Raw genomic sequence first — 57671 nt, forward strand, 5'->3', positions numbered from 1 at the left:
GGGTCCAGACGCCGAACCACTGTTCGGCGTCCCATTCCTCGAACCGCTTCACGGCGGTGAATCCCAGCTTCGTCGCCAGACGCAGCGAGGGCTCGTTGGCGGTCTGCGTCGTGAGCACTACCGGCTCGCCGGGCAGCGCTCGGGCGCACCACTCCAGTGCGGCCGCGCACGCCTCGGCGGCGTACCCGTGTCCCCACGCCTCCGGCAGAAACATGTAACCCAGCTCGACCTCCGAGGCCCCCGGGCGGATGTGGACCGGGTGTTCGGGATCGCGACGGTCGAGCGTGACGATCCCGATCATCGCCCCGTCGAGAGCGACCACGAACAGGCCAGGGCGCCGCTTTGGGACCTGGGGCATCGCATGCTCGAATTCCTCACGCGGTTGAGGGCCCCCGATGTAAGCGCCCACCTCCGGGGAAGTGAACAGCTCGATGATCGCCGCCCTGTCTCCCACCTCGGGCTCGCGAAGCACGAGCCGCTCGGTCTTGATCGGGTCGGGCGGCCAGGCAACAGGTGCAAGCTCAGGCATGGGAGACAACCTACCGCCGCCGTGAAAGCGAGCCGAACGGCCTAGAGATCGCGCGATGGTGGTGTGCCACCGGACTTCTCCGGTGGCACACCTCGGTTTTCGGCTAGCGGTCGCAGGCTTTGGTATTGGCCGCCCAGGTGCGAACGGCGTGTTCGGTGAGTGCTGGCTCGTTGGCGACTGCCCATTCGGTGTGGGCGGGTTCGGCGATGACGAGTCTCGGGTCGGTGGTGTCGAGGTTGATGATGTGGCCGATGACGGCCGGGTGCATCTCCTTGAAGGTCAGGCGGAAGCGGGTTTGGCCGAGGACGAGTGAGTACTGGACTGGTCGGTCGCTGATGGTTGCGGTGGCGAGGATGGGAAGTCCGGCGAGGTCAATGGGAAGGATCTGATCGGGTGGGTCGGTGCGTCGGACGGGAAGCGGGATGGCGTTGAGCGCTTTGATGTAGCGGGCGCGGATGCGGCGGGTGGTGTAGCGGTCGGGGATCATGCTGCACCTCTGAGGATGAAGGTGGCGTTCGTGTCGAAGGCGTGTTCCCAGGTGGCCATGTAGGGGCGCGGGGATGGGCGCCTGGTGGCGCTGTTGCGGACGGCTCGGGCGAGGTCGTGCTCGGTGCGGGTCTGGCGGGCGGCGATGACCTTGCGGGCGGCACGGGCACCGCCCACGGCGGCGGCGATCGCCGCACCGGGCCGGTGCGAGGCCTCCGCCTCGACCGGTTGCGGCCCCGCAGCCGGTGTTGCTCGGTCGCGGAAGCCGTTGGCGGGCTGGACCTCCTCCGCTCGTACAGCCTCGCGCTCGCTTTCGCGCGAGCCGGGACCGGATTGTGCCGGGATCGGATGCGCTGCATGCGGTTCGGGTTGGCGCTGGTGCTGGTTGAGTGGTGCGGGCATGGTGACGAGACCGCAGGTGAGGACCCATGCGAGCCAGTGGAGGACCCAGGCGGCGCGTTCGCGGAGGTAGGGCTTTTGGGGGGCGAAGTGGGCGGCTCGGAGTCCGGCGGAGTTGGCGATGAAGCGGTCGAAGGCGTCTTCGCGGAGCTTTGAGAAGCGGTGGGCTGGTGGGTCGTCGGGTTCGGTGTCGTGGTTGGTCGGGGTGTCGCAGGCGCCGCTGATCCAGCCGCGATCGCCAACAGCGCGGGAGCTGCCCGTGCCGCGCGGGTTTTCGCCTTCGGGCCAGAACCGAGGGCGGGGCGAATCGTCGTTGGGTTCCTCGGGTTCGGACGGGACCGGGCGGCCGCGCGAGCCCCACGGCGGCGGCCGGTCGGCGCCGCCGCGACGACCTTCGGAGTCGCCTCGGTGGTCGTCGCCGCCGCGGCCGCTGGGGCGGTCTCGGTGGTCGTGGTCGCTTTGCCGGTCGGAGCGGGCACGGGACGGTGCTGGTTCGGGCCAGTCGGCGGTGCCGGGGAACCAGGCGTCCTCTGGTGGCACCCAGCTCTCCGCAGGGAGGGGGTCGGGGGTTTCGTCGCGGCGGTGGCGGCCGGTGCGTTCGTCCTTGTACCAGCCCGGGGACCCGTACGGGCCGGGGTCGAACGGGTCGTAGGGGCGGTTGGCGTCGATGATCCAGGTGTCGCCCACCTTGTGGCGCAAGTGCATCGGCTCGTAGCGGGGGCTGCGCGGGTCGGAGTCGGGGGCTTCGAGGTCGCAGCAGTCGGGGTTGTGCTGGTACCGGTACGCGCCGGGGCACATCGGGTCCGGTTCGCCGTCGGCCAGGAAGAGCCGTCGTCCGGCCCAGTCGTAGTAGCCGTCGCCTTCACCTTGCCCGGTGATCTCGCGCAGCGGCGCGCCGGGGCCGAGGTGATCGTGCCGGTAGAAGGCCTGCTGAACGAGCACGCGCATGCGTGCTTGGTTCACGGTCGTCGCGAGTTGATGAGTTGCGCTGCGCCTGTTTTGGCGTAGGGTGGACTCTGCCATGGGAGGCTCGCCTTCCTTGGTTGGAAGGTGGGCCGCCAACGTGTTTTGCGGCAAGGAGGCGGCCCACCGGTCATATTCAGTTGGGTTTCTCGATCCGCGCACTGCGCGGTTTTTCGAGATTGACACAGCACCCAGACCCGGTCAAGCGCGACACGCCGTCATGTACGAAAGCGTCTAGACGCGTTCGAATTCCCGTCCCGCTCCACTTTCGAATCCCTTGTGCTGCAACGCGAACCTCCAATCTGTGCCTTCTGTGGGGACCGTCACTGCGTGAACCTGTCAGGGATTGCGCCCCCGCTCGGTTCAGCTCGTGAATCCGCGCGAACCGAAGCGCGGCCACACGGTTAGGTGCACGATCATGCAGCACAAGGTCTGGTTCATCACCGGTTCGTCCCGCGGTCTCGGCCGGGAGTTCGCCACGGCCGCACTGGAGCGCGGTGACAAGGTCGCCGCCACCGCCCGCACCATCGACAGCTTCGACGGCCTGGCCGAGAAGTACGGCGACGCGGTGCTGCCGCTCGCGATGGACGTCACCGACAAGGCCGCGGTCGCCGCGGCAGTCGAAGCGGCCGTCGCGCACTTCGGCCGGATCGACGTGGTGGTCAACAACGCCGGATACGCACAGGTCGGCGCGATCGAGGAACTGTCCGAACAGGAGCTCAGGGACCAGATGGAGGCCAACGTCTTCGGGGCGGTCTGGGTCATCCAGGCAGTCCTGCCGCACCTCCGCGAGCAGGGGTCGGGCCACATCGTCCAGCTCTCCTCGGCGGCGGGTCTCATCGCGATGCCGCTCGGCGGTGCCTACCACGCGTCCAAGTGGGCGCTCGAAGGGTTGAACGAGGCGCTCGCGGCGGAGGTCGCCGCGTTCGGGATCAAGGTGACCATCGTCGAGCCCGGCGGGTTCGCCACCAGGCAGGGCAAGAATCCCGACCCGCTCGACAACGGCCACATGGCGACCCCGCACCCGGCGTATGTCCCCTTGCGCGCCAAGCTCGCCGAGGCCGTCAAAGGCCAGCCCGCCGGCGACCCGGCCGCCTCTGCGCAAGCCATGCTCAAGCTCGTCGACCTCGAGCGGCCGCCGCTGCGCGTCCTGTGGGGCCTGGGCTTCTACCCGATGCTTCAGAAGGCTTACGCCGACAGGCTCCAGAACTGGGCGGACTGGCAGGAGCTTTCGCTTGAAGCCCAAGGGCAACTGACCGTCTCGGAGTGAACGGGGCTGCCCGCAGACGGCCGAGCCGTCTGCGGGCAGCGCTGTCTCCGAACGTGTCGTTACGCCGCAAATCGCCCAGTAGTCCATAGGGTTTCGAGTGAGCACGCCGCCGCCTCATTCACTCGATGGGACTTGCCTTGAGCGACACCGACCTTCACGGTTCCGACATCACCCGGTATGAGGAGGTCGAGGCGGAGGAGTCGGGATCGCAGTGGACCGACGTGCCGTTCGTCAGCCGCTACACCGCCACCGCTGAGGCGGTGAGGAACGCCGGAAGCGAAAGCGCCCCGACCACCGGGATGACCATCGCGGGTGAGATCCAGGGCCTCGGTTCGGATGTGATGGGCGTGCTCACCGACCCGATCGGCACCCTGGTCAGCGCCGGGATCACGATCATCCTCGACCTCGTGCAGCCGCTCGACGAACTGCTCATGATGGTTTCCGGCGACGCCGCCGAGATGCAGCGGCAGATCGACGTCCTCGGCCAGGTCGAAGCCGCGCTCGGCGCACTCGACGGCGAGATCGCGAACGCCGCCGACGCCAACGTCACCACCTGGGACGGCGAAGCCGCCGCCGCGGCCGGGAATGCCATCGGCGGACTCGCGGCGACCGCCGGTGCGATGGGCGAGCGCGCCAAGGATATCGCCGCTCTTCTCGACTGGGCGCGGATGCTCGCCGAGACCATCTACGAGGTCATCAAGGCGGTCCTGACCGAACTCGTCTCCTGGGCGGTCACGCGCGGGGTCGTCGCTCTCGCGACGAGCGTGGCCACCGTCGGCGCGTCGGTGGTCGCGTTCGTCATGGACGCCGTGGTCACCGCGTCGCGGATGCTCCTCAAAGCCACCAGGAAGTTCCAGTTCGCGCAGCAGATCTTCATGAAGCTGCTCAAGTTCCTCCGCGCGAACCCGGTCGTCGACCGCGCCGCCGGGGAGTACCGGCTCTGGAAGGAGCTGCTGAGCGTCGCGGGGACTGCGGTCGTCGATTCGGCGAAGGGCGCGGCCACTGATATCTATGGCCACGTGTCGGATGCGCTCAGCGGGGAGGCTCCTTCGCTGACCACTATGGTCGGTGACGTCGCTCGCTGGCAGGTCGATCCTGGCGAACTGGAGTCCGCCGCTGGAGCGCTCGACGACCTCGCGCCCAACGCCGAGGCGATCGCGTCGGTCGCCGCCGAAGCCGGCGCGGCCGAGATGACCTGGGGTCTGCCCGGCCTGTTCTTCGCCGAGGCCTACACCGAAGGCTGCGCGGAGCTGTCGAATCTCACCGGCCTCCTCGGCTCGGCCATCGGGCACCACGCCGAGGGCCTGCGCCAATGCGCCGCGTCCTACAGCCAGGCCGACGCCGACATCGCCGCCGAGTTCGAAAGGCTCGCGACCGACATCGACGCATGATCGGCGCGTTCCTCGAACCGGTTGCTGCGGAACGCATTCGAGCACGAGATCGCACCGATGGGTTACCTTGCTGAGCGGCCGCAACCGCGTCGGGAGACCGGCTCTTCACCTGGGCTATCGAGCCCGACGATCTCGATGCCCTCTCGGCAGCGCAGGGAGCGCGGCCCCTGAGCGGCGATGGTGACACCGGGCAGTGGCGTCTGCTCGGCGAGGTCGAACCGGAGCGGCCGTTCTTCATCGAATACGACATCGCTCGCGCGGACCGGCTCGCAGGATGGCGACGCTTCTACGACCAGGCGGCGCACGAGTGCGCGCCTGGCCAGGTGACGTATCTGGAGGTAGGCGGTGACGAGTCCGCCCTGCGCCAGTGGGTGGGCCCGATCGATGTACCCCTGCGCTTCATCGGCGGCGAACCGCGCCTCGCGGCAGTCGGGATCGCCACAGTCCGAGGTGAGGTCGTACTGCGCTTACGTCCAAACCGGTTGGAAGCGATCCGGCAACGCCTCGGGACGGCTCAGTGCCAGTTCGCCTTGCGCGCGGCCCTGCGCATCACGCGCAGCAGCAGCGGTCCGGTGAGCAGCACGAGTGCCACCGTGGTGATCGCGCGCCCGATGTCCCAGCCCAGCGAGGTCGCCAGTGAGTACGCGAGCAGCCGCGACAGGTTCTCGCTGAGGCCGCCGCCCGGCACGTACGCGAGGTTCCCGCCCGTGATCGCGAAGGGCCAGAACGACAAGTTGAGCAGCACCCCGTAGAGCAGCGACGAGAACGCGCCATAGACCGCGAGGACCGCCAGCTCGGTCACCCTGCCCGCCTTGGTGTCCGGGGTCCGCGGGAGCAGGCCCGCGCCCAGCGCCACGAATGCCGCCGCGAACATCTGGTACGGCAGCCACGGCCCCACACCGCCCGTGAGCAGCGCCGACGCGAACAATCCCGTGCAGCCCAGGATGAACCCGAACCCGGGCCCGAACACCCTGCCGCCCAAGATGAGCAGGAAGAACACCGTCTCGACCCCGGCCGCGCCCGCGCCGAACGGGCGCACCGCGGCGACCACCGCCGAGAGCACGCCGAGCATCGCGACCGCGCGGGCGTCGAGGCCGCCGTCCGTCAACTGCATCAGGACCACCGCCGTGACCAGCGGGAGGAGCAGCGCGAACATCCAAGGGCCCGAGGTCGTCTCGGTGAGCGCGCCGCCCGGCACCGCCAGCAGCGGCCACGACATCGCGACCAGGCCGAACCCGGCCGCGAGCGCGAGCGACAGCACCGCCTTCCACCGCACGGGCGGGCGCGGAGCGGCGCCGTGAACCTCAGTCGTCGGCATCGCCGGTCCCCAGCGCCGCCGCGACCTCGGCGACCGTGAGCCATCCCGGCAGGACCTTCTCGACCTGCGGGGCGAACATCGGGGAGGCCGCGACGATCTGCCTGGCCGGGCCGTCCGCGACCACCTCGCCGTCGGAGAGGACCACGACGCGGCTGGCGAACTCGGCGCAGAACTCGACGTCATGGGTGGAGACGACCACGCAGTGCCCGGCCTCGGCGAGGCGGCCGAGGCGGGTCGCGAGGGCGGCCTTGCCCGGGTAGTCGAGGCCGCGCGTCGGCTCGTCCAGGAGCAGCAGTGGCGGTGCGGCCGTGAGGGTGACGGCCAGGGCGAGGGCGAGGCGCTGTCCTTCGGAGAGGTCGCGGGGGTGGGCGGTCTCGTCGACCCCGTCGACGAGGTCGTCGAGGATCTTCGCGCAGGTGCCGGCCGGGACGCGGCCGTCGCGGTCGGCACCCGCGCACTCGGCGGCGACGGTCTCGGCGTAGAGGAGGTCGGCGGGTTCGGCGGGGACGAGCCCGGCGAGGGTGCGGCGCTCGGCGGGCTTGCGGGCGGCGGGGTCGTCGCCGCCGATCGTGACGGTGCCGCCCGAGCGGGTCCCGGTGCCCTGCAGGGCCCACAGGAGGCTCGACTTGCCGGAGCCGTTGCGGCCCATGAGGGCGATGCGTTCGCAGCGGGCGGCGACGAGGTCGACGCCGTTGACCGCGCGCACGCCGCCGGGGTAGTCGACGGTGACCGCGCGGGCTTCGAGGAGCGGCGGCCCGACCGGGGCCTCGGCGGTCGCCGTGGGCGTGTGCAGGTCGGTGAGGGTGCTCCGGAGTGCGGTCGCGTGCCTGCGGGCTTCGCGGATGGTCACGGGCGGGCCGGGCCATCCGGCGAGGCGGCCGAGCTCCACGACCGGCGGGGCGATCGGAGAGGCGGCGAGGATGGCGCCGACCGGGCCGGCGGTCACCTTGCCGCCGTTGAGGAGGAGCGCGGAGTCGGCGTACTGGGCGACGCGTTCGAGGCGGTGCTCGGCGAGGAGCACCGTCACGCCGAGGTCGTGGACGAGGCGGTGGAGCGTGGAGAGGACCTCGTCGGCGGCGGTCGGGTCGAGGGCGGAGGTCGGCTCGTCGAGGACGAGCGCCGAAGGGCCGGCGACGAGGGCCGCGCCGATCGCGACCCGTTGGCGCTGACCGGAGGAGAGGGCGGCGAGGTCGCGGTCACGCACGTCGGCGAGGCCCAGGAGGTCCACGATCTCGGTCACGCGCTTGCGCATCGCGGCGGGCGCGACGCCGAGCTGCTCGGCGGTGTAGGCGAGTTCGCGTTCGACCTCGTCGGTCACGAAGCCCGCCAACGGGTCCTGGCCGACATACCCGACCAGGTCGGCCAGGTCGGCGGGGGTCGAGCCGCGCACGTCGCGCCCGGCCACGGTGATCCGGCCGCTCATGGTGCCGCCGGTGAAGTTCGGGACGAGGCCGTTGACCGCCTTGAGGAGCGTCGACTTGCCCGCGCCGGTGGGGCCGACCAGCAGGCAGAACTCGCCTTCAGGGAGGTCGAAGGAGACGTCGTCGAGGACGGGCGTCCCCGCGTAGGCGAAGGTGACGCGGTCGAAGGCGATCCCGCCGGGGGTCATGGTGTTCCTCCTCTTGCGGACGGCACGAGCAGCGCGGGCGCGGTGGCGAGGAGGATGCCGCCCGCGGCCCACATCGGCAGGTCGGGCATCGCGAGCGGGTTCGTGGCGGGCCACAGAGCCGAAGGCTCGTAGATGCCGCTGAGGACGGTCCCTGCGACGGCGGCGGCGCCGGAGGCGACGACCGCCCAGTCGCGCGCGCCGAACCGGTCGGGCCGGTAGCGGGTGTGCGGGACCCGCTTGGAGGCGAACGCGATCCCGAAGACCGCGACCGCGGCGCTGACGGCTACGGCGGTCCAGGCGAGGGGTGCGGGTGTGGTCGTGCCCAGCAGCGCATAGGCACCCGCACACAACCCGAGAAGTCCGATGAGGAGTGATGCGGAGGTGGCGCGGCGGGCCGGCGCGGGGATGCCCGTGGCGCGGCCGTAGCCGCGCGAGGCCATGGCGGCGGCGAGCGCGAGCGACCGGTCGAGGGCGTCGTGCAGGACCGGCGAGACGATCGTGCGCATGAGGTTTGCGGGGCTCCGGCTCGTGTTGCCGCGCAACGCCCTTGCGCGGCGGACCCTGCCGACGCTGGCGACGAGCTGGGGCGCGACGGACAGGGCGACGACGACCGCGACGCTCACTTCGTACAGGGCCGCGGGGACCGAGCGGAGGAGGCGTCGGGGGCTCGCGAGGGCGTTGGCGGCGCCGACGCAGACGAGGAGGGTGGCGAGGCGCAGGCCGTCGTAGAGCGCGGCGAGGGCGCCTTCGGCGGTGACGTTCCCGCCGAGTCGGAAGCCCGCGGCCCATTCGGGGAGGGTCACGGAGGGGAGGGTGAAGAGGACGGTGGGGCCGTCGGAGCCGCCGAAGACGATGTAGAACGCCATCCGGACCGCGATGGCGCTGAGCCCGATGGCGAGGAAGACCCGGTAGGCGCCGGACCAGGGCTCGCTGCCGCGGCACCAGGTGACGACGAGGCCGGCGACGGCGACGATGAGCAGGAGCAGCCACGGGTTCGCGGTGCGCCCGGCGGCGGTGGCGAGGAGCAGCGCCCACGCCCACCATGCGACTGGGTGCGCGGTGTGCCGGGCGGCGGTCTGCATCGTGGGGCGGGCCGTGGAGGTGCGGGTGCTCATGCGCGCCGCCGGTTCGCGGCGCGGGCGGTGCATGGAGCCGCAGGGCGGGCGGTCCGGGCAGCGGTCGGGGACATGTCAGTCCTGATCACGCGTGCCTGTTGCGGCGCGCGCGCCAGATCACGAGGGCGACGATGACGGCGAGCGCGGCGACCGCGATGACCCAGGTGAACGAGGCCTTGTCGGCGGCGTCGGGGCCGAGCCCCTCGGTCGTCTCGGCGGCCTCGCCCGGGGCGATGGCGGGCGGTTCGGCGCCGTCGCCGAAGACCCAGCCCTCGACATCGCCCGCGCCCGGCTCGGCGTCCGCGCCGCCTACGGGCGAGTACGACCACTCGGCGTCGCCGGCGTCGGCGCGCCAGTACGACCAGTACTCCTTCGCGGGAGGCGCTCCCCCGCAGTCGGATTCGGGGAGTTCGTCGATCCGGCACACCATCCCGCGGATCGAGGCGACCTCGGTGACGGAGAAACCGGCCCTGACGAGTGCGTCGAGCCCGTTCGCCGGTTCCTCGGCGCACCCGGTCTCGGGTTCGGAAGCGAGCGCCCCGAAGTCGACCACGACGGTGACATCGAGGCAGCCGTCGTTAGCGGCGGCGGGCGCGGCGGGAAGCACGAAGAGGGCGGTGAGAAGGGCGGCCGCGAACGCGGCCAGGCGGCGGATCGTCGGTGAGGCGGGTCGCCGCCCCGCGAGGTCGGGTGTGTCGGACCCCGACGCCCCCGAAACCAAGGGTCCCATCGGGGTACGACACCCGAGCGGGAGCGGGAGGGAAGCGCGCAGGCAGCGCCCGCCTTCGCGGCGGGCGCTGCCTGGGTCGCGTTCGCTTCGGGTCACGTGCCGACTATTGCTTGTCGGTGTCGTCGTCCGCAGTCGGTTCCCCCGACTCGCCCTTGGGCTCGTCCGTAGCCGCAGGGGACTGGGCGTCGGCCACGGCGTCGGCCTTCTCCTCGGCCGCAGCGTCACCGCCGCGGCGGGACTTCAGGACGAACGCGATGATGAGCGCGGCCAGCACCACTACGGCGGCGCCGATCGCCCACGGCAGCCACGAGGCCGAACCCTCGTCCTCGGCGGCGTCGGTCGTCTCGCCAGTGCCCTCGCCGCCGGCGTCGGCGCTCTCGCAGCCGGTGCCCGGCAGCGCGCCCTCGATGCCCGTCGCGTCCAGGTTCGCGAGGTCCTGGCCCGCGAGCGGCACGATCGCCTGCGCGGTCGCGAGCAGGCGCGAGGCCTCCCCGAACTCGGGGTCCTCCGGGTTGGTGTACATGATCGCGCCCGGCTGCTCAGAGGCGCAGTCGAACTGCAGCGTCAGCAGGAACGCGACGGCGCTCTTTGCGGCCTCCGCGCTGCCGGCCGCCAGGAACGCCTGCGCGGCCATCGCGGTCGAGTTCGCGTTCTCGCCGAACCCGTTGTCGAACCCGCCGGACTCGCCCTGCGCGCCCTCGAGCCACGCCACCGCCGACGCCAGCGGCTCGGCAGCCGCGTCGCCGAGCGTCACCAGAGCCGAAGCGACCAGGCCGGTCGTGTCAGGGTCGGAGACGCAGTCGTCCCCGCCGTCGACGTCGGCGTAGTTGAACCCGCCGTCAGGGCACTGCACCGCGGCCAGGCCGGCGGCGGCCTCGGCGCCCGCCGGGGCGTCGGTGCGGGAGAGGCCGAGCACGGCCCACGCGGTGGACGGCGCGGTGCCGTCGCCGTAGGTGCCGTTCGCGGCCTGCGAGGCGGTGACCTCGTCGGCGAGGCGGATCTCACCGAAGTTCGTCGCGTCGCCGCCCGCGGTGGCGACGGCGTACATGACCTTCCCGGCCGCGCCCGCGTTCAGCGCGGGCTCGGTGGCGCCCTCGACGGCGGGGTACACGTACGGGCTCAGGGTCTCGTTGCTGTTCAGCCACTCCAAGGTGGCCTGCACCTGGTCGCCGCCGACACGGGCGGCCTCGAGGGCGATGACGGCGTCGAGCGAGGACGAGACGTCCCCGGCGTTCCAAGAGGTGCCGTCGGACTGGGCGGCCAGCCAGGACGCGGCGGCCTGGGCGGGCTGCGCGAACGGGGCCTCCTGGGCCTCAGCCGGTGCGGCGGAGGCGAAGACGGTGATGGGCACGACCGCGGCGGCGGCCAGCAGTCGGGCGGGCAGGTGGCGCAATTGCCTGACCTTTCCTTGAGCGAGTGGGGTCTTCGGGCAGGCGGCGGCGCCGCAAGCGCCTGTAGACCACGACAGGCGTTGACAATTCGGATGGGCGTCGGCGGGCATTCGGGCTCACGCGGGTGGACCGAGCGGATTGCAGGGGGTGCTCGGCATTGTTCGACCATGTCTGTAAAGCACAGCGAACCGCGACTACCGTTGCGGGTCAGCGCCGGCCTTTCACCGGACTTCCCCCGCCTGGCGCCTGTTCAGTTTGGGGTCATTCTCGCGGGTGGATTCGCTGGGTGTCAAGCCGACCGGTCGCACAGTGCAGCCGTTCACTCGCGCCACGCGAGTGAACTCCCGCCTTGCGGTTATTGACCCGTAGCACCGGGTGTCGATACGGTGCCAACGTGAGCAGAAATAAGAACGCCGATTTGGACAGAGTTCTGCGCGCTGCGACACGGGTCTTCCTGGAACGCGGATTCTCCGCCACCTCCATGTCGGACCTCGTCGCGGCGACCGGCATGAACCGCGCCGGGCTCTACGCCGCCTTCGGCTCCAAGCACCAGCTCTACATCACCGCGCTGGGCCGCTACCGGGAGGACACCGAGCCCGAGCTGCGCTCGATCGCCCACCGCGCCCTCGAGAAGAAGGAGGACGAGCGGACCGACGCGCCCCGCGTCGTCGCCGACCTCCTCGACGTCGTCGCCCGCCACTCCAAGGAAGGCGGCTTCGTCGTGCGCGCCGCGGTCGAACTCGCCGACGACCCCGCTACCATGCGCCGCGTCCAGGAGGCCTGGACCGAACTCGAACGCGATCTCGCCGCGATCCTGGCACGGGCGGTCGAGCGCGGCGAGATGGACCCCGCGGCCGCCCCCGACCGGCTGGCCCGCACCGTCCTCGTCTTCATCCAGGGAGCGCTCGTCCTCGGCCACGCCGACGAGGACGACCACCGCCTCGCCGACGCCGCCGCCGGGCTCGTCGGCCTCCTCGCCGCCTACAGGCCCTCGGCGACCGCGGAGGAGATCCGCAGCCAGGCCGCCGACGACGCCTTGCTCAACGAGTCGTAGCGGATCGGCTCTCCCGAGTCGAGCAGCTTCTCGTACGGCGCCAGCAGGACCGAACGGGTCCGGGCCGCGAAGTGCCGCTGCACCGCAGGCAGGTCCACGTCCTTCCGGTGGGCGGGCATCGACACCACCGACACCGCCCCGCGCACCAGGTCCCGGCGGCCGGTCTGCTCCAAGTGGTCGAGCATCCGCGCCGCGGTCTCCGCCGAGTCGTTGCGGGCCGACATCGTCACCACCAGCTGGTCGGTCGCGTCGATCGCCGCCTGCCAGTTCGCCGCCCGCACGTTGTTGCCGGTGTCGACGACGATGAGCTTGTAGAAGCGCGACACCGCCTCCCGCAGGTCCCCGAACGACTGCGCGGTGAGCATCTCCCCGGCCGTCGCCGACTCGTCCGAAGCGAGCACGTCGAACATCGCGCCCCCCTGGGCGCGCACGTACTGCGACAGGTCGCCGATGCGCCCGGTCGGGCCCCGGAAGTGGTCGAGGTCCCGCAGCAGGTCGCGCACCGTGCGGACATGGAAGTCCTGCTGGGCGCGCATGCCCAGGGTCCCCTGCGTCTCGTTGTTGTCCCACGCGAGCACGTACCCGCCGCGGTGGCGGCCGAAGGTCATGGCGAGCATGAGGACCGCGACGGTCTTGCCCGCGCCGCCCTTCGGGTTGACGACGGTGATCTGGCGCAGGCCGCCGAAATTGCGGCGCACGGTATCGACGGCGCGCTGGCGCGCGCGTTCGCGCGGGCCGGGCGGGAGAGCCACCATGCCGAGGCTGAAGCGGTGCAGGGCGCCGCGCAGGCCGGTCTCGGCGACGGGCGGGCGCGGCGGCACGACCCGGCGGGACGAGAAGTCGTCGGCGGTGACGCCAATGCGCTCGAGCGCGCCCGTGTGGTCGGGGAAGACCGGGACCGGGACGTGCCGTGGAGCGGGCGCGGGCGGCGCGCCGACCTGGTGGTCGACGGGGACGGGCGGCACCTGCCAGCCCTCCTCGGCGGCCTCCTGCGGGACGGGCCAGCCATCACCGCCGGTCTGCGGCGCCTCGTACTGCGCCGGCGGGGCGTCGTAGGAGGCGGGACCGGGCACCGGGGTCGCGGGCGGCGGCGGGGCGCTGGGCACGTGGTCGCTCTGGCGCGGGTTGCGGATCGATTCGTGCCCGGCGCTGTAGGGCTGGTTCATGAGGTCCTCAGAGTCGTGCTGGTCCTGCACTTCCGAAGACGCGTGATACTGCTCGTTCACCTCGGGCGGGGCGCTGTGCCCATGGTTCGCGCCCGGCGGCGCGAACGGCGACCACCCTGGAGCATCCGGCCGGTGCAGAGGAACGGTGTCCTCTTCGGTGTGCTCCATCGGGCCTCCCAGCGCGCGGGTGCGCTCAGCGTCAGAGTGCGGTTACCCGACTATTGTGGCCCATACGCCTGTCATCGCGTGGGAACTCGGCTCGGCTCCCGGGTGCGGCCCTCACAGCAGTCGCGGCTGCTCAGGGCCGGAACGGTCTTGGGGCACCATCCCGAATGGACTGAAGAGCCCTTGGTCCACATCGGCCAGCAGCGGCGAGCCCCCGCCGGTGTGGCTGACGTAGGCGAGGTCCCGGGTGCGTCCGAGCGCGACGTACAGCTCGCGGCGGGCCGCGGCCGTGTTCGGCCAGTCCTCGGCGGTGACCCCGGTGAGGCACACGACCCGGAACTCGCCTTCGGCGGCTCGGGCGACGGACATGCCGTCGGGGCCGATCACCGCGAAGTCCTCGGGCGCGACACCGAGTTCGGCGAGCCGGTCGGCGAGGTCCTGGACGAAGCGCTTCTCGTCGTCGGCGTCCACGGCGAAGTACCGGCCGATCCCCGAGCCTTCGAGCGCGGGCCGCTCGGGCTGCACGAGCCGGCCGGGGACGCGGCTGATCGGCTCGATCACCTGCGAGGCGGCTACGAGCACCGCGGCCGGGCTGCGGTGGTTGCGGGAGAGGCGCATGACGTGCGCCTGCGGGAACTGCTCGGCGAAGGCCGCGAACGCGGCGGGCTCGCCGGTGCACAGCGCCGAGTCGGGGTCGCCGGTGGCGGTGATGTCCGCCTCGGCGCCGCGGTGCTCGGTGACCTGGCGGAACAGCCGCATCGGCATACGCGGCAGGTCGTCGATGAACACGTGGCCGAGCTCGGGCGGGCTCGCGGCGGCGAAGTCGTCGAACTCGGCGACGGTGATCGAGGCGGCCTCGCGGCCGATGAGCGCGCCGAGCTCGCGGCGGATACGGGCGGCGCCGGGTGCGGACGCGGCGAGGACCAGGCACTGGCGTGCGGGCACGCCCAGCTCCTGCACGAGGTAGGCGACCCGGTGGATGAGCAGGTGGGTCTTGCCGGTGCCGGGGGAGGCGTTGATGAGCAGCGGGCCGCGGCCCGCCGAGGCGGCCACGCGCTGCATCGCGTCCAGGGAGTCGAGCAGGCCCGCGCCGACCTCGTCCATGCCCGTGAGCAGGGGCGCGGACTCCAGCCACGGGTCAGGGGTCCGGGTCGTCAGCGCCGGTTCGGGCATGGGCACGGCTTCGCGGACGTACCTGGAGTGGTGGGACCGGTGCGAGCGGCGGCGCCGCTCGGCGGTGGTCCGCATGTCGGCGGAGAGCTCGAACAGCGGGGACGCCACCTGCGGTTGCTTGCGTTCATCAGGACGGCGCACCTATGCATCCTCGCAGACAGACGCCGCGCCCCCCGCAGGGGCTCCCGCCCCGGCGGGTCGCACCGCCGAGTCGGAACCACCCTCGCGTTCCGGGTCGCCCGGCCGTGCCGTCGGAAGTGCCGCGCGCTCGCATCCGAGGCGTCGCCGGTGCGCCCGTCGCAGCGCCGACCCCGCTCGGTGTCGGACCCTCCGCGTACGGTCATGGATAGGAGGCCTGCGCAAGGACAAATCCGGAATATCCGCCTTCACGTTCTCCACTGCCTCCTCGCCTCGAAGCCGCGCGGCACCGGCGGATCGCGCCGCGCCCGCGCCGACCGCGATCACCCTCCCGCGAACGGCGGGAGCACCTCGACCGTGACGCCCGCAGGGAGCACGGTCGCCGGGTCCTTCGCGGCCAGGCCGTCCACCAGCAGCGTCGACGCCGAGAGGACCTTGTCGAGCACCGGGCCGTGCCGCTGCCCGAGGACCGCCTTGAGCTCAGCGACGTCGGCGGCGGCCACCTGCTCCTCGCCTACCCCAGCGGCCGCTTTCGCGCCCGCGAAGTACCGCACGGTCACCACCGTCAGCCTCCGATCGCGGACATCGGGCGGGCCGGCTGCAGGAACGACGGGTCGTCGATGCCGTGCCCGGGGAGTTTGCCCCACATGGCCTCGCGCCAGCGCGCGCCGATCTCGGCGTCGCCGGCGCCGTCGCGCAGGAGCCCGCGCAGGTCGGTCTCGCCGCGCGCGAACAGGCAGTTGCGGACCTGCCCGTCGGCGGTGAGGCGGGTGCGGTCGCAGTCGCCGCAGAACGGGCGCGTGACCGAGCCGATGACGCCGACCTTCGCGGGTCCGCCGTCGACGAGCCAGGTCTCGGCGGGCGCGGAGCCGCGGTGGGCGGGGTCGGGGACCAGGTCGAACTCGGCCTTGAGGGCCTCGAGGATCTCGGCCGCGGTGACCATCTCGTCCCGGCGCCACACTCCGGCGGCGTCGAGCGGCATCTGCTCGATGAACCGCAGCTGGTAGCCGTGCGTGATGGCGAAGCGCAGGAGCGCGGGGGCCTCGGTGTCGTTGACGCCGCGCATGAGCACGGTGTTGAGCTTGACGGGCGTGAGCCCGGCGGTGGCCGCCCCTTCGATGCCGCGCAGGGTGGCGGCGAGGCGGTCGCGTTTGGCGAGTTCCTTGAAGGTGCCGGGGTCGAGGGTGTCGAGGGAGACGTTGACGCGGTCGAGTCCGGCTTCGACCAGGGGCGCGGCGAGGCGTTCGAGGCCGATCGCGTTGGTGGTCAGGGAGATCTCGGGGCGCGGTTCGAGGGCCGCGGCGGCGGCGACGATGCCGGGGAGGCCGGGGCGCAGCAGCGGCTCGCCGCCGGTGAAGCGGACCTCGGTGACGCCGAGGTCGCGGACGGCGATGCCGACGAGGCGCGACACTTCGTCGTCGGTGAGGAGCTCGGGTTTGGGCAGCCACGGGAGCCCGGCTTCGGGCATGCAGTACGTGCAGCGCAGGTTGCACCGGTCGGTGAGTGAGACGCGCAGGTCGGTGGCGGTGCGCCCGTGCCTGTCGCGCAGTCCGAGGGCCGCGGACGGTGCGTTCGCGGTGCCCTGGGTCGGAGTCGGTGCTGGCATGCGTCGAGCCTAGTTCGTCAATATGACAGTTTCGTAAAGTGAGACACGTTTCCCAGCAATTGGTCGCGGTAGGCGCGGCCGAAGAGAGTCGTGTGGACCAGGAGGGGGAAGAGCTGGTGGAGCGGGACTCGCGCCTCCCAGCCCGCCTCCAGGGCGTGCACCTCGGTGTACCCGTCGATGACCGCCTCGAACATGGGGACGCCGCCCCACATGCGCAGGTTCGCCAGGTCGGTCTCGCGGTGGCCGCCGTGCGCGGCCGGGTCGATGAGCCAGGCCTGCTCCTCGCCCCAGTGCACGTTGCCCCACCACAGGTCGCCGTGGGTGCGCGAGGGCGGCTCCTCGGGTCCGGCGAGCTCGGGGAGGCGCGCGGCCAGGGCCTCGATCGCGGCGACGTCGGCCGCGTCGAGCGCGCCGTTGTCGCGGGAGGGCTTGAGGTACGGCTCGATCCGCTTGGCGGCGTACCACTCCGCCCAGGTCTCGCCTGCGGGTTCGTTGTCCAGGAACGTCTCGCCGATGTAGCCGTGCCAGGGGGCGCCGAACCGCTCCGCGCCCGCGTCGTGCATGGCCGCGAGCTCGCGGCCGAGCGCCTCGGCGTGCTCGCGGGTGGGCTCGGCCGGCTCGATCCACGGCTCGACGAGCAGGCGGTCGTCGGCGTACAGGAGCGGGACGGTCGCCGGTGTCGCCTCGCGCAGCCACCGCAGCCCGTTGACTTCGGCCGTAAGGTAATCCGGCGGGGCGTGCTCGGCGAGCTTGGCGAACAGGTGGGAGCCGTCGTCGAAGGTGAGGCGCTGCGCGGTCGCCCGGCACGGGCGCGGCGTCGTCATGGGCATCGCGAAGTCGCTCGCCTTCACCGGGGTGGTGCGCACGCGCTGGTGCTCGATGAGCTCGGGCAGCAGCCGCAGGCGCTCGGTGTCGGGGGCTTCGTCCACGGACCTAATGTAGCGGAAGGCGAACGGGCTGACGGGCATGAAAAACTCTTCGTGTTGAACCCCTTTGCTCTGGAGGCACCATGCGTCGCACCGCCCGCTGGCTCACCGCCGTCAACACCCTCAGCGCCCCAAGGGTCACGGCCCAGCGCTCCCGCGTGGACGGCGTGTTCGACCGGATGGTCCACAAGGCCGAGCACCAGGCCGAGGCCGACTCCGCCGTGGCCAGGGAGTTCGTCGACTCCTACCGCTTCCTGATGCGCGAGGTCGCCAAGCAGGACACGCTCTCCATGGTCGGCTGGCAGGGCTTCATCGACGACCTCACCCGCCGCATGACCAACCACCTGCGAGTCGAGCGGCTCATCGCCGAGCACCCCGAGATCGCCGCCGAACCCATCGAGCGCCCCATCGTCGTGGTCGGCCTGCCCCGCACGGCCACCACCGTCACGCACAAGATCCTGATCCAGCCCGAGGGCACCCGGGCGCCGCTCATGTGGGAGCTCATGAACACCCACCGCGGCGACATCGACCCGAAGCTGCGCGACAAGCTCATCAGGGACGCCCAGACCATGGCGTCCCTCGCGAGCAAGGCCTCCCCCGTGTGGGACCTCATCCACCCGATGAACGCGCTGCAGCCCGAGGAGTGCGTGTTCGCGCTGCCGCACGGGTACCAGTTCATCACCCGCGCGACGATGCCCGCGTACCGCCGCTGGGTCGACGAGCGCGACTACACCGAGGACTACACGCACCTCAAGCGCGTCCTCCAGGTGCTGCAGTGGAAGCAGCCGCGCAAGCGCTGGGTGCTCAAGTCCCCGTTCCACCTGTTCAACCTCGACGTGCTGCTCAAGGTCTTCGACGACGCGACCATCGTGTGGATGCACCGCGACCCCTCCACCGTCATGGGCTCCTGGTGCTCCCTTGTGGAGACCGGGCGGGCGCTGCACCACCGCACCTACGACCCCTCGAAGATCGGCCCCGAATGGCTCGACATCTTCGGCAAGGGCGTCGCGCAGGCCCGCGCGGTGCGCTCGGCGGCCTCACGCGAACGCTTCGTGGACGTGCCGTACCACTCCTTCACCGCCGACCCGCACGGTCTGATGCCGAAGCTGTTCGCGCGCTTGGGGATTCCGTGGACCGAGAAGGAGGAGGCCAACCTCGAGCAGGTCCTGGCCCGCCCCGGGATGCGCCGCGCCCACGAGTACCACTTGTCGCGCTACGGCATCGAACTCGACGACGTCGAGGCCGCCTTCGGCGACTACGGCCGCCTCGGCTTCTAGCAAACTGAGACGCACGACACAGGGCCGATCCCTCGGGGACCGGCCCTGTTCTGTCATACCCGGCCGATACCTTCGAATCGGTCGGGCGGAGCGTCATGCGGGTGCCGCTCCCCCGACCGGCCGAACACGTTTCAGCCGAACTGCATAGGAGGTGGTTTCAGCGAGGAGGTACTAGCCCAACCGCTCGACCACGAAGTCGATCGCCTCGGTCAGCTTGGCCGCGTCCGAGGGGTCCACCGCCGGGTAGGTGGCGATGCGCAGCTGGTTGCGGCCCAGCTTCCGGTACGGCTCGGTGTCCACGACACCGTTGGTGCGCAGCACCTTCGCGATCTCGGCCGCGTCCACGCCCTCGAAGTCGATCGTGGCGACCACATTCGAGCGCAGCGCGGGGTCGACCACGAACGGGTTCGCGAACTCGCGGGAGTCCGCCCACGAGTAGATCGCCCCGGCCGACTCGGCGCAGCGCTTCGCGGCCGCGTCGAGACCGCCCGCGGCGTTGAGCGCGTCAACCTGCTCGGCGGCGAGCACCACGGTCGCCACCGCGGGAGTGTTGTACGTCTGCTCCTTGCGCGAGTTGTCGATCGCGGTCTTCAGGTCCAGGAACGCCGGGATGTACCGGCCGGACGCGGCGATGCGCTCGGCGCGCTCGATCGCGGCCGGGCTCATGATCGCGATCCACAGGCCGCCGTCTGAGGCCAGGCCCTTCTGCGGCGCGAAGTAGTAGCAGTCGGTCTCGGTGAGGTCCACCGGCAGGCCGGCCGCCGCGGAGGTCGCGTCGTGCAGCATGAGCGCGCCCTCGTGCGCGACGCGCTTGACGTCGACGGCCACACCGGTCGAGGTCTCGTTGTGCGGGGTGGCGTACGCGTCGACGCCGTCCTCGAAGGACAGGTACGCGGCCGTGCCCGGCTCGGCGGTCACGATCGTCGGCTCGCCCAGGTGCGGGGCGATCTTGATGGCCTTGGCGAACTTCGAGCCGAACTCGCCGAAGCTGGCGGCCTGCGCCCGGTCCTCGATGAGGCCGAACACGGCGACCTCCCAGAACGCGGTCGCGCCGCCCACGCCGAGGACGACCTCGTAGCCCTCGGGCAGCGAGAAGAACTCGGCCAGCCCGGCCCGCAGGCGCCCGACCTCGGCCTTGACCGCCTTCTGGCGGTGGGAGGTGCCCATGACGGACCTGCCCAGTCCGGACAGCGCGCTCATCGCCTCGGACGGCACCTTGGAGGGGCCGGAGCCGAAGCGCCCGTCGGCGGGCAGCAGCTCTGCGGGGATGGTGATCGGGTCGGTCACTGTCGGCTCCGTTCTGGTCGGTCCTGGGCTCACTGTAAACCCGCGAGCCAGCGCCGCAGCTCCCTGGTCCAGCCCCGGCCGCCAACTGGGATCCCTCGCACACCCGCGTCCGACGCCTCGGCCGACCGCGACCCGCCCGTCCCCGATGGGATCCCGCGCGCGAGCGCCAGCGTTCGGCCCGCGGGTGGGACGTGACGAGGCCGGGGCCTCGCCGAGCTCGTGTGCCCCGAATCTCGTCGAATGGCGCCGAGCCTCGCGCGTGCCCAACGGATTGTCGTACCCACCAGGCACTATCGATTCGGGGGCGCTTCACGATGCCCGATTTGCGCAGACCCGCCGAGAACCGCCCAAGGCCGCCGCGCGATCTATCCGAGCCGTCGCCGACTCCGCCGCCGCTACGTCGCCAGGGACCAGCCTGCCGGGGCGTCGCCGCCCGGCTCGGCCTCGGCCGTCCACAGCTCGCCGTCCGCCGCGACCGCCCAGAACCGCAGCGCGCCGTCCGAACCGAACGCCGCCGCCGGGCGCTTCACCAGCGTGATGTCGCCCCGCGTCCACGGCCGCGACAGCAGCCCGAACGCGCCCTCACCGGCCTCCAAGTCCGCCAGTCCGAGCACCAGCACCGCCGGTGCTCCCGTCCCGTCGTCGCACGCCACCGCGAGCGCGCCCTCCGGGCCGATCGCGAGCGCCGGCGCCAGCACCCCGCCCTCGAGCGGCACGCGCACACCCGTCCAGATCTCGCCGCGTCCGATGTGGAGCGCCACATCGCTGCACCCGCCCACACGCGAAGCGAGCACGATCCGCCCGTCGGGCGCCTGCACGGCGACGACCGCGCTGGCGGGCGGGAAGAACGGCAGGTCCTCGGGCCCGGGCAGGTCGAGCATCCGGGTCGTCCAGTCGACCCCGTCGCCTTCCCAGACCGCCACGTTGTCGGGGGTCGCGGCGATGATCGTGAAGGCGCCGTCCAAGGCCAGCGCGGCCGGTGCGTCGTGCACGGCCGGGCCTTCGAGCCGCGCCCAGTCGGCCCACTCCCCGCCTTCGGGCCGCACGCGCACCGCGAGGCCGCCGTCCGGGTCGCGCACGCACGCGAGCGACGTGCGGCCGTCGTCGGCCCCGGCGACCTGCCCGACGATGCGGGCGCCCGGGCCGGTCCCATTCGGGTTGCCGAGCAGCTGCCACTGGCCGGAGACCAGGTCGTAGCAGTGGACGTCGCGCACATGGGTGGCCGGATCGTGGGTGTGCTCGGCGCTGATCGCGTAGACCTTCGTGCCGGCGAGGTCGAGCGAGGGGAGCGTGTCGGGCCCGCCGAGGTCTTCCCAACCGTCGTCGCCGAGCACTTGGAGAGTGTTGTCGCGCACGGTGACCGGGCGGATGAGTCCGTCGACCTCGGCGGTGGCGAGGGCCGCGGTGTAGCGCGGGTGGGTGGCGTGGCCGTAGGTGGTGCCCGCGCCGGGACCGGCGATGAGGCGGTCGCCGCAGCCGCTGGGCAGGTCGCAGTCGGCGCCGTCGTTCCAGGAGTAGACGTCGAGCGCGCGGCCCTTGGGGGCGAGGTCGGCTTCGCCGAGGTTGCCGGGCCAGCGGCGGTTGTAGTAGCCGCGCCAGGACTCGACGGTGCGGGCCGCGCCCCAGGCGCGCACGGCCTCCCAGGCGAAGAGGGCGGCGGCGGTGTGGTCGATGTGGTCGGAGTAGCCGGGCTGCTCGGCACCCAGCCGCTCGCCGGTGATCGGGTCGGGGTCGGGGTCGAGGGTGTTGACGACGACGGGCCGGTACCGGTCAAGGAGTTCGAGGAGGGTGGCCTGCACCGTCGTGCGGTCCACGGTGGACTCGGCGGTGAGCGGCGAGTCGGCCGGGGGCAGGATCAGGGAGTCGTCGAGGCGGCCTTCCCACAGGGCAAGGAGCCGGGTGAACTCGCCGGTGATGCGCCCGAGGTTCGTCCACAGTGAGCAGAAGACGACATGCACTTCGGGCTTGTCGCGCAGGACGCAGAGTTCGACGTCCTGGCCGGATTCGAGCGGGGCGAGGTAGCGGTCCCAGGGCGCGTCGGGGTCGCCGAGGGCGAGGGCGGCGTAGGCGCGGCGCAGGCCGTTGTTGCGCGCGGCGGCGTACCCGGCGAAGTCGGCGGGGGCTTCGGCGTCCCAGCTGTTGCGCCCGTCGGCTTCGCCCGCGGTGAGCACGACGGTGCAGAGCCCGGCGCCGTCGTCGAGGACGCGGGCGACGCGCGGGTTGACGAAGTAGAGGCAGTCGTCGGGGTGGGCGACGATCTGCATGTGGATCGGGCCGCCGCGCACCGGCTCGGGGAAGGCGCCGCCGCCGGAGGCCTCGCGGAGCGACCAGGCGCTCTCGGCGGCCGCGGCGGTCACGGCCAGCCCGGCGACGCCGCCGACCAAGAGGTCGCGGCGGCGCAGCGGCAGGTGCCGGGGGGAGGACATGGGGCGTCCCGTTCGGGTGGTGTGGGTGTTCGATCGGCCGCCGGCGGGAGGGAGAGCGTCGCCGCGACCGGTCGATCGTAACCCGAACGCGCGCAAACGAGACGCGCGGACCATTCCGAGTATGCAAAAGCGGCCCGGGTCACCCCTGGCGGGGTGAAGCGGGCCGCTTCGAGCTTCGGCTTACTGCTGCCAGCCCTCGACCTCTTCGGGCTTGCGGGGGCCGGGGCCGACGTAGGTCGCGGACGGGCGCACGATCCGGCCGAGCTTCTTCTGCTCGAGGATGTGGGCACTCCAGCCGGCCACGCGGGCGCAGGTGAAGATCGGGGTGAATAGCTCGGCGGGGACCTCGGCGAAGTCGAGGAGCACCGCGGACCAGAACTCGACGTTGGTGGCGAGCACGCGGTCGGGCTTGCGGGCCTTGAGCTCGGCCAGGGCGGCCGACTCGAGCGCCTCGGCGACCTCGTAGCGGGGGGCGCCGAGTTCCTTGGCGGCGGCGCGGAGCACGCGCGAGCGGGGGTCCTCGGCGCGGTAGACGCGGTGGCCGAAGCCCATGAGGCGCTCGCCGGAGTCGAGGAGGTTCTTGACGTACCCCTCGGCGTCGCCGGACTTCTCGACCCCTTCGATCATGTGGAGGACGCGCGAGGGGGCGCCGCCGTGGAGCGGGCCGGAGAGCGCGCCGATGCCGGAGGAGATCGCGGCAGCGGCATCGGCGCCGGTGGAGGCGACGACGCGGGAGGTGAAGGTGGAGGCGTTCATGCCGTGCTCGGCGGCCGACATCAGGTAGGTGTCGACGGCCTTGACGTGGGCCGGGTCGGGCTCGCCGCGCCAGCGGCGCATGAACCGCTCGGTGATGGTGCCGGCCTTGTCGATCTCCGACTGGGGCACGGCGGGGCGGCCGGAGCCGCGGGCAGACTGGGCGATGAACGACAGCGTGGTGACCGACACGCGGGCGAGATCGTCCCGGGCGGTCTCGTCGTCGATGTCGAGCAGCGGCTGGAGGCCCCAGTAGGGGGCGAGCATGGCGACCGCGGCTTGGGCGTCGACGCGGGTGTCGCCGGAGGAGACGGGCACGGGCACGGGCTCGGCGGCGGGCAGGCCGTTGCCGAACTTGCCGTCGACGAGGAGGCCCCATACGTCGCCGTAGGTGCTCTGGCCGACCAGGTCCTGGATATCGACGCCGCGGTAGCGGAGCGATCCACCCTCTTTGTCAGGCTCGGCGATCTCGGTTTCGAAGGCGATGACGCCCTCGAGGCCGGGCTTGAACTCAGACATCGTTGTACTCCTGAGTGTGTTGTCCCTGTGGTTGCCGACCGGGGGCTTCCGGGAGGCGACGGTTCGTAGTTATCTGGAAATGGTGCCTCAATGCGATGGCGGACGGAAGTGGCCACGGGCCGGGGGTGATCCTGAACAGCGGTACAGAAGGTGCGCAAAATGTGAGACAACAATCGTGAGCTTAGTAGTTTGTCCTATTTTGACGTTTTCGTTGGGAGGGTTTCAATAATGGAACTTGTGGGTTTCAACGGTTTCCTGCGATCTCGCCCACATCTATACGGGTGCCGCAGGTCATTGGACATGAGCTAACGTCAAAGCACATCCCGCCCACCGATAACGACACGGAGGTACCCCCTATGGCGCTGTCCGGCGAGCAATGGGTGATCGCCTACAACGACCACGAGGCCACCATCGTCGCTGTCGGCGGTGGCGTGCGCTCGTACTCCTACCGCGGCCGCCCGGTCGTCATGTCCTACGGGGACGAGGAACTCGCCCCCGGCTGGTCCGGCCACGTCCTCGCGCCCTGGCCCAACCGCACCCGCGACGGCAAGTACGCCTACGACGGCACCGAGTACCAGCTCCCGATCAACGAGATCGAGACCAACACCTCGCTCCACGGCTTCGTCGCCTGGGCCGAGTGGACCGCCGTCGACGTCACCGAGACCTCCGTCACCCTCGAATGCCGACTGCCCGCTCGCCTCGGCTACCCGTGGACGCTGCAGCTGCGTACCCGCTGGTCCGTCGGCCCCCAGGGCCTGCGCGCCGCCCACACCGTGTCCAACCCCGGCACCAAGACCGCCCCCTTCGGCCTGGGCACCCACTCCTACCTCATCCCCGGCTCCCTCGAGCGGATCGACGAGGCCACCCTCCACGTCCCGGCCGCCAAGAAGCTCAAGCTCGACAAGCAGAGCATCCCCGTCGGCTCCGGCCCCGCGGACTTCGATGACCCGACCGTCCTCAAGGACCTCGTGATCGACGACTGCTACGGCGACCTCAAGCGCGGCTCCGACGGCAAGGCCGAAGTGCGCCTCGCCGACCCGGTCTCCGGCCAGTCCGTCACCGTGTGGATGGACGAGTCCTTCGGCTGGGTCCACATCTACACCGCGGACGGCCTCGAGGGCGACCGCAAGCGCGGCTCCGTCGCGATCGAGCCCACGACCTGCCCGCCGAACGCCCTCGCCACCGGCGAGGACCTGATCGAGCTCTCCCCGAGCGAGGCCTGGTTCGGCGTCTGGGGCATCCGCCCCGAGTAGTACCGCCGCGAAACGCGAGACGAGGGACCGCCCCGACCGGGGCGGTCCCTCGTCGCATATGAGCGTCCATCGCGGACGACACGCCGTGTTTTCCACAGGCCGAACCCGAGTCCCGATCATCTTGTGCCCCAATGCTGCCTGAATTATCCGATAAGCCGGAAGTTATCCACAGCCGGAAAATTGCTCCTTGCCGACCTGTCGCGACATCGGTCACCGTTACTGAAAGACACGCGAACACCACGGACAGTAGGAGCAACAATGGCCGCGACACTCCACAACACCACGATCACCGCCGCCCCCGCCGCCGAATCCCTCCTCGTCACCACCGACGACCGCCTCGCCGACGCCATCACCCCACTCGCCGCCACCGCCGGCCACCCGCTCCGCCGCATCCGCCACCCCCACGACGCCGCCACCGACTGGCAGCGCGCCCCACTCGTCCTCGTCGGCCCCGACCTCGGACCCGAATGCATCGCCTGCGACTTCCCCGCCCGCGGCCCGATCCTCCTCTGCACCACCATGTCCTGGCTCGGCGGCGACACCGACGACACCTCACTCCTATGGCCCATGGCCATCCAGATGAACGCCACCAGCGTCGTCGCCCTCCCCGACGCCAACGACTTCCTCACCGACCTCCTCATCCGCACCGTCCGCGACACCGAACCCGCACCCGTCATCGCCACCGTCGCCGGCCACGGCGGCGCCGGCGCCTCCACCCTCGCACTCGCCGCCGCCACCGACGCCGCCCGCGACGGCCGCACCACCGTCCTCATCGACCTCGACCACACCGGCGGCGGCATCGACACCGCCGCCGGCCTCGCCGCCCAACCCGGCTGGCGCTGGCCCTCCCTCGCCGCGGGCACCGGCCCGCTCGACCCCGAACGCCTCCTCGGCGGCCTCCCCAAACGCGGCGGCCTGCACCTCGTCGCCCCCGACCCGCGCAACCCCTCCGAAGTGCCCGCCGCAGCCTTCGACCGGGTCCTGCGGGCCGCCCGCCTCGCCGCCGACCTCGTCATCGTCGACCTGCCGCGCACCCGCACCGACGCGTCCGCATCGGCCGCCGTCGCCGCCCGCACCATCGCGGTCGCCATCGGACCCGGCTCGCGCTCTTGGGAAGCCGCCCGCAGCGTCACCGCCGCCTACGGCCTCCACAGCGCCCACATCGGCGCGGTCCTGCGCGGCGACGCCGAACGGTGCCCACCGGGCGTCACCTGGGACGGCCCGCGCGAAGCCGACTGGCACGAACCGCCAGTGTGGGGCCGCGTCCCCACCGACCGGCGCCTCCCGGCCCTGCTCCGCCAAGGCCGCCTGCCACGCGGCCGGGCCGGACGCGGCATCCGCGACCTCGCCAAGACACTCGCCGAACCTCGACCGCGAGGCGAACTGGCCCTTCCTGACCGGACCGGAGCGGCCCGATGAACCTCGCCCTCCTCACCCGCGTCCGCCGCCAACTCGCCGCCCAGGCCGAACCGGGCGCGAACCGCGGCCGCACCCGCGGCTGGACCCACCGCTCCGCCAAGGCCGACATCGTGAAAGCCCTCTGCGCCGCCGGCGCCGCACCACCCGACCAGGCCTCACTCCTCCAACTTTCGGCGGCCCTGAGCGACGACCTCGTCGGCGCGGGCCCGCTCCAGCCGCTGCTCGACGACCCCGACGTCACCGACGTCGTCGTCAACGGCACCAGCGGCGTCTGGGCCGACCGCGGCGAAGGCCTCCAGCCCGCACCGGTCCGCCTCGACCGCCCCGAGACGATCCGCGCCCTCGCCTGCCGCCTCGCCGCCGCGGCCGGCAGGCGCCTCGACGCCGGAAGCCCGTACGCCGACGTGCGACTGCCCGACGGCACCAGATTCCACGCGGTACTCGCCCCGATCGCGGCCTCCGGCCCGTACCTGTCCTTCCGCACCCACCGGTCCAAGGCGTTCACGCTCACGCAGCTGGTGGAGGCGGACACGCTGACCGCGAGCATGGCCGACCTGCTGCTGCGCATCGTGAAAGCCCGGCTCGCCTTCGTCGTAACGGGCGGCACCGGGACCGGCAAGACGACACTCCTGGCGAGCCTGCTCTCCCACGCGCCCAAAGAAGAACGCATCGTCATCGTCGAAGACGCCGCCGAACTCGCTCCGGACCACCCGCACACGCTCACGCTCGAAACCCGCCCGGCGAACATCGAAGGCGCTGGCGCGGTCGACCTGGCCGCCCTCGTCCGCCAGTCGCTGCGCATGCGACCGGACCGGATCGTCGTGGGCGAGTGCCGTGGAGCCGAGGTGATCGAACTCCTCGGCGCATTGAACACCGGCCACGAAGGCGGCGCGGGCACGTTGCACTGCAACGCCGCCGCCGATGCACCGGCGCGCCTCGAAGCGCTCGCGCTCCCGCACGGGCTGCCGCGCGAAGGCCTCCACGCCCAGCTCGTGGCCGCACTCCGCGTCATCATCCACCTGCGACGCAACGGCACCGGCCGCCAAGTCGCCGAGATAGCCCTGATCGAAACCGGCGACGCCCGAACTCGCCAACTGACCGTCTCCACGGCCTGGACCCGCCACGGCCCGGGACCGAGCGCAGGCATCCTCGAACGCCTCCTGAAGGAGCGCAACGCATGAGCAGCTGGAACATACGACCGTCTCAGCCCCGGTCGCAGGCAGCCTGCGACCCATGCACCAGCGCCGGTGGCGACGGCGGCCGTGCCGCTGACGGGATTGACTCGAGCCAGCCCGCGTGGTCGCCTGCGCCGGGGTCCACCCCGAACCGGCTCGCCCCGGCCAGCGCCGTGGCTGCATTCCGACTTGCGGCACTCGCTTCGCCAGCAGCCCGAGGCATGCAGCGCCCGGCCACAACCAATCGACCGCGCGCCTCGCATCAGGCACGACCGCAGCGAAGTCGCAACGCCCGCATGTCAGCCTCGCTGCCTGCGGGAGTGCACCGAATGACCGCCGCAGAGCCGCCACCGAACACAAGGGAGCACTGCCCATGATCGCCACCGCATTCGCTCCGCTACCCGAACGCCGCCGCTGCAGGACCGTCGCCGATCACCGTCTCGGCACCGTGCAACGACACAGCGCAAACCGCAGCCCGGCGCGACGCCTGCCGCACTGCGGAAGGCGGCACCGCATCACCGCCTTCCCCAACGCGCTTGCGCTGCCGCCGGAGCGCCGACGCTGCAGCACCGTCCCCGCCAGCGCGACCACTCGCCTGGAATCAGCCTGCTCGAAACGCCGCCCACATGGCCGGTCACCACGGCATGCGGCAACGCGAATCGTCGCCCGCGGCCACACCGACAACCCGATGAAGGGAGGCACCGCATGACCGCCGTCGCCATCGCACTCGTCACCCACCGGCCGAAGACCGCCGCTTCGATCACCGCACTGCTCACCGCAGCTCTCGCCGCCTGGCTCGCCGGATACCGCCATGACGGCGGCCTCGGGCCGCTCGCAGCAGCGACCGCCGCGGCGGTCACCGCGATCTACACCGCCGCCGCGGTCATCGCCTGGCATCTCACCCTGCACCGCAAACGACTCCGCGAAGCCCGCAGGGCAGCCGCCGACACCGTCGCCTACCTGGCGGCCGACCTCGCCGCCGGGACCGATCCGGCCCGGGCAGTCGCCGCCGCCGAACCCGAATGGCCCGCCGAAGCCACCGCCACCGCGCGCCGCCTCCGGGCCGCACTCCGCATCGCCGCCGAACTCGGCGCACCCGCCGCGGAACTCTGTCGCAGGCTCGCCGACCACCTCCGCGACGACGACCAAGCGGCCGCCCGCGCCGGGGCCCAAACCGCCTCGATCCGCGCCACCGCCGCGCTCCTCGTCGCCCTGCCCGTCGCCGGAGTCGCACTCGGCGAGGTCGCGCTCGGCGTCGAAGCCGTCGCGTTCCTCTTCGCCAGCCCCGCCGGCATCGGCGCGGCCGCGACCGCGATGGGTCTCCAAGCCGCCGGCCTCGCCTGGACCGGCGCACTCATCAACGCCGTCACACCGAGGAGCTCCTGATGCCGCGCAAACTCATCGGCCCGCTGGCAGGCGTCGCCGCCGCCATCGCGATCGGGGGCGTCACCGGCATCATCGCGGGATTCGCCGCCTGGTGGATCACCGCCCGCCTCCTCCGCGCCGACCCGGACCGCGCTGAGCGCAACGCCGCCGAACGGCTCGCCCCGTCCTGGCCCTGGACGCTCGACCTCCTCGCCGCATGCATGCGCGCCGGGACGCCCTTCCCGCAGGCCGCGTTCGCCGTCGCCGAAACCGACGACCCCGCGATAGGCGAACGCCTCAACCGCTTCGCCGGAGCGATCCACCTCGGCGCCACCGCCGCCGAAGCCCTCCCGGAACTCGGCAGGCTCCCCGGAGCCGCACGCCTCGCCCGCCAACTCGACCGGTCCGGCGACTCCGGCGCCGCCATCGCCGCGGGCCTCGAGCAACTCGCGACCTCGCTCCGATCAGAACTCCGCACCCGCACCGAAGAACGCGCCGGACGCGCCGCCGTGGCCCTCGTCGGTCCACTGTGCCTGTGCTTCCTGCCCGCGTTCGGCGTCGCCGGCATCGGCCCGGTGGTGCTCGGCATCGTCACCGAGACCCTGGCCTCCGGCCTCTGACCAACCGACCCCGGGCAACACCGCCCGGAAACCGAAGAGAGGAAACCGCAATGCGCGCGAACACACACACCACGATGCCCCTCCCGACCCGCCGCGACCGCCGGGCACCGTCACGACCCGGCACCTGGAACGCCTCCTGCCGCCCCGAAAGCCGCAGGCAACCCGCCTGCCGACCCGGCGGCACCCACCCGCGACCCGCGTGCGGCCGGCACTGCGCCGGCAACCCGCCCGCCGCCACCGCAACCGACCACACCGAACCGCAACGCGACGAGACCATCCGAACCACCCCGGTATCTCAGAGCACCACGACCACCGCTCCACCCGCGCCGGAACCATCGCCCACACAGAAGGCCGCAACCCGACCTTGGTCACCCGGCTCGAACCGCAGCCGGACACCGATCACCGCAGGCCCTTCGAACCTCACCGGCGACCGGCCGCAACCCGCGAAACACCGCCCGAGCCCGAGACCGCGAGACGAATGGAGCCCCGGCCGCATGCGGGGCACCGTGAAACCCAGCTGGGGCGAACGCTTCGCCTCCCGCATGCGCGGCGAAAGCGGCATGAGCACCGCCGAATACGCGGTCGGCACCCTCGCCGCCGTGGCCTTCGCCGGCGTCCTCCTCAAAGTCCTCACTTCCGGCGCGGTCCAAGGCGCCCTGTCCGAGCTCATCGAACGGGCCCTGTCATGAGGAGCCGCCGAGCCGCACCCAGGAACCGGACCAGGCCCGACCCGCCGGCGCCGCCGGCCGTCGTCGAACACCGCAGAGCCCCGGCGAAAGCGCTCAAGCGCCGCGGCCGAGGCAAAGCGACACGCCACAGGCCGACCGGCAACGCCGAGCGCGTCAGACGCCGGGGATCCGAAAGCGGCTTCGTGACCGCCGAACTGGCAGCCGCACTGCCCGCCGTGGTCGCGGTGCTGGCGCTCGGCCTCTGGGCCGTCTCCACGGTCGGGATGAAGGTCCGCGCGATCGACGCCGCCAACAGCGCGGCGATCGCGGCCGCGCGAGGCGAAGATCCACAGGCGGTCGCGGCCGCCTACCTGCCCGACGGGGCGTCAGTCTCGGTCTCGACCGACGACACCGTGGCGCGGGCCGCGGTCGCTGCCCCGGTCCGGCCGCTTGGCCCGCTCACACCGCCCATGACGATCACCGCCGACGCGGCCGCCCCGATGGAACCGGGCCTGCCCCAATGAGAAAGGACAAGCGCAAGGCGCGAGCCCGAACGGCGGCGCAGGAGAGGAGCGGCGAGGAACCGAACGAGCCCGCCGCTGCAGGTAAGGAGCGGGGTTCGGCGACAGTCCTGGCGACCGGCGTGACGGCCGCCCTCCTGGCCGCGGCGGTGGCCTTCACGGCCCTCGGCCAAGCGAGCGCCGCCCGCCACCGGGCCCAGGGCGCGGCCGACGCCGGGGCGCTGGCGGGTGCCGCGCGGGTCTTGTTCGGCGAGGGCGACGCGTGCGCGGCGGCCCAGGCGATGGTCGAGCGCTCCGAGGCCGAGTTCCGAGCATGCGAGGTGAGCGGACTTGAGGTGACGGTCCATGTCAATGAGACCCCGAACGGTCTCCCCGGGGCCTTCGGCCCGGCCCGAGCGGTCTCGCGGGCAGGCCCGGTAGCCGTCGAATAGCGGGAACCGCGTGCGGTGCCGAGGCGCCTCGGCACCATACGCGACAACGAAAGACCGGCCCCGGCGGCCAAGGCCAGGCCGCCGGGACCGTAGAACGACACAGGTCTTCAGCTTCTCTATTGGTGTGCTGGTAGGCGGAGGGTGGGCACGGGGAGGGGAGGGGCCCCGGAAGACCTCCGCTCGCAGCAGGAAACGACCGGCCGCCGGCCAGCCCCATCCCGCGCCGGAGGGGGCGCCTCGGCGGTGCGGGGCAGTGCTTTCGGCCCACCCGCCCCCGTCCGTTCGGCCGGGGCAACGTGCCTGGTGAGGCGTGTTGGTCACACTCCGGTGTGTCCTTAGCCCAGGGGCGGTGCCGACGGGGCTTCGGCTGTCTAAACTCGCGCCATGGAGAAACACCGTTCTTCACCTGCCGCGGCGCCCGCGACCCGGTCGCCCGGCCGCCGCACGTACCTCATGTGCCGCCCCGCCTACTACGCCGTCGAGTACGCCATCAACCCTTGGATGGACACGACCGCCCCCGTCGACGCCGCGCTCGCCTGCGCCCAGTGGGAAGCACTCGTCGACGCTTACACCGCCCTCGGCCACGAGGTCGTCACCATCGAGCCCGAGCCCGGCCTGCCCGACATGGTCTACGCCGCCAACGGCGCCTTCGTCGTCGACGGCATCGCCTACGGCGCGAGTTTCCGCTACCCCGAGCGCCGCCCCGAGGCCGACGCCCACGAGAAGTGGTACCGCACCTCCGGCTGGAAGTACGCCGAGCCCGAGTTCATCAACGAAGGCGAAGGCGACTTCACCTACCTGCCCGGCCGCGAGCTCATCCTCGCCGGCTGGGGCTTCCGCACCGACGCCCGCGCGCACGCCGAGGCCGCCGACGTCTTCGGCCGCCCCGTCGTCTCGCTGCGCCTGATCGACCCGAGCTACTACCACCTCGACACGGCGCTCGCGCCCCTCGACGACGACAACATCGCCTACTTCCCGGAGGCCTTCGCTCCCGGCAGCCGCCTCCTGCTCGAGCGGCTCTTCCCCGACGCGGTGATCGCCGACGCCGAGGACGCCGCCGGGTTCGGCCTGAACTTCGTGTCCGACGGCCGCAACGTCGTCGTCAACGCCGAGGCCGCCGGTTTCGCCCGCAAGCTCAACGACGCCGGCTACGAGACCGTCCCCGTCGACCTCTCCGAGCTCAAGAAGGGCGGCGGCTCGGTCAAGTGCTGCACCGCCGAGCTGCGCCCGTAACCCCGTAAGAACCGACCGAGGGCCGGTGCACCAGCATTCGCTGGCGCGCCGGCCCTCGGACTTCGGGGGATCGGGTCTCGAGGATGCGGGCCGCGACCTGCCAGGGCACGCGGGAGCCGCCCCGCCGCCCGCATCCTGGTCTCAGCAGGGGTTGAGGGCCATCGTGGTCTCGAGGTCGCTCGGCTGGAAGCCGGTCGGCCGGGGCGCGCGGGGCCGGGGGGCGTTGATCGCAGCGTCGTCGGCGACGGCGCGTACGGGAAGCGCCGGGCGCTCGTCGTCCGTCACGACCGGCGGCAGGAACGAACGCGGCGACGGCTGGCGCCGCTGCGCGGGCACCGCGGCCGAGGTGGTGAGGCGCGGGTCCGGGGCGGGGAACGGGCTCGTCGGGTGGCCGGCGCCGACAGGGAGCACGTCGGCGAGGGCGGTGCGCACCAGCGACATCCGCTTGAGCGAGACGGTGATCTCGGTCCGCATCAGCGCGACAGTGTCTTCATTGCGGTCCAGCGACGCCGCGTCCTCGACCAGGTCGAGGTCGCCGAAAGCCGAAGCGCTGCCGAGGCGGTCGGCGGCGGGCCGGGCGTCGGCCTTGGGGCGGCGGAACGCGCGCGCCAGAAGCGCGTCGATGCGCCAGACCCGCTTGGCGTGCGTGGCGGGGAGCCAGAAGTGCCAGCGGTGCGGCTCGGTCGCGCCGGGTCCTTCGAGGACGGTGAAGTTGAGTTCCACGCCGGGTCCGGCCGGATCGGCCGACCAGCGCAGGTTCTCGATCGCGGCGACGGGGGCGTCGAGGCAGAGGCGGACGCGGCCGAGGAGTCGCGACTGGCGGGTCACGACCATGCGCTCGCCGGTGAGCATCAGGACGTGGTCGCCGCTGCCGAGCCCGTCGGAGCCGACGCAGCGGCTCAGCAGGGACACCTGGTCTGCGGACCCGATGTTGCGGCGCAGGAGGGGGACGTGCCGGGCGAGGGCCGTCGAGGTCAGGCCCGCCTCGGCCGAACAGGCGAGCATCGTGCGGGAGAAAAGGTCCATCTGCTTGCACCCCACAGAAATCCGTGTGCGCTCGCAATTGCGACGCGCTCTCGGAAGGAGTAACGGCAATCCGCATATGCAAGTTACGGCTACGAGGTGGCCTTCCCCACAACTCACTCCTTCGGGCGAGCCCGATCGTGGAGTGCCGGTTCAGTCCTCGGGCGCGAGGTCGGCGTCGAGGCCGAGATCCTGCTGGTCAAGGGGATCGAGTTCCAGTTCGAGCTGAAGGACCTCGCGGTTACGGGTGTCGGCTTCCACATCGGTCTCGCCTTGGGCCTCGGCGTCGAATGCCGCTTCGAGATCGACGTCGGCCTGGTCGAGGTTGAGGTCGAGATCGATGTCGATGTCGAGTTCGTCGAGCTCGATCGCTTCCCAATCGTGGACGTCCTTCCAGTCGCCGCTCCAGCCGTCAGGCCATGCAGGCGACTCGTCGTCTCCAATGTCGCCACCGTCATGGCCGTCGTCCTCGCCGGACTCCTCGGGCGGGCACGGGCCGTCCTCTTCTTCGACCGGGACGAGCTGCGGAGGCGCGCTCTCAGGGACGCGGCTGTCGTCCGGTTCGCGCGGGGCACCGCCACCCGCGTCGTCGGCCTCGGCGATGCGCTCGGCCTGCGGCTCCGCGGCCGGGCTGATGGCGATCCGTGGTTCGGGGCCGAGGCCGGGCGGCCCGTCGTCCCCGCCCGCCACGCCTGCGGGGTCGGGGGTCTCGGCTTCGATGACCACCGTCTGGGGGTCGTAGTCCAAGGGCTCGGCGCCGTCGCCGCCGCCATAGAGGCCCTTCGCGAAGGTCCAACCGATCAGCGAGAAGGCCGCCACGGTCCCGGCGCTCACGCCGACCATGGCGAACCAAATGCCCACCGGCCAGTGTCCCCCCTGGTCGCTGCCTTTGCCGCGCACCGCGCGCTCCTTCCCGCCACCCCCGTGCGACGAAACGGCCGTTCAGGACCGATGATGTCGATGGCCCGACCGATCACTACTCTGCGTCAGTCTTTCGCCCCGAATAGTAGTGTGGCGGCGGCTATGGCGCACACCACCCAAGACTTTGGGATGCTTGGATACACCGGAATACGAATATGAGGAGGCATCAATGGGCGACACACAGCGTCCTGCCAAGAAGACGGCCAAGAGCCGTCCGAAACCCGCCTCAGCGAACGAACCAGAGTTCGTGCAACTGCTGACTCCGGAGGGTCAGCGCGTCCAGCATCCCGACTACGACATCACCCTCACCGACGACGAGTACCGCGGCCTCTACCGCGACCTCGTCATCACCCGCGAACTGGACGCCCAGGGCACCGCCCTTCAGCGCCAGGGACAGCTCGGCCTGTGGCCGAGCCTCCTCGGCCAGGAGGCCGCCCAGGTCGGCTCCGGCCGGGCCCTCAAGCCGCAGGACACGGTCTTCCCGGCCTACCGGGAGCTCGGCGTCCAGTGGTGCCGGGGGATCGACCTCATCTCGTCGTTCGCGCTCTTCCGCGGGACCGACCTCGGCGGCCGCGACGTGGCCGCCGACCGCTTCAACATGTACGCGATCGTCATCGCCTCGCAGACCCTCCACGCCGCCGGCTACGCCATGGGCGTGGCCATGGACGGCGCGGTCGGCAACGACGACGGCGAGGCCGTCGTGGTCTACCACGGCGACGGCGCCACCAGCGAAGGCGACTTCAACGAGGCGCTGATCTGGGCCGGGGTGTTCAACTCCCCGCTGGTGCTGTTCTGCCAGAACAACCAGTACGCGATCTCGGAGACGAACGCCCGCCAGTTCCGGCTGCCGCCGTACCGCCGTGCCGAGGGCTTCGGCGTCCCGGGCATCCTCGTGGACGGCAACGACGTCCTGGCCACCTACGCGGTCACCCAGGCCGCGCTCGACCGCGCCCGCCGCGGCGAGGGCCCCAGCCTCGTCGAGGCCTACACCTACCGGATGCAGCCCCACACCACGTCCGACGACGCCACGCGCTACCGCGACGAGGCCGAGCTGGACTTCTGGCGCGCGAAGGACCCGATCGTCCGCTACCGCAAGTGGCTCAGCGCCGAAGGCCTCGCCGACGAGTCCTACTTCGCCGCGGTCGACACCGAGGCCGGCGAGCAGGTCCGGGCGCTGCGCGCCCGCGTCATGGCGCTCACCGACCCGGAAGTGACCGAGATGTTCGACAACGTGTACGCCGAGATGCCCCCCGGCATCGCGGCCCAGCGGGCGGAGGCGGTCGAGTTCCAGGCCTCCCTCGAGGAAGGGAGCGACGTCCGATGACCACCATGTCCATGATCAAGGCCTTGAACGAAGGCCTGCGCCGCGTCCTGGAGGACCAGCCGAAGTCGCTCGTCATGGGCGAGGACGTGGGCCGCCTCGGCGGCGTCTTCCGCGTCACCGACGGCCTGCAGAAGGACTTCGGGTCCGACCGCATCATCGACACCCCGCTGGCCGAATCCGGCATCATCGGCACCGCGATCGGCCTTGCCCTGCGCGGCTACCGGCCGATCTGCGAGATCCAGTTCGACGGCTTCGTCTACCCCGCCTTCGACCAGCTGGTCTCCCAGCTCGCGAAGATCCCCAACCGCTCCGGCGGGCGCGTGCGCCTGCCCGTGGTCGTGCGCATCCCCTACGGCGGCGGCATCGGCGCGATCGAGCACCACTCGGAATCCCCCGAGGCGTACTTCGCGCACACCGCCGGGCTCAAGGTCGTCACCTGCTCGAACCCGAACGACGCCTACTGGATGATCCAGCAGGCCGCCGCCGGGGACGACCCGGTGATCTTCTTCGAGCCCAAGCGCCGCTACCACTCCAAGGACGACGTCGACACCGAGAGCGCCGGCCTGGACCTGTACCGCGCCCGCACTCTCCGCGAGGGCCGCACCGCGACCCTCATCGCCTACGGCCCCACCGTGGACGTGGCGGTGAACGCCGCCGCCGCGGCGGCCGAGGAGGGCACGGACCTCGAGGTCATCGACCTGCGCTCGCTGTCACCGATCGACTGGGAGCCGCTCTTCGCCTCCGTGCGCAAGACCGGCCGCGCCGTCGTCGTCCACGAAGCGCCCGGCAACATCGGCGTCGGCGCCGAGGTCGCCGCGCGCCTCTCCGAGGAGTGCTTCTACTCCCTGGAGTCCCCCGTCCTGCGGGTGACCGGCTATGACGTCCCTTATCCGGCGAGCCGCCTCGAAGACGACTACCTTCCGAACCTGGACCGGGTGCTCGACGCCGTCGACCGGTCGCTCGAGTACTGAGGAGCGGACATGGGTCAGAGGATCACGTTCAACCTGCCCGACCTCGGTGAGGGACTCACCGAGGGCGAAGTCGCCGCGTGGCTCGTGGAGCCGGGTGGCGAGGTCAAGCTCAACCAGCCGTTCGTGGAGGTCGAGACCGCCAAGGCCCTCGTCGAGGTGCCCAGCCCCTACGACGGGGTGCTCGCCGAGCACCACGCCGAAGCGGGCGAGACGATCGACGTCGGCAAGCCGCTCGCCAGCTTCGAGGTCGAAGGCGTCGAAGCGCCCCCGGCCGAGAAGAAGAAAGACGAGCGCACGCCGAACCTCGTCGGCTACGGCGCCCGCGAGGCCGGGTCGAAGCGGCGCAAGCGCCGCACCGGCGACGCCCCCGCGGTCGCCGCTGTGGCGCCCGAACCGGCGGCGCCCGCGCCCGTCGCACCGCCGGCCCCCGCGCCAGCCCCGGCCGAGGCTCCGGCCGCGTCCGGACCGGTGCTCGCCAAACCCCCGGTGCGCAAGCTCGCCAAGGACCTCGGCGTCGACCTCGCCGCGGTCGTCCCGACCGGACCGAACGGCACGGTCTCGCGCGCCGACGTCGAAGCAGCAGTGGCCGCCCCGGCGGCCGCTCCCGTGAAGATCACGGCGTCCGCGGAGGACCAGCGCATCCCCATCAAGGGCGTCCGCAAGCTCACCGCGCAGAACATGGTCGCGTCCGCGTTCACCGCCCCGCACGCCACGGTGTTCCTCACCTGCGATGTCACCGGCATGATGGAGACCGTCAAGGAGTTCAAGGCGCGCAAGGAGTTCGCCGACGTCAAGGTCACGCCGCTGCTGTTCGTGGCCAAGGCGGTCCTCCTGGCCGCCCGCCGCCACCCGATGATCAACGCCCAGTGGGACGAAGCGGCCCAGGAGATCGTCGTCAAGCACGACGTTAACCTCGGCATCGCCGCCGCCACCCCGCGCGGCCTGGTCGTCCCGAACGTCAAGGCCGCCCAGGACCTGACCCTGGTCGAACTCGCCGAGGCCCTCACCTCGCTGGCGCGCACCGCCCGCGAAGGGAAGACCACCCCGGCCGACATGGCCGGCGGCACCATCTCGATCACCAACGTCGGCGTCTTCGGCATCGACACGGGCACCCCGATCCTCCCTCCGGGGGAGTCGGCGATCCTCGTGTTCGGCGCCGTCCGGCCGCAGCCGTGGGTGCATGAGGGCGAGATCGCCGTCCGCCAAGTGACCACGCTCGGACTGTCCTTCGACCACCGGCTCATCGACGGGGAACTGGGTTCGCAGTTCCTCGCCGACGTCGGCGCGTTCCTGCAGCATCCAGGGGAAACACTGCTCGCCTGGACGTGATCAAGGGCACCGACGAATCGTTGGCGGATCCCAGCATTCGGTGTTGTAATTGGGGCACGGAAACGACGGGGAAACATAACTTCGAAGCTTCCGACCGTCTCAGACAGTTGAGACCGCGAACTTCATCTCCTCCCATTGGTGCGGCGGACAGCGCCGAGTTCCCGCACCATTGAGACCCTCTCCAGGGGGTTCTCACACCGGCCGGGTGCCGCGATTGCCATGAGGGGTGGGCAACCGCTGGCACCCGGCCTTTTCGCACCCTCCACTCCCGAGCGCCGCTTCCCCCGCCCGCAAGGCGTTCCGGCTCCCGCTCAGTAACCCTGTCGAGTGATCGCGAGCGTCGCTGCGGTACCGTGTGACGCGTCTGGCGTGCCCCCAAGACGCCAGGCCGGAAGCAGCATTGAGGAGCAGCCGTGACCTCCGAGCAAGGCAACCCGCCTGAAAAGGGCGAGGGCAGCGAAGACCAGAACGCCGCCGAACCGGTCCCCGCGACCGACGCCGCGGCCCCGAGCCCCGAGCCGGCGAGCCCCGACGCGGGCGCCGCCCCCGAGGCCCCCTCTGCCGACGAGCGCCCGGCCGAACCCGCGCCGCAGGCCGAGGCCGCACCCGCCGAACCCGCTCCTGTCGAAGCCGCTCCGGAACCCGAAGCGCCCCAGGCCGAAGCTCCCGCTCCCGAGGCACCCGCCGCGCCTTCGGTCGACGAAGGCGTCACCGCCGCGATCCCGACCTCCGCGCTCGCGGAAGCCGAGATCCCGGCCGCCCCCGCCGCCGACGTCCCGGCCCCCGCGCCGGAACCCGAAGCGCCGCAAGCCGCTCCGCAGGCGCCCTCCGTGGACGAAGGTGCCACGCAGGCGATCCCGACCGCCGCCTCGATCGACATCGACATCCCGGCCGCTCCCGCCGCCGACACCGCGCCCGAGCAGGTCGCCCCCGCCGCCCCGGAACCGCCTGCCCCGCAGGCGCCACCGTCGGGCGGCGCGCAGTTCGATGAGGACGGCACGCAGATCCTGCGCCTCGGCCCCTCGCAGCCGTCCACCCCGGCCCCGGCAGCTCCGCCCGCCCCCGCCGCGGACCCGTACGAAGAGCACACGCAGGTGCTGCCGCCCCAAGGCGTCTCGGGCTTCAACGCCCCCGCGCCCTACGGCGAGCAGGCCCAGACGCCCTCTTCGGCATGGCCCTCGCCGCCGCCGAACCCGCTCGCGAACCAGGCCGCCCAGCAGCCGCCGGCGCCGAGCCCGGTCCACTCGCCCGGCGCGGTCCCGCCGCCGCCGCCTCCCGCGGCCAACCCGTACGCGCAGCCACAGTCGGCCTACCAGGCGCCCCCGCCTCCGGCCGCCCCGCTGCCGCCGACGCAGTCCGACGACACCCAGAAGCTCATCATCGGCGCGCACAACCCGCACAGCGAGCCGCCCGCGATGGCCCCGGGCTACGACCCGAACCAGGCCGCGCAGTCGCAGCCCGCGATGGGCGCGCAGTACTCGCAGCCGGGCATGCCGCCCGGGTCCGTGCCCCCCGGTTACGCGACCGGGCCGGTGCCCGCGCAGGGCGGCGGCGGCAAGAAGAAGCTGCTGCCGATCCTGGCGATCGTGGCCGCGCTCGTCGTGGTCGCTGCCGGTGTGGGCGTGTACTTCCTGCTGTTCGCCGCGCCGAAGTTCGAAGAGGGCGGCTGCGTCCGCCACACGAGCGGCGACCAGGCCGAGGCGATCGAGTGCGCCGACGCCAAGGAGGGCGAGGACTACGAGATCGTCCAGAAGGTCGGCGACGGCCAGGAGTGCGCCGACGCGGGCCGCGAGACCCTCACCGTCGGCGAGGACATCTACTGCCTGACCCTCCTCGGCGCCCCTGCCGAAGGCGAAGGCGGCGCCGAACCGACCGACGGCGAGTCCTAGCCACACAACCTCTGATAGGCCGATAAACGATGATAAATCCGGCCTAAAGGGACCCCTGGTACAAAAATACCGGGTGGGTACGACATCGTTCCGGGCCGGCGGGGTAACCCCCGTCGGCTCGAACCGTAATGTGAGGCTGCTTCAATATCGGCCGCCGTGCAGGAAGGACAGGCCGCCTCCGAGCTACGCTCGCCCGATGGCACAGCCCCGCAAGCAGTCCCGCGTCCGAGGCGCCGAGCTCGTCGGCCGCGGCTGGCTCAACACCGGCGGTCGCCGCCTCGATCTCGAGAGCCTGCGCGGCAAAGTCGCGATTCTCGACTTCTGGACCTTCTGCTGCATCAACTGCCTGCATGTCCTCGACGAGCTCCGCCCGCTCGAGGAGAAGTACGGCGACGCGCTCGTCATCATCGGCGTCCACTCCCCGAAGTTCGAGCACGAGCGCGACCCGAAGGCCCTCGCCGCGGCCGTCGAGCGCTACGGTGTCGAGCACCCGGTGCTCGACGACCCCGACCTCGAGACCTGGGACGCCTACGCCGCCCGCGCCTGGCCCACGCTCGTCGTCCTCGACCCCGAGGGCTACGCGGTGTCCACCATGGCCGGTGAAGGCCACGCAGAGGCCCTCGACGCGATCATCGGCGAGCTCGTCGCCACCCACACCGCCCGCGGCACCCTCGACCCCGAGGGCAGCCCGTACGTGGCCGCACCGCCCGCCGAGACCACGCTCCGCTTCCCCGGCAAGGCGATCGAGCTGCCCGGCGGGGACGTCCTGGTCTCCGACTCGGCCCGTCACCGGCTGGTCCGCTTGGCCTCTGATCTCGAGACCGTCGTGTCGGTGATCGGCACCGGCGAGCGCGGCCGCGCCGACGGGGCCGAGGCCCAGTTCAACGAGCCGCAGGGCCTCGCGCTCCTTCCCGCCGAGGTCGCGGCCGAGGTCGGGTACGACCTCGTCGTCGCGGACACCGTGAACCACCTCCTGCGCGGGGTCCGCCTCGCCGACGGGGCCGTCACCACCGTCGCCGGGACCGGCAAGCAGTGGCGAATGGACAACGGCACCTCCGCCGCCCTCGAGGCCGACCTCTCCTCGCCCTGGGACCTCGCCTGGTTCGAGGGCCGGCTGGTCGTCGCCATGGCCGGCATCCACCAGCTCTGGTACTTCGACCCGCGAGCCCGCACTGCGGGCGTATACGCGGGCACCACCGTCGAGAGCCTCAAGGACGGCACCTTGGATCAGGTCTGGATGGCGCAGCCGTCAGGGCTGGCCGCCGCCGGGGACCGGCTCTGGCTCGTCGACTCCGAGACCTCCGCGCTCCGCTACGTCGAGGACGGCGCGATGCGCACCGCGGTCGGCCAGGGACTCTTCGACTTCGGGCATGTGGACGGCCCCGCCGCCGACGCCCTCATGCAGCACCCGCTCGGCCTCGCCGTGCTCCCCGACGGACGCATCGCCGTCGCCGACACCTACAACGGCGCCCTCCGCGCCTACGACCCCGAGACCGCGACCGTCGCCACCCTCGCCGCGGGCCTCGCGGAGCCCAGCGACGTGATCGTCCTGGGCGGCAAGGTGTTCGTCGTCGAATCGGCCGCGCACCGCCTCACCGCGCCCGACCTCGGCGAAGCCGCGGTCTCCGGGCAGCACCACCGGGTCACCCGCAAGCGCACGAAGGTCGCGCCCGGCGCGCTGCGCCTCGAGGTCCTCTTCGAGCCGGCCGCGGGCCAGAAGCTCGACTACACCTTCGGCTCCCCGATCCAGGTCACCGTCTCCGCCGACCCGCCCCAGCTCCTCGCCGAGGGCGCGGGCAAGGGCGAGGAGCTCGGCCGCGACCTGGTGCTCGCGGACGGCATCGGGAAGGGCGTCCTGCAGGTCGTCGCCCAGGCGGCCACCTGCGACGCCGAGGCCGAGCACCCCGCGTGCCACCTCACCCGTCAGGACTGGGGCGTTCCGATCGAGATCGCCGAAGACGGCGTCTCGACGCTGCGGCTGGTGCTGCGCGATTAGCCCGCACGTGTGTGATCTCCTGCGGCACAGGTATTTCACCTGCGCGTCGCGTGTCATGAATCCGCGCCGTCGTCACGGCGCATAACGTTGTCCGGATCGCACTCAAGCACGTCCTATCAGGGAGGAAACCGCTGTGACCTTGGCGCCGGTGGAAGAACGCTACTCCGACTCCGAGCACTGGCTCGTGCTCAACGCCGCCGATCAGATCGTCACCGTGGGCAAGCTGCTCGAGCAGCAGGTCCGCACCCTCGAGTACCTCACCCCTGAGTACGCCGGCAGCCTCGCCGACTTCGAGCCCGACCTCACTCGCCTGAACAGCTAGCCCAAGCGGGCCGTTCGGCCGAATCCCGCGGGGTCGCCGCGGAGTAACGTCGGCCCGGACGCGAGAGGCGCGTCCCTCCACCGGCGGCCCGCAGCGGCCGCGGACGGGGCCGGCAAGCCCGACGCGCGAAGGGCCGTCCCGGCGCCGGCGCACCCCGCAGGGGCGCGCCGCGAACGGGCACTCAACGGGCACTGAGCGGCACCTGGCATCACCGCGCCGGGACGGCTCCCTCCGCGCCGCTACGCTGAAAGCGAAGTCGCGCCCCAGCGGCGCGGCCGCGTCGCACCGCGCTGATACCGTCGATGAGTGGAATCTTTCGAGCGGCCCTTCGGCGACGAGAACGGCCCCGTCCAAGCCCCGATGCACCCAGCCTGGATCCGCATCATGCCGTGCAGTATCGAGCTGTTCCGCACCGTCCCCTCCGTGAACCCGTTCCCCGCGAGCTGGTGGGCCGACGCCTTCCCCGAGGACGACATCTGGAACGAGCCCGTCTGGTGCGACCCGGGCGACGTCGACGACTGGATCGCCGAGGCCTCCGAGCACCACCTGGGCGCGTCGCAGGAGGTCATCGAGAAGGAGGCCCGCGAGGAGTACGACCGGGCCACCGCCGAGCGCAGCGAGCGCATCGACACCTTCACCACCCACTGCCGCCGCGCCGGCCTGCCCGTGCCGCACACCGTGCGCGACCTCCTGGAGTTCCTGCTCGCCCTGGGCCTGTACCGCTCCGAGATGCGCGACGGGAAGCTCTACGTCGCGCCCATGCTCTACATCAACCCGTTCGACGTGCTCGCCTTCGACAAGGTCGAGGCCATCGAGGAGGCCGCCGACCAGCGCGGCGACCTCGAGGAGCTGACGGCGATCGCGATCCGCCGGGTCGGCGGGATCGAGTACGAGTTCGACGAGGAGGGCCGCTTCACGCTGCCCGGCGGCGCGAAGTCGGCCACTGTGCAGGTGAGCCTGGCCGCGCTCGCCGAGGACGCGGGCGTCCCTGCCCCGGTGATCCGGGGGATGCTCATGGAGCTCGCCGAGGACGGTGACGTGGCCGGGTCGGTCGACCTCGGCCAGGTCGGGATCGCGGAGGAGTTCACGCTCACCGCCTCCGACGACCTGCTCGGCGGCTACCCGAACGACGAGCTGCTGCCGCCCGAACACGCCTGAGTCGTCCCCGTTGTCCGGTCCGCCCTGAACGGCGCCTGGACGGATGCGACGCGGACCGCACTCCATTCACGCTCAGTTCACCTTCACGTTCACCTGCGTGCACCTCGATGGCGTTCCATGAGGGCAGGACACGTTAACGGCGGTTGACATTCGGTGATTGGAGTTCGCGTGACCGTGAACCAGACTGGTACCCGCGCCCAGGCCCCCATCGCGGGCCTCGCCCCGCAGGGCCGCACGGGTGCCCCGACGCAGACCGAGACGGTCATCGACCTCAAGGGCGTCGACATCCACTACGGGCGCGTCCACGCCGTCCGCGACGTGTCGCTGCCGGTGGCGCGCAACCAGATCACCGCGATGATCGGCCCGTCGGGCTGCGGCAAGTCGACGGTGCTGCGGTCGATCAACCGCATGAACGATCTCATCCCGGGAGCGAAGGTCTCCGGGACCATCTCCTTCCACGGCCAGGACATCTACGGCTCGGGCGTCGACCCGATCGCGGTGCGCCGCCACATCGGCATGGTCTTCCAGAAGGCGAACCCGTTCCCGAAGTCGATCTTCGACAACGTCGCCTACGGCCTGCGCATCAACGGCATGAAGGACAACCTGGCCGACCGCGTCGAGCAGGCGCTCCGCGGCGCGGCGCTGTGGGACGAGGTCAAGGACAACCTCAAGAAGAGCGCCCTGGCGCTCTCGGGCGGGCAGCAGCAGCGCCTGTGCATCGCCCGCGCGATCGCCGTGCAGCCGGAGGTCCTGCTCATGGACGAGCCGTGCTCGGCGCTCGACCCGATCGCGACCGCGCGCATCGAGGAGCTCATGAGCGAGCTGGTGCGCGACTACACGATCGTGATCGTCACGCACAACATGCAGCAGGCGGCGCGCGTCTCCGACGCGACGGCGTTCTTCTCCGCGGCGATCGACGACGCGGGCGAGCGGTACGGCTTCCTCGTCGAGTTCGACGAGACGCAGCGCCTGTTCTCGAACCCGTCCGACTCGCGCACCGAGGACTACATCACCGGCCGCTTCGGCTAGGGCGGCAACGGGCTTACGGCGGCGCGGTCGAGGGGTCCGCGCCGCCGTTCCCGTGCCCGGCGCAAGGCATGCGAGAAGGGAGGCGGCCGTCAGGCCGCCCCCTGCTTCGTGCTGTTCTAGAGGTCGTCGCCGCAGACGAAGCCGTGTGTGCGGCCCTCCATGTCGGTGATCGCCCAGTACCAGTCGCTGACGCATTCGCCGCCCTGGGCGGCCTTCTCGTCGTCGCTCATGTCCGCGACGGGCTCGTCGAGCATGATCGTGTCGACCACGGTGTAGAGCGCGACGTCGGAGCCGCAGTCGACGCTCCACCAGCTGTCGCTGTCGTCGAAGCAGTCGCCCACGTCGGGCATGACCGGCAGGTGCGCGGGTTCCGCCGGGTCGGGGTTGCCGACGGCTTGGAGGCAGTACAGCGAGTCGAGCTTGCCGGAGGAGTAGACGTAGTCCCACTTCGTCCAGGCCTCGCCGAGGACGTTGGTGCCCCAGGTGTCGCCGCACATCTCGTAGACGGGGGCGGCGTCGGCGAGGTTGCCCTCCTCGTCGACGGCGATGTCGGCGGCGTCGTAGGTCTGGGCGGTGATCTCCCAGAACGCGTCGGCGCTGCCGCAGTCGACGAGCGGGCCGAGGCCGCTGCCGTCGACCTCCGACTCGTAGGGGAGGCACTGGCCGACTTCGGAGTCGGTCTCCTCGGCGGGGGTGGTCGCCTCGGTGTCGGGCGTGTTCTCGTTCTCGGAGGCGGATGCGGAGGTGTCCTCGCCGCCTTCGGCGGCGTCGTTCTCGTTGCCTTTGATGTTCATGGTGACGAGCAGGACGGCGCCGAGCACGAGGACGGTGGCGCCGACGACGATGCCGCCGATGAGCCCGAGGTTCCGCTTCGGCGGTTCGGGCGGGAGGGCCGGGCCGCCGTAGGGGCTCCCGGGTTCCTGGCCGTAAGGGGGCTGCCCTCCGCCGCCGCCGTAGGGCGGCTGCTGTCCGCCGCCCGCGCCGTAGGCCGGCTGCTGGGGCTGGCCGCCGTAAGGGTTCTGGCCGCCGCTGTACGGCGACTGGTATCCGTAGCCGGGGGTTTGCGGCTGCTCCGGTGGGGGACCGTAATTCGGAGGGACAGTCATGTCAGCCACGCTATAGGGGCTTGTCAACGTTCCGGCGATCCGGGGTCGGCTCCGAGTAAGGAATGTCGCAGCTCAGCGGGGACGCGTGTGCGCGAACGCCCCCGCCCGTGCCCGGGTGCGAGGCAACGCACCGCACATCGGGTTCGAGCCCGGGCGTGGCGGCCGGTGCCCGGCCGCCCGAATCAGCGGCCTAAAGAGTGTCCGGAAGGACGACCACGCGTTCGACCGTGTAGTCCTCCATGGCCCACCGCACGCCTTCGCGGCCCACGCCGGAGCCCTTGACGCCGCCGTACGGCATCTGGTCGGCCCGGAACGAGGGCACGTCGCCGATGATGACGCCGCCGACGTCGAGGGTGCGGTGGGCGAGCATCGCCTGCGGCAGGCTCTCGGTGAAGACCCCGGCCTGGAGCCCGTACCGGGAGTCGTTGATCGCGGCGAGCCCGGTCTCGAAGCTGTCGACGCTCGCGAGGACGAGCACGGGCCCGAACACCTCTTCGCGCAGGACCTTCGCGTCGGGTCGGACGTTGGCGAGCACGGTGGGCTCGATGAGGGAGCCTTCGCGCGGGGCGCCGCCGCACAGGACCTTCGCGCCCTCGTCGACGGCTTCTTCGATCCAGGCCTCGACCCGCACGGCGGCGTCGGTGCTGATGAGCGGCCCGACCTTGCAAGAGGGGTCGTTCGGGTCGCCCGAGGGCAGGGCCTTGACCTGCTCGGTGATGCGGGCGGCCATGTCGGCGTAGGCGGGCGCCTCGATGAAGACGCGTTGCACGGCGATGCAGGACTGCCCGGCCTGGTAGTTGCCGTACATCGCGATCCGCTCGGCCGCCCAGTCCCGCTTGGGGTAGTCGGCGCTGACGAGGACGGCGGCGTTCCCGCCGAGTTCGAGCGTCACGTGCTTGTCGGGGATGCGGCGCAGGATCTGCTTCCCCACGGGCGCGGAGCCGGTGAAGGAGACGACGGGCAGGCGCGGGTCGTCCACGAGCTGGTCGGCCCGGTGGTCGGGCACTGGCAGGACCGAGAGCATCGCGGGCGGCAGGTCCGTCTCGGAGAACAGGGCGCCGAGGTGGAGTGCGGAGAGCGGGGTCGCCGGGGCGGGCTTGACGACGATCGGGCAGCCGGCCGCGATCGCGGGCCCGACCTTGTGCGCGACGAGGTTCAGCGGGAAGTTGAACGGGGAGATGCCGAGCACGGGCCCGCGCGGGAAGCGCCGCACGAGCGCCAGGCGGCCCTCGGCGGTCGGGTCGGTGTCGAGGCGCTGGACCTCGCCGACGAACCGCCGGGCCTCCTCGGCCGCCCACCGGAAGGTCGAGACGGCGCGCCGCACCTCGACGCGCGACCACGCGATCGGCTTGCCCGATTCGGCGGTGATGAGCTCGGCGCAGGTCTCGGCCTCCTCGTCGAGGCGGCGGCGCACGTGTTCGAGGGCCTCGGCCCGGACGTGTGCGGGCAGGGACGCGCATTCGCGGGCGGCTCCCGAGGCGGCGGCGACGGCGGCCTCCACCTGCCCGGCGGTCGCCCACGAGGTGGCGCCCACAGGGGACTCGTCGTAGGGGTGGGTGACGAAGAACTCCTCCTCGCCGTGCTGCGGACGGCCTGCCACCCAAATCGGCGAAACGGGACGGAGACGTTGCGACATGCTTCCAGCCTACGGGTTCAAGCGCGTGCGGCGCTGCGGTTGGGGCGTGCCGATCCGATCGCCGCCAGGCCGCGGCGCGAAACCGGAAGGGCCCGAAGCGGGTCCGGCCGCGCCCGCGCGCCCGCGAGCGTTTTCCCGGGTGGAGGCTTCGCAACCCGGGTGCGCTCATTTGCCCGCTCAAGGCATGATGAGGGCATGAGTGAACAGCAATCAGGTGCGGGGTATCCGCAGCAGCCGACCTCCGGTCAGCCCCAACAGCAGGCGTACCCTCAGGCGCCCTACGCCTCGCCGCAGGCGCAGTACCAGGCCCAGCAGCAGTACGCGGCGTACGCTCCCCCGGCCCCGTCGCTGTTCGACAAGCTCGGCGTGCCCTCCATGCCCGCGATCCTGGGCCTGTGCGGCCTCGGCGCGCTGGTCCTCGCCGGTCTCATCGCCGGCACGAGCGACGGCACCGAGCTGCAGGTCGACGTGGCCGGGCACCTGTTCGGCCTCCCGTCGATCCTGACGGGCGTGATCGTCATGTTCGCGCTGACGCTGTTCGCCGGTGAGAAGCTGCGGACCCTTTGGAAGGCCCTGACGGTCGCGGGCGCGGGCCTGTTCCTCGCCGGCTTCCTGTACGACCTGCTGTCGCTGCCGGACGGCGACGCCGGCTCGGACGCCTCGGCCTGGATCGGCGCGCTGCTCCTGGTGGCCGCGTACGGCCTGTTCGCCGCCGGCGCGGTGATGGTCCCCGGCTCGGCCGCCGCCGCGCAGCCCGCCGCCCCGGCCCCGCAGGGCTACCCGACCGGGCAGCAGCCCGCGGTCCCGCCGCCGGCCCCGCAGGCGCCCCCGGCGACCCAGCAGAACCCGTGGCCCCAGGCGCCCCAGTAGGGACCGCGCTGAAGGCAGCCGAAGAGGCGGCGCGACTCAGGTCGCGCCGCCTCTTCGTATTCTGCTGGTTGGCTTTTGCATCCCGAGGTGGTGCATTCCGAATGATCGGTACCGGTACCCGAGGTCTATGCTCCAGCGCCTCGTGCCCGCTCGTGGGGGAGCGGACCTGCGGCCGCGGCGCAGGGTCCGCTAGGGACGTCGGCGCTCGCTGGCTGAGCTCACACTGGATGTGGAGATTGCGGTATCGGTCGGGAGGGCCCGCCCGGTCGGCTCATGGAGCCGTCCGGCTAACTGCTTCTTTGGCGGGAGCCAGTCATCTTCACGGAGCTCTTCGTCGTCTCCGTCGTACCGATCGGCGTAAGCGGCGTAAGGGTCCGATTCCTCTTCAGGAGTCTCAATGTCGACCTCGTCCTGACGACCGCCGCCGAGTTCGCGCTCGAGCGCTCGGATGTCGGTGTTCGGAGTGTGGTACTTGAGCTTCCGGGCCACTTTGGTCTGCTTCGCCTTAGCTCGGCCTCGCCCCATGTTGGCTCGACCCCCTCGCACAGAAATCATCGGGGCAGCCGATAAGGTGCCCCGGAATGCTTGCAATCTCTTCGTGGCTCCTACGGTACAGCCTTGGGGCGCAGGACTGCATCCCGGCCCATGAGTTGGATGCCACAGATTACCGGCGATGACCACCAGACCGGGACGAACGACCGCCCGTAACGTGAGCAGTGTTCTCACTTTAGGGAGCGGCATCGCGACCGGCGGTGACCGGTGGCGCCCCCCGGCGCGCACGTCCGCGCACCGGGGGACGCGCGACATCAGCGGAACAGGCGCACCCGCTGGAGCCGGCCGACGGCGGCCATCCGCTCCTCGGCGATGGCGTTCGCGGCGGCGACCGGGGTCGTGCCCTCGCCCTTTGCCCGCTCGAGGATGCGCGAGGTGGTCGCGAAGATCCCGGCGGTGCGCCGCTCGGCCCGCTTGAAGTCGAACGCGCCGTCGTACTCGTCGGCGACCTGGATGACCCCGCCCGAGTTCACCACGTAGTCGGGGCAGTAGAGGATCCCGGCCCGGTCGAGCTCGGCCGCGACGCCCGGCTCGGCCAGCTGGTTGTTCGCGGCGCCGCACACGATCTCGGCGTCCAGGGTCTTCAGGGTCTGCTCGTTGAGGACGCCGCCGAGAGCGCACGGCGCGTACACGTGGATGCCCGAGGCGATGAGCTCGTCGGCGTCGGCGACGATCCGCACCTGCGGGTGGTTCGCCCTCGCCCAGTCGATCGCGGCCTGGTTCACGTCGCAGGCGACGACCTCGGCCCCGGCCTCGAGCAGGTGCGGGATGAGGTGGCGCCCGACCTTGCCGAGCCCGGCCACGCCGACCGTGCGGCCCGCGAGGTCCACTGCGCCCCAGCGGTGCAGGGCCGCGGCGCGCATCCCCTGGAACACGCCGAACGCGGTGAGGATCGAGGAGTCCCCGGCCCCGCCCGCCTCCGGGCTGCGTCCGCTCACGTGGCGCGTCTCGCGGGCGACGTGGTCCATGTCCTCGACGTACGTTCCGACGTCGCAGGCGGTCACGTACCGCCCGCCCAGCGACTCCACGAAGCGGCCGTAGGCGCGCAGCAGCGCCTCGTTCTTGTCGACGGCCGGGTCGCCCCAGATGACGGCCTTGCCGCCGCCGTGGTCGAGCCCGGCGATCGCGTTCTTGTAGGCCATGCCCTCGGAGAGGTGCAGGACGTCGTTGAGGGCGTCCTCCTCGGAGGCGTAGGGGTAGAAGCGGGTACCGCCGAGGGCCGGGCCGAGGGCGGTCGAGTAGATCGCGATGATCGCGCGCAGCCCCGAATCGGGGTCGTGGCAGAACACGACCTGCTCGTGGCCGCTGCCGTCGAAGATGCTCATGGCTTGCTCTCCAGTTCGTTTCGCGGGGGTGCCCTGCGCCGCCGTCGCTGCGGGAACCTCCCAGGGGGCGGCCGGGTCTCGGCCGACACTCTCGATGTAGCGCGGGTATGCCTACGCCCCCAGCATATGACTATGGAAGTATCTGCCTCGTGTACGCACCGAACGCGTCCTATCTGCGCGTCTACGAGCCGGCGGGCGCCTTCGCCGACGCCGACTACTGGCGTGCGTACGCGGCCTCGGGGCGCGCGATCGACCCCCTCGAGGGGCCGCGGCTGCGCCGCGAAGCGCTGTACGAGCGGATCGGCTGGCCCTGGCGCGGCGTGCCGTCGTTCCCGCGCGACGCGTACGTCATCGACCGCGGCCGCCAGGCCGACCCCCTCGTGTGCCCCTGGAACCTCCGCTACCGCGTCGCCGCCTCCGCCCTCGAGGTGCGGCGGCTGACGCCCGAGGCCGTCGCCGAGGCGCTGTTCCCTCCTGAGTTCCTGTCCTCGGCGGCCGAAGTGGTCGCCCTGGACGACGGGACCGACCGCCACGACGCCCCCGCCGACGCCCACGAGCACGTCGCGTCCTGGTCCGTGCCGCTGCGCTGGTTCGCCTGCGTCCGCGCCGAAGACCGCGAACTGGTGATCCAGCGCGGCGTCGCCCAGCTGCGCTACCGCACCCCGATCACCAAAGCCCGCACCGGTCTCGTCGTCGCCCGCAACCTCGTGCGCTCCGAGTTCGGCGAAGGCGCCGAGCTCGCCGAGGCACTGGCCGAGACCGGCGAGTGGCTCGACGGCTTCCACCGCGACTCGATCGTCGAACTCGACTACGGCGGCCTCGCCGCGCGGCTCGACCCCGAGGAGCTGCGCGCCGAGGACTCGGTCGACCTCACCTGGCAGGCCCTCGACCACCTCGGCGCCTCCGAGCCCGAAGAGGCGCAGGACTGCTATGCGCGCCTTGTCGACCGGTGGCGTGATCGTCGTCTCGCCGAACGCCTCAACTGACCTCGGACGCCGCGACACCGCACAGCCGCTGCCAGCACGTTCGCATGTGGAGTGATCACTCGGATGAGCGACACGACCGGAAAGTCCAAGCAAAATCGGCCGTTCGGACTATGTCGGACATCTACGACAGGCCGGACGATTGCAGAAGGAACGAATCAAGGCTCGGCGCCGGTGATTCGCAGCCCGTCTGTGGAGGAGAAGAACGATGACGACAGAGCTGAACCTTCCGGTGGAATCCGAGGCCCTGCTCACCCCGTCCGAGGTTGCCGCGATGTTCCGCGTCGACCCCAAGACCGTCACCCGCTGGGCCAAGGCCGGCAAGATCTCGGCCATCCGGACCCTCGGCGGCCACCGCCGCTACCGCGAGTCCGAGATCCGCGCCCTGATCAACGGTGACATCCCCGCTCAGCGCGTCGCCGCTGAGTAAGTAGCAGCGGCGGCGCCACCGACCGGGCACCGCCACTGGAACCAGCATGAACGCCGTGGCCACACGGCGAGGGAACCAATAGGCCGGACCACCCTTCCGGCCACACCGCCCGGTTTCCACCGGGCGTCCGCACCGCCCTATCGAAGCCGCGGCAGTCGGCGCCGCGGACTCCGACGATCGAGGACGCGGGCCCTCCCTCAGGGCCCGCTTCCCCGCAAGGCCCGGCGAATCCGGCGCTCCACCCCGTACGCGCGCGTTCCCGATGCGCCGCCGGGAATCCCATGCCACGCTTGAAGCGTGACTCGCACGAAGAGCCTCGCCGTCGCCACCGCCGTCGCAGCGGTGGTCCTCATGTTCGCGCTCGCCGTGCCCCTCTTGAACAAAGCCGTCTCCCCCACGGTCGACGTGGGCGGGTGGACGTTCACGCTCGCGGGCGCCACCCTCACCGCCCCGGACGAGGTCCGGATGCGCCCCGGCTACTACCAGCCCGGTTCCGGCCGCATCGAATTCCTGGTGGGCGAGGCCGAAGTGGACATCGCCGTCGCGGGCCCCTACGACTTCGACGCCGAGTACCTGGCCGACGAGATGTCGCGCCTCCTCGAAGTCCAGCCGGGCGTCCAGCTCACCGAACCGCGCGACTGCGCCGCCGACGGCGTCGAGGGCGCGGGGCGCAGCTTCGTCACCGAGACCGGCGCGGGCTTCGCGTGCGCCTTCGTCCACGACACGATCCGCGCCGAGGTCACCGCGACCGGCGCGTCGCTAGACTCAGCCACTGTGGACAGAATCGACGCGCTCATCGGCCAGTTGTCCTTCGGATCCGCCTGACATGCGGCTCGACCCCGCCTCGCCCGTGCAGTGGACCGCCGTGCTGCTCATCGGCGCGGCGGGCATCCTGCTGCTGTACAACACGCTCCCGGTGGCGCTCGCCTACCCGCGCGCGGGGACGACCGCGCTGGTCCTGTTCTCGCTCTTCGCGATCCCGTTCTGGTGGCTGCGCGGCCGCGTGGCCGACCGGCTGGCGCTCCCGGCGGGGGCGCTCGCGATCGGCCTCGTCTGGGGGGCGACCGTGGCGGTGATGACGTCCCTGTTCGGTTCGCGGGCGCTGCACGGGCTGCTGGCGACCGCGTACGGCCCGGCGTGGGCGGAGCGGTGGTCGCCGGTGCTGGCGGCGCCGGTGGTGGAGGAGGTCGTGAAGGCCGCGGGCGTGGTGCTGGTGGTGGCGATGGCGTGGGGGCGGGTGCGCGGGGTGCTCGACGGGATCGTGCTCGGGGCGTTCTGCGGGGTGGGGTTCCAGATCGTGGAGGGGTACGCGTTCGCAATGTCGAGCACGGTCCTGAACCGGGCGGGGGACGTGGTGGAGCCGGTGATCGCGGTGTTCATCGTGCGCGGGGTGCTCGCGGGGCTGTGGAGCCACGCGGTGTTCACGGCGATCGTGGGCGCGGGGGTGGCGTTCGCGGCGACGCGCCGGACGGCGCGGTCGGTGTGGGTCGCGGTCGGGGCGCTCGCGGGGGTGATCGTGTTGCACGCGCTCTGGAATTCGCCGCTGTTGCGCGACGGTCTCGGGCTGGGCGCGCTCGGCGTGCTGGCCGGGGTGATGCTCAAGGGCCTGCCGGCGGTACTCATCGTGTGGTGGCTGGTGCGGTGGGCGAAGCGCGCGGAGGCGCCGGTGGAGCGGGAGCCGGAGGCGATCTGAGTGCGTTTGCGCAGGCCAGGGCGGCCATACGGGTGGCCCGGGGTACCCGCCCAGTCCCACCTTCACCACTACCAGTGAAAAGGGCAGTGTCCCACAGGGGTGCGACATCGCCTGGTCGGCGCTGAGATGCGAGAAGCATTCGCGTGCTGGCACGTAACAATGCCGCCCCGGTCTGAGCGCGCGGTACCGAGACGGCATTGCCGTGCTCGGTCGCGTCCGTCGCTCAAGGCGTCCGCTCCCACTGGCCCGCATTTCGTGCGGCCGGTCCGCGGTCGACGCGACGGTTCATGGCGCGAGCCGCGTCGTCGTGTTCCTGGCCGGCCGCTCGGGGGCGGCCCTGCGGTAGGCGATTCGGCCCTGGCACCGGCGGTGAGTGGACCCGTTGGTCCGTCCGGCGCCTCACTTGGTGACGAGTGAGGTTCGACCCAGGGCCGCCGATTTGAGAATCGGCGCCGACCGAGCATCGTGAAGTTCTCTCGATTTCGACGCTACCAGCGGCCGTGCGATTTGTCACCGACTCGGGAGTTCGAATCGTCCCGATTCGTCGGTGCCGATGAGTCCCTCGGTGATGAGCTGTGCGACGGCCTCGTCGAGCATCCGCCGGTCCGGCCAGACCGCGTCGATCCGGTCGCGCCCGACCGGCCCGTCGGCGTCCCGCAGCAGCGCCATGACCTCGCCGCGCACATGCCGGTTGGTGCCCTTGTAGGTCTGGCGCTTGCGGCTCGGCCCGGCCGGGACCTCCTGGCCGGAGAAGCCGCACACGGCGCTCACCGGGCAGGCCCCGCATTCGGGCGCGCGCGCCTTGCACATCAGCGCCCCGAGCTCCATGAGCGCGATCGAGACGCGCGCGGCGGTCGGCGCGTCGTCGGGCAGCAGCGACTCGGCGGCGGCGAGGTCGGCCTTGGTGGTGGCGGTGCCCGCGTCGCTCTCGCCGCCGAGGCGGGCGACGACGCGGCGCACGTTGGTGTCCACGACCGCGTGGCGTCCGCCGTAGTGGAAGACCGCGACCGCGGCGGCGGTGTAGACGCCGATGCCGGGCAGCTTTTCGAGCTCGGCCGGGTCCGACGGGACCACGCCGCCGTGCTCGGTGGCGACGATCCGCGCGCACTCCTGGAGGCGCAGGGCCCGGCGCGGGTAGCCCATGCGGCCCCATTCGCGCAGGACGTCGGCGGTCGGGGCGGCGGCGAGGTCGGCCGGGGTGGGCCAACGCGCCATCCAGGCCTCCCATACGGGGGCGGCGCGGGCGACCTGGGTCTGCTGGCTCATGACCTCGGAGACGAGCACGCCCCACGCGGTGGTGCCCGGTCGGCGCCAGGGCAGTTCCGTGCGGTGGTGCGCGTCGAACCAGGGGAGCAGGCGGGCGCTGAGGGTCGCGGGGGACGGCAGTGCCGGTGCGGTGTCGGCGGCGAGCATGCCTCCCATTGTCGGTGCGGGGTCCGACAATCGGACGGGAGGGTCGGCGCGGGGCGGTCCTGCCGGTGTGTGCTGTGCGTCGTCGCGGTTCCGGGCCTTCGGACGGGAACCGCCGTCGCTGGGCGGGGATCCGGCGGGCACTCCACAGGCACTTCGCGCGGATGGGTAAGGGCCCCCGGTTTCCACGGTCGCAGCGGGGTGCGACATTTCCGGGCGTGCTCAGGGCTCGGGTGCGTGTAATTCCGCTCTCATGCGACTCCGTTGCGTTAGCGTCCCGGCGTGCAGGGTTTCAGGGGCAGGTTCGTGAAGGGCTCGGAGCCGGAGTCGGTGTACTGGAAGCGGCGGGCGATCGTGGCGGGGGCGGTGCTCGCGCTCGTCCTGCTCGTGGTGGTCGGCCTCAGCGCGCTCGGCGGCGGCGAGGAGAAGCCCGAGGCCGAAGCGGATGCGGCCCAGAACGAGTGGGTGCCGCCGTCGTCGGACTCGACCGTGAACCGCCCGTATTTGCGCGAGACGCCGGACGCCGAGCCGAGCGAGGAGCCGTCGCCCACGGAGCCGGCGGTGGAGCCCTGCGCGGCCGAGGACCTGATGCTCCAGGTGGTGGCCGCGTTCGACGAGGCGCGGTCGGGTTCGGAGGTGCCGGTGAGCGTCCTGGTCGCGAGCGGCGCGGACACCGCGTGCACCGCGGACCTGCGCGAGGTCGCCGTCGAGCTGACCGCCGGCGCGGACGTCGTCTACTCGACCGCGCACTGCGAGACGCCGCAGGGCGAGGAGGTCGAGCTCGCGGACGGCACCGGCCAGACGATCGAGTTCACGGTGGACGGCCTGGCGTCCGAAGCGGAGTGCGCGGGCGCCCGCCGGGAGCTGCCCGCGGGCGAGTACGAGCTGCGGGCGCGCTTGGGCGACGCGGTCTCGTCGCCGACGACGCTGCGCTTGACCTAGAGGTACCGGTCGAGGATCGAGACCTCGGCGAGGCGGGTGAGCGATTCGCGGATGCTTTGCGCGCGCCCGGGGCCGATCCCGTCGACGTCCTGCAGCTCCTCGACGGTGACGCCGAGCAGTTCCGGCAGGGCCCCGAAGTGCCCCACGACCCGTTCGATCACCGCTTCGGGCAGCCGCGGCACCTTGGCGAGCATCCGGTAGCCGCGCGGGCTCACCCGCCGGTCGAGCACGTCCGGCGAGTTGGGGTACCCGAGCGAGCGCGCGACCGCGATGAGGTCGAGCAGGTCGGGTGAGCGCATGGAGTCCACGGCGCGCAGGGCTTTGCGGTAGTCCTCGCCGTCGGGCAGGTAGTCGCGGACGATGAGCTCGCGGTCGGTGTCGACGCCGGCCATGAGCTCGTCGAGCTGGAGGGCGAGGAGCCGCCCGTCGGTGCCGAGCTCGATCACGTGGCCTTCGACCTCGTCGGCGATGTGGCGGGCCATCTCGAGGCGCTGGAGGACGGTGACGGCGTCCCGCACGGTCACGAGGTCTTCGATCTCGAGGCTGGAGAGGCTCCCGGCGACCTCGTCGAGCCGCAGCTTGTACCGCTCGAGCGTGGCGAGGGCCTGGTTGGCGCGCGAGAGGATCTGCGTGGAGGGTTCGAGCAGGTGGTGGATCGAGCCCATGTAGAGGCCGATGGTGTGCATCGACTGGCTCACCGAGATCACCGGGAACCCGGTCTGGATGGCGACGCGCTCGGCGGTGCGGTGCCGGGTGCCCGACTCGTTCGAGTGAATGGAGGGGTCGGGCATGAGGTGGACGCCGGCGCGCACGATGCGCGAGCCGTCCGTGGTGATCACGATCGCGCCGTCCATTTTGCACAGTTCGCGGAGGCGGGTCGCGGAGAACTCGATGTCGAGCTCGAAGCCGCCGGTGCAGATCTCCTCGACGAGGCTGTCGCAGCCCACGACGATGAGCGCGCCGGTGCGGCCCCGCAGGATGCGCTCGAGGCCGTCGCGCAGCGCGGTGCCGGGCGCCATGGTGGCCAGGGTCGCGCGCAGGCCCTCGTCCGGGATCGACGCCACGGGTACCCCCAAATGCTGGACGGTCCGCCGGGCGCGGGAGGCCGGGCGGTTGAGGTGACCGGTTCGTTCAGGGGCGGAACGTCAGGTCGCCTCCAGTGTACGGATCACCAGCACGGGTCAGGGAGCGGCATTTAGGGCAACCCGCCCATCCCGACATCCGCGCGGAGACCACCAGGGCCGCGACGTGCGGCCCGGCCCGATTTCGCTCAGGGCGAACAAACCGGCGTGCCGCGCCCTACAGCCGGTCCACGACCTGCACATGACCCGGAGCGAACGACGCCAGCCGCGCCAGCAGCTGCTGCGGCTCGAGCGCGAAGTCCTTGCAGCGCACCGCGAGATCGAAACCCGCCACCAATCCCTCCGTGGCCCGGTTCGCCTCCCGCAGCACCGACCGCCCCAGGAACCCCGGCCGGTCCGACCCGCCGCGCCCCAGATAGCTGTCCGCCGCGAACAGCAGATACGACGCGCCCCGCCGCTTCGACCCCACATGGATCGCCGCGAGCTCCTCGACGTTGCTCCACGGGATGAGCAGGCTCTTGCCGAAACCCGCACGCACCCGCAGCCCGAAATGGTTCACCATCAGCTTCGGCGGCCGCACCAGCGGCACGAGGAAGCTCGCCGCCCCCAGGAGCGCCATCACGGTGAAGAACCCCGGCAGCGCCGCGACCGGGTTCGGCTCCCCCGAGTCCAGCGTCTCCGGCTCGGTGCGCACCAGCAGGAACAGGCCCACGATCAACGCCGTGCACGCCACCGAATAGAGCACCAGCGAGGAGATCCGACGAGTCGGCGAACTGCGCTCGATCGCCACCCACTCCGAGCTCCTGCGCACGCCGCACCTCCTCGGCGGCAATGCTAACGATCCCCGGCGACCCGCGCCACGGACGACGGCACTGGCGGGCGCAATCTAGGCTGGTCCGCCATGTACCCCGCACCGACCGCAGGCCCGTCCCCGGACGCGACACCCGTGCCCATCGGCCGCCGCATCGCCTTCACCTGGATGCTGCTCGGCGCAGTCTCCGTCGCGCTCGCCGCCCTCGGAACGTTCCTCGCAGCGCACGAAGCGCTGGGCGCGAACCAGGTCAACGTGCCGTTCGCGTCGTTCGCGAGAGGGGCGCTCCTCCTACTCCTCTGCGGCACGCTCGCGTTCATCTGCCTGCGCACCGCCCGGAATCGCCGCGGGACAGCGATCATCACCGACTTCGCCGGCCTGTGGCTCACCGACGGCGCCGCCCGCGCCGTCATCCCCTGGAACGACGTGGCCGCGATCGGCCTCCACGAGTACGTCCAGACCGCCCAAGGACTCTCCACCAGCAGCTGGAGCC

At 71.8% G+C, this 57671-nt stretch carries 52 protein-coding genes and 1 pseudogene (2 of these 53 cut by a window edge); 28 read left to right on the plus strand and 25 right to left on the minus strand.

Translation table 11 applies throughout. The features are described from left to right. From J5V16_RS15100 to J5V16_RS15110, 3 genes are all read right to left on the minus strand, one after another. Positions 1-529: the 5' portion of a GNAT family N-acetyltransferase gene (locus tag J5V16_RS15100; RefSeq protein WP_208497254.1), read on the minus strand. 20 nt of this gene lie to the left of the window's left edge; only the first 529 of its 549 coding nucleotides appear in the window; it begins with the start codon at positions 527-529; its stop codon lies off the left edge, out of view. Positions 530-632: 103 nt separating this feature from the next. Further along, positions 633-1016 (minus strand): hypothetical protein, encoded by a 384-nt coding sequence (locus tag J5V16_RS15105; protein WP_208497255.1) that lies wholly within the window; start codon positions 1014-1016, stop codon positions 633-635. Then, positions 1013-2362 (minus strand): hypothetical protein, encoded by a 1350-nt coding sequence (locus tag J5V16_RS15110; RefSeq protein WP_208497256.1) that lies wholly within the window; start codon positions 2360-2362, stop codon positions 1013-1015. Before J5V16_RS15110 ends, J5V16_RS15105 begins: the two co-directional genes overlap by 4 nt. 433 nt (positions 2363-2795) lie before the next feature. On the opposite strand from J5V16_RS15110, the gene J5V16_RS15115 reads away from it, so the two are divergent. Continuing rightward, positions 2796-3647, plus strand: a complete 852-nt coding sequence (locus J5V16_RS15115; protein ID WP_208497257.1) for an SDR family NAD(P)-dependent oxidoreductase — start codon at positions 2796-2798, stop codon at positions 3645-3647. A gap of 137 nt (positions 3648-3784) precedes the next feature. After that, positions 3785-5038 (plus strand): hypothetical protein, encoded by a 1254-nt coding sequence (locus J5V16_RS15120; protein ID WP_208497258.1) that lies wholly within the window; start codon positions 3785-3787, stop codon positions 5036-5038. A gap of 514 nt (positions 5039-5552) precedes the next feature. Here J5V16_RS15120 and J5V16_RS15125 read toward each other — a convergent pair. The 5 genes from J5V16_RS15125 to J5V16_RS15145 form a co-directional block, all read right to left on the minus strand. Next, the gene (locus J5V16_RS15125; RefSeq protein WP_208497259.1) at positions 5553-6356 is read right to left on the minus strand and encodes an ECF transporter S component family protein; all 804 of its coding nucleotides are present in this window, start codon (positions 6354-6356) and stop codon (positions 5553-5555) included. Further along, a complete protein-coding gene (locus J5V16_RS15130; protein WP_208497260.1) occupies positions 6343-7965 on the minus strand; it encodes an ABC transporter ATP-binding protein in 1623 nt (540 codons plus the stop codon). Before J5V16_RS15130 ends, J5V16_RS15125 begins: the two co-directional genes overlap by 14 nt. Beyond that, positions 7962-9080: a CbiQ family ECF transporter T component gene (locus tag J5V16_RS15135; protein ID WP_243901280.1), complete on the minus strand. Its 1119-nt coding sequence runs from the start codon at positions 9078-9080 to the stop codon at positions 7962-7964. The genes J5V16_RS15130 and J5V16_RS15135 overlap by 4 nt, the downstream gene beginning before the upstream one ends. An 85-nt stretch (positions 9081-9165) precedes the next feature. After that, positions 9166-9810 carry a hypothetical protein gene (locus tag J5V16_RS15140; RefSeq protein WP_208497261.1) on the minus strand — a complete coding sequence of 215 codons (645 nt, stop codon included), beginning with the start codon at positions 9808-9810 and terminating at the stop codon, positions 9166-9168. A 103-nt stretch (positions 9811-9913) separates the two neighbouring features. Further along, complete coding sequence (locus tag J5V16_RS15145; protein ID WP_208497262.1) at positions 9914-11203, minus strand: prenyltransferase/squalene oxidase repeat-containing protein; 1290 nt, start codon at positions 11201-11203, stop codon at positions 9914-9916. A gap of 392 nt (positions 11204-11595) precedes the next feature. Between J5V16_RS15145 and J5V16_RS15150 the strand changes: the two genes are divergently transcribed. Then, positions 11596-12255, plus strand: coding sequence for a TetR/AcrR family transcriptional regulator (locus tag J5V16_RS15150; protein WP_208497263.1), 660 nt, complete (start codon positions 11596-11598; stop codon positions 12253-12255). Here J5V16_RS15150 and J5V16_RS15155 read toward each other — a convergent pair. From J5V16_RS15155 to J5V16_RS15175, 5 genes are all read right to left on the minus strand, one after another. Next, the gene (locus tag J5V16_RS15155; RefSeq protein WP_208497264.1) at positions 12183-13589 is read right to left on the minus strand and encodes a MinD/ParA family ATP-binding protein; all 1407 of its coding nucleotides are present in this window, start codon (positions 13587-13589) and stop codon (positions 12183-12185) included. The two genes, J5V16_RS15150 and J5V16_RS15155, sit on opposite strands and share 73 nt — an antisense overlap. Positions 13590-13700: 111 nt before the next feature. Further along, positions 13701-14900, minus strand: a complete 1200-nt coding sequence (locus J5V16_RS15160; protein ID WP_208497265.1) for a UvrD-helicase domain-containing protein — start codon at positions 14898-14900, stop codon at positions 13701-13703. Positions 14901-15220: 320 nt separating this feature from the next. Further along, the gene (locus J5V16_RS15165) at positions 15221-15457 is read right to left on the minus strand and encodes a MoaD/ThiS family protein (RefSeq protein ID WP_307792979.1); all 237 of its coding nucleotides are present in this window, start codon (positions 15455-15457) and stop codon (positions 15221-15223) included. Positions 15458-15462: 5 nt separating this feature from the next. Beyond that, a complete protein-coding gene (moaA, locus tag J5V16_RS15170; protein WP_208497266.1) occupies positions 15463-16503 on the minus strand; it encodes a GTP 3',8-cyclase MoaA in 1041 nt (346 codons plus the stop codon). Between the two features lie 17 nt (positions 16504-16520). After that, the gene (locus J5V16_RS15175; protein ID WP_208497267.1) at positions 16521-17432 is read right to left on the minus strand and encodes a fructosamine kinase family protein; all 912 of its coding nucleotides are present in this window, start codon (positions 17430-17432) and stop codon (positions 16521-16523) included. Between the two features lie 80 nt (positions 17433-17512). Between J5V16_RS15175 and J5V16_RS15180 the strand changes: the two genes are divergently transcribed. Then, entirely contained in the window at positions 17513-18706 is a 1194-nt protein-coding gene (locus J5V16_RS15180; protein WP_208497268.1) for a sulfotransferase family protein, read from the plus strand. Between the two features lie 171 nt (positions 18707-18877). On the opposite strand, the gene serC is transcribed toward J5V16_RS15180, so the two are convergent. The 3 genes from serC to J5V16_RS15195 form a co-directional block, all read right to left on the minus strand. Continuing rightward, positions 18878-19993 carry a phosphoserine transaminase gene (serC, locus tag J5V16_RS15185; RefSeq protein WP_208497269.1) on the minus strand — a complete coding sequence of 372 codons (1116 nt, stop codon included), beginning with the start codon at positions 19991-19993 and terminating at the stop codon, positions 18878-18880. 395 nt (positions 19994-20388) lie between these two features. Further along, complete coding sequence (locus tag J5V16_RS15190; protein ID WP_208497270.1) at positions 20389-22419, minus strand: PIG-L family deacetylase; 2031 nt, start codon at positions 22417-22419, stop codon at positions 20389-20391. 180 nt (positions 22420-22599) lie between these two features. After that, a complete protein-coding gene (locus J5V16_RS15195; RefSeq protein WP_208497271.1) occupies positions 22600-23691 on the minus strand; it encodes a citrate synthase 2 in 1092 nt (363 codons plus the stop codon). Between the two features lie 356 nt (positions 23692-24047). Here J5V16_RS15195 and J5V16_RS15200 point away from each other — a divergent pair, with 356 nt between their 5' ends. From J5V16_RS15200 to ddaH, 9 genes are all read left to right on the plus strand, one after another. Then, positions 24048-24944 carry an aldose 1-epimerase family protein gene (locus tag J5V16_RS15200; RefSeq protein WP_208497272.1) on the plus strand — a complete coding sequence of 299 codons (897 nt, stop codon included), beginning with the start codon at positions 24048-24050 and terminating at the stop codon, positions 24942-24944. Between the two features lie 258 nt (positions 24945-25202). Further along, a complete protein-coding gene (ssd, locus tag J5V16_RS15205; RefSeq protein ID WP_208497273.1) occupies positions 25203-26363 on the plus strand; it encodes a septum site-determining protein Ssd in 1161 nt (386 codons plus the stop codon). After that, on the plus strand, positions 26360-27544 hold the full coding sequence (locus J5V16_RS15210) for a TadA family conjugal transfer-associated ATPase (protein ID WP_208497274.1): 1185 nt from the start codon (positions 26360-26362) through the stop codon (positions 27542-27544). The genes ssd and J5V16_RS15210 overlap by 4 nt, the downstream gene beginning before the upstream one ends. A gap of 699 nt (positions 27545-28243) precedes the next feature. Continuing rightward, entirely contained in the window at positions 28244-28924 is a 681-nt protein-coding gene (locus J5V16_RS15215) for a type II secretion system F family protein (RefSeq protein WP_208497275.1), read from the plus strand. Further along, positions 28924-29523, plus strand: a complete 600-nt coding sequence (locus J5V16_RS15220) for a type II secretion system F family protein (protein ID WP_208497276.1) — start codon at positions 28924-28926, stop codon at positions 29521-29523. Before J5V16_RS15215 ends, J5V16_RS15220 begins: the two co-directional genes overlap by 1 nt. Positions 29524-30017: 494 nt before the next feature. Beyond that, complete coding sequence (locus J5V16_RS15225) at positions 30018-30212, plus strand: DUF4244 domain-containing protein (RefSeq protein WP_243901282.1); 195 nt, start codon at positions 30018-30020, stop codon at positions 30210-30212. Between the two features lie 182 nt (positions 30213-30394). After that, positions 30395-30715, plus strand: a complete 321-nt coding sequence (locus tag J5V16_RS25520) for a TadE family type IV pilus minor pilin (RefSeq protein ID WP_208497277.1) — start codon at positions 30395-30397, stop codon at positions 30713-30715. Next, complete coding sequence (locus J5V16_RS15235) at positions 30712-31143, plus strand: Rv3654c family TadE-like protein (RefSeq protein ID WP_208497278.1); 432 nt, start codon at positions 30712-30714, stop codon at positions 31141-31143. Before J5V16_RS25520 ends, J5V16_RS15235 begins: the two co-directional genes overlap by 4 nt. A 384-nt stretch (positions 31144-31527) precedes the next feature. Beyond that, complete coding sequence (ddaH, locus tag J5V16_RS15240) at positions 31528-32376, plus strand: dimethylargininase (RefSeq protein ID WP_208497279.1); 849 nt, start codon at positions 31528-31530, stop codon at positions 32374-32376. A 141-nt stretch (positions 32377-32517) separates the two neighbouring features. Here the strand turns inward: ddaH and J5V16_RS15245 are convergent, their stop codons facing one another. Both J5V16_RS15245 and J5V16_RS15250 read right to left on the minus strand, forming a co-directional pair. Further along, on the minus strand, positions 32518-33402 hold the full coding sequence (locus J5V16_RS15245) for a hypothetical protein (RefSeq protein WP_208497280.1): 885 nt from the start codon (positions 33400-33402) through the stop codon (positions 32518-32520). 150 nt (positions 33403-33552) lie between these two features. After that, positions 33553-34260, minus strand: coding sequence for a hypothetical protein (locus J5V16_RS15250; protein WP_208497281.1), 708 nt, complete (start codon positions 34258-34260; stop codon positions 33553-33555). Positions 34261-34489: 229 nt separating this feature from the next. Here J5V16_RS15250 and pdhA point away from each other — a divergent pair, with 229 nt between their 5' ends. The 8 genes from pdhA (at position 34490) to pstB (ending at position 44338) form a co-directional block, all read left to right on the plus strand. Further along, the gene (pdhA, locus tag J5V16_RS15255; RefSeq protein ID WP_208497282.1) at positions 34490-35644 is read left to right on the plus strand and encodes a pyruvate dehydrogenase (acetyl-transferring) E1 component subunit alpha; all 1155 of its coding nucleotides are present in this window, start codon (positions 34490-34492) and stop codon (positions 35642-35644) included. Continuing rightward, positions 35641-36615, plus strand: coding sequence for an alpha-ketoacid dehydrogenase subunit beta (locus J5V16_RS15260; protein WP_208497283.1), 975 nt, complete (start codon positions 35641-35643; stop codon positions 36613-36615). Before pdhA ends, J5V16_RS15260 begins: the two co-directional genes overlap by 4 nt. Positions 36616-36624: 9 nt before the next feature. Continuing rightward, a complete protein-coding gene (locus tag J5V16_RS15265; RefSeq protein ID WP_208497284.1) occupies positions 36625-37944 on the plus strand; it encodes a dihydrolipoamide acetyltransferase family protein in 1320 nt (439 codons plus the stop codon). Positions 37945-38357: 413 nt separating this feature from the next. Then, positions 38358-39833: a hypothetical protein gene (locus J5V16_RS15270; RefSeq protein ID WP_208497285.1), complete on the plus strand. Its 1476-nt coding sequence runs from the start codon at positions 38358-38360 to the stop codon at positions 39831-39833. Positions 39834-40029: 196 nt separating this feature from the next. Further along, a complete protein-coding gene (locus J5V16_RS15275; protein ID WP_208497286.1) occupies positions 40030-41829 on the plus strand; it encodes an NHL domain-containing thioredoxin family protein in 1800 nt (599 codons plus the stop codon). Positions 41830-41962: 133 nt separating this feature from the next. Further along, positions 41963-42151: a hypothetical protein gene (locus tag J5V16_RS15280; protein WP_208497287.1), complete on the plus strand. Its 189-nt coding sequence runs from the start codon at positions 41963-41965 to the stop codon at positions 42149-42151. 306 nt (positions 42152-42457) lie between these two features. Further along, entirely contained in the window at positions 42458-43309 is an 852-nt protein-coding gene (locus J5V16_RS15285; RefSeq protein WP_208497288.1) for a DUF6042 family protein, read from the plus strand. 168 nt (positions 43310-43477) lie between these two features. Continuing rightward, the gene (gene pstB / locus J5V16_RS15290) at positions 43478-44338 is read left to right on the plus strand and encodes a phosphate ABC transporter ATP-binding protein PstB (protein ID WP_408612461.1); all 861 of its coding nucleotides are present in this window, start codon (positions 43478-43480) and stop codon (positions 44336-44338) included. Between the two features lie 116 nt (positions 44339-44454). Here the strand turns inward: pstB and J5V16_RS15295 are convergent, their stop codons facing one another. Both J5V16_RS15295 and J5V16_RS15300 read right to left on the minus strand, forming a co-directional pair. After that, positions 44455-45444, minus strand: a complete 990-nt coding sequence (locus tag J5V16_RS15295; protein ID WP_208497289.1) for a hypothetical protein — start codon at positions 45442-45444, stop codon at positions 44455-44457. A gap of 190 nt (positions 45445-45634) precedes the next feature. Then, on the minus strand, positions 45635-47080 hold the full coding sequence (locus J5V16_RS15300) for an aldehyde dehydrogenase family protein (protein ID WP_208497290.1): 1446 nt from the start codon (positions 47078-47080) through the stop codon (positions 45635-45637). Between the two features lie 195 nt (positions 47081-47275). On the opposite strand from J5V16_RS15300, the gene J5V16_RS15305 reads away from it, so the two are divergent. Then, a complete protein-coding gene (locus J5V16_RS15305; protein ID WP_208497291.1) occupies positions 47276-47950 on the plus strand; it encodes a hypothetical protein in 675 nt (224 codons plus the stop codon). A gap of 312 nt (positions 47951-48262) precedes the next feature. Here J5V16_RS15305 and J5V16_RS25755 read toward each other — a convergent pair. Both J5V16_RS25755 and J5V16_RS15315 read right to left on the minus strand, forming a co-directional pair. Next, positions 48263-48475, minus strand: a pseudogene (locus J5V16_RS25755) (DUF3073 domain-containing protein); the annotation flags it as partial. 281 nt (positions 48476-48756) lie between these two features. Beyond that, on the minus strand, positions 48757-49827 hold the full coding sequence (locus tag J5V16_RS15315; protein WP_208497293.1) for a Glu/Leu/Phe/Val dehydrogenase dimerization domain-containing protein: 1071 nt from the start codon (positions 49825-49827) through the stop codon (positions 48757-48759). A 149-nt stretch (positions 49828-49976) separates the two neighbouring features. Here J5V16_RS15315 and J5V16_RS15320 point away from each other — a divergent pair, with 149 nt between their 5' ends. The 4 genes from J5V16_RS15320 (at position 49977) to J5V16_RS15335 (ending at position 52933) form a co-directional block, all read left to right on the plus strand. Beyond that, the gene (locus J5V16_RS15320) at positions 49977-50813 is read left to right on the plus strand and encodes a hypothetical protein (RefSeq protein WP_208497294.1); all 837 of its coding nucleotides are present in this window, start codon (positions 49977-49979) and stop codon (positions 50811-50813) included. A gap of 205 nt (positions 50814-51018) precedes the next feature. After that, complete coding sequence (locus tag J5V16_RS15325; protein ID WP_205328228.1) at positions 51019-51240, plus strand: BldC family transcriptional regulator; 222 nt, start codon at positions 51019-51021, stop codon at positions 51238-51240. Between the two features lie 297 nt (positions 51241-51537). Then, positions 51538-52065, plus strand: a complete 528-nt coding sequence (locus J5V16_RS15330; protein WP_208497295.1) for a hypothetical protein — start codon at positions 51538-51540, stop codon at positions 52063-52065. A gap of 1 nt (position 52066) precedes the next feature. Beyond that, a complete protein-coding gene (locus tag J5V16_RS15335) occupies positions 52067-52933 on the plus strand; it encodes a PrsW family intramembrane metalloprotease (RefSeq protein WP_208497296.1) in 867 nt (288 codons plus the stop codon). A 510-nt stretch (positions 52934-53443) separates the two neighbouring features. Here the strand turns inward: J5V16_RS15335 and J5V16_RS15340 are convergent. Then, entirely contained in the window at positions 53444-54346 is a 903-nt protein-coding gene (locus J5V16_RS15340; RefSeq protein WP_208497297.1) for an A/G-specific adenine glycosylase, read from the minus strand. A gap of 279 nt (positions 54347-54625) precedes the next feature. Between J5V16_RS15340 and J5V16_RS15345 the strand changes: the two genes are divergently transcribed. Further along, entirely contained in the window at positions 54626-55285 is a 660-nt protein-coding gene (locus tag J5V16_RS15345; protein ID WP_208497298.1) for a hypothetical protein, read from the plus strand. Here the strand turns inward: J5V16_RS15345 and disA are convergent. Both disA and J5V16_RS15355 read right to left on the minus strand, forming a co-directional pair. Then, on the minus strand, positions 55282-56361 hold the full coding sequence (gene disA / locus J5V16_RS15350; protein WP_408612462.1) for a DNA integrity scanning diadenylate cyclase DisA: 1080 nt from the start codon (positions 56359-56361) through the stop codon (positions 55282-55284). The genes J5V16_RS15345 and disA overlap by 4 nt on opposite strands. Positions 56362-56584: 223 nt before the next feature. After that, on the minus strand, positions 56585-57157 hold the full coding sequence (locus J5V16_RS15355; protein ID WP_208497299.1) for a hypothetical protein: 573 nt from the start codon (positions 57155-57157) through the stop codon (positions 56585-56587). 111 nt (positions 57158-57268) lie between these two features. Here J5V16_RS15355 and J5V16_RS15360 point away from each other — a divergent pair, with 111 nt between their 5' ends. After that, positions 57269-57671: the 5' portion of a hypothetical protein gene (locus J5V16_RS15360; protein WP_208497300.1), read on the plus strand. Its footprint extends 185 nt past the window's final position; the window shows 403 of its 588 coding nt (coding positions 1-403); its start codon is at positions 57269-57271; its stop codon lies off the right edge, out of view.

Source organism: Glycomyces niveus (genome assembly GCF_017592475.1).
GTDB lineage: Bacteria > Actinomycetota > Actinomycetes > Mycobacteriales > Micromonosporaceae > Glycomyces > Glycomyces niveus.

Coding starts and splice junctions, on each gene's coding strand:
- J5V16_RS15105 (WP_208497255.1), bottom strand. CDS start 1,016: ATGATCCCCGACCGCTACACCACCCGCCGCATCCGCGCCCGCTACATC.
- J5V16_RS15110 (WP_208497256.1), bottom strand. CDS start 2,362: ATGCGCGTGCTCGTTCAGCAGGCCTTCTACCGGCACGATCACCTCGGC.
- J5V16_RS15115 (WP_208497257.1), top strand. CDS start 2,796: ATGCAGCACAAGGTCTGGTTCATCACCGGTTCGTCCCGCGGTCTCGGC.
- J5V16_RS15125 (WP_208497259.1), bottom strand. CDS start 6,356: ATGCCGACGACTGAGGTTCACGGCGCCGCTCCGCGCCCGCCCGTGCGG.
- J5V16_RS15130 (WP_208497260.1), bottom strand. CDS start 7,965: ATGACCCCCGGCGGGATCGCCTTCGACCGCGTCACCTTCGCCTACGCG.
- J5V16_RS15135 (WP_243901280.1), bottom strand. CDS start 9,080: ATGAGCACCCGCACCTCCACGGCCCGCCCCACGATGCAGACCGCCGCC.
- J5V16_RS15140 (WP_208497261.1), bottom strand. CDS start 9,810: ATGGGACCCTTGGTTTCGGGGGCGTCGGGGTCCGACACACCCGACCTC.
- J5V16_RS15155 (WP_208497264.1), bottom strand. CDS start 13,589: ATGGAGCACACCGAAGAGGACACCGTTCCTCTGCACCGGCCGGATGCT.
- moaA (WP_208497266.1), bottom strand. CDS start 16,503: ATGCCAGCACCGACTCCGACCCAGGGCACCGCGAACGCACCGTCCGCG.
- J5V16_RS15180 (WP_208497268.1), top strand. CDS start 17,513: ATGCGTCGCACCGCCCGCTGGCTCACCGCCGTCAACACCCTCAGCGCC.
- J5V16_RS15190 (WP_208497270.1), bottom strand. CDS start 22,419: ATGTCCTCCCCCCGGCACCTGCCGCTGCGCCGCCGCGACCTCTTGGTC.
- J5V16_RS15195 (WP_208497271.1), bottom strand. CDS start 23,691: ATGTCTGAGTTCAAGCCCGGCCTCGAGGGCGTCATCGCCTTCGAAACC.
- J5V16_RS15200 (WP_208497272.1), top strand. CDS start 24,048: ATGGCGCTGTCCGGCGAGCAATGGGTGATCGCCTACAACGACCACGAG.
- ssd (WP_208497273.1), top strand. CDS start 25,203: ATGGCCGCGACACTCCACAACACCACGATCACCGCCGCCCCCGCCGCC.
- J5V16_RS15210 (WP_208497274.1), top strand. CDS start 26,360: ATGAACCTCGCCCTCCTCACCCGCGTCCGCCGCCAACTCGCCGCCCAG.
- J5V16_RS15215 (WP_208497275.1), top strand. CDS start 28,244: ATGACCGCCGTCGCCATCGCACTCGTCACCCACCGGCCGAAGACCGCC.
- J5V16_RS15220 (WP_208497276.1), top strand. CDS start 28,924: ATGCCGCGCAAACTCATCGGCCCGCTGGCAGGCGTCGCCGCCGCCATC.
- J5V16_RS15225 (WP_243901282.1), top strand. CDS start 30,018: ATGCGGGGCACCGTGAAACCCAGCTGGGGCGAACGCTTCGCCTCCCGC.
- J5V16_RS15235 (WP_208497278.1), top strand. CDS start 30,712: ATGAGAAAGGACAAGCGCAAGGCGCGAGCCCGAACGGCGGCGCAGGAG.
- ddaH (WP_208497279.1), top strand. CDS start 31,528: ATGGAGAAACACCGTTCTTCACCTGCCGCGGCGCCCGCGACCCGGTCG.
- J5V16_RS15245 (WP_208497280.1), bottom strand. CDS start 33,402: ATGGACCTTTTCTCCCGCACGATGCTCGCCTGTTCGGCCGAGGCGGGC.
- pdhA (WP_208497282.1), top strand. CDS start 34,490: ATGGGCGACACACAGCGTCCTGCCAAGAAGACGGCCAAGAGCCGTCCG.
- J5V16_RS15260 (WP_208497283.1), top strand. CDS start 35,641: ATGACCACCATGTCCATGATCAAGGCCTTGAACGAAGGCCTGCGCCGC.
- J5V16_RS15265 (WP_208497284.1), top strand. CDS start 36,625: ATGGGTCAGAGGATCACGTTCAACCTGCCCGACCTCGGTGAGGGACTC.
- J5V16_RS15275 (WP_208497286.1), top strand. CDS start 40,030: ATGGCACAGCCCCGCAAGCAGTCCCGCGTCCGAGGCGCCGAGCTCGTC.
- J5V16_RS15295 (WP_208497289.1), bottom strand. CDS start 45,444: ATGACTGTCCCTCCGAATTACGGTCCCCCACCGGAGCAGCCGCAAACC.
- J5V16_RS15300 (WP_208497290.1), bottom strand. CDS start 47,080: ATGTCGCAACGTCTCCGTCCCGTTTCGCCGATTTGGGTGGCAGGCCGT.
- J5V16_RS15305 (WP_208497291.1), top strand. CDS start 47,276: ATGAGTGAACAGCAATCAGGTGCGGGGTATCCGCAGCAGCCGACCTCC.
- J5V16_RS15315 (WP_208497293.1), bottom strand. CDS start 49,827: ATGAGCATCTTCGACGGCAGCGGCCACGAGCAGGTCGTGTTCTGCCAC.
- J5V16_RS15325 (WP_205328228.1), top strand. CDS start 51,019: ATGACGACAGAGCTGAACCTTCCGGTGGAATCCGAGGCCCTGCTCACC.
- J5V16_RS15335 (WP_208497296.1), top strand. CDS start 52,067: ATGCGGCTCGACCCCGCCTCGCCCGTGCAGTGGACCGCCGTGCTGCTC.
- J5V16_RS15340 (WP_208497297.1), bottom strand. CDS start 54,346: ATGCTCGCCGCCGACACCGCACCGGCACTGCCGTCCCCCGCGACCCTC.